Origin of the sequence: Zoogloea dura, from assembly GCF_012927165.1 — a bacterium.
GTDB lineage: Bacteria > Pseudomonadota > Gammaproteobacteria > Burkholderiales > Rhodocyclaceae > Zoogloea > Zoogloea dura.
In genome coordinates this window covers 1-55,974 of record NZ_JABBGA010000014.1, presented here as the reverse complement: position 1 = coordinate 55,974, position 55,974 = coordinate 1, and the positions used below count along the sequence as shown (strand labels likewise).

Genomic DNA, 55,974 nt, shown 5'->3' with positions numbered 1-55,974 from the left:
CTGCGGCGCATCGAGGGCGTCGGGCGGGTCCAGCTGTTCGGCTCGGAACGGGCCATGCGCATCTGGGTGGATCCGGCCCGGCTCCTCTCCTACCAGTTGTCGATGGGTGACCTGAGCGATGCGATCACCCGCCAGAACGCGCAGATCGCCCCCGGGCGGGTGGGCGGCGCACCGACGGTGGCCGGGCAGCGGGTGACCATTCCGGTGACGGTCCAGGGGCAACTGCAGACCCCCGAGCAGTTCGCGGCGATCGTGCTGAAAGCCACGCCCGACGGCTCCAAGGTGGTGCTCGGCGATGTCGCGCGGATCGAGCTCGGCGCGCAGACCTACGCCGAGTCCATCCGCGAGAACGGACAGCCCGGTTCGGCGCTGGCGGTGCAGCTGGCGCCGGGTGCCAACGCGGTGCGTACCGCCGCGGCGGTGCGGGCACGCCTGGAGGAGTTGTCCGCCTCCATGCCCAGCGGAATCAGCTACTCCGTCCCCTTCGATACCGCACCCTTCGTGCAGATTTCCATCGAGCAGGTCGCCCAGACCCTGCTGGAGGCGATGGTGCTGGTGTTCCTGGTGATGTACCTGTTCCTCCAGAACATCCGCTATACGCTGATTCCCGCCATCGTGGCGCCGATCGCCCTGCTCGGCACCTTCGCCGTGATGCTGGTGACCGGCTTTTCGATCAACGTGCTGACCATGTTCGGGATGGTGCTGGCGATCGGCATCATCGTGGATGACGCCATCGTGGTGGTGGAGAACGTCGAGCGGCTCATGGTGCAGGAAGGCCTGTCCCCGCGGGAGGCGACGCTCAAGGCCATGAAGGAGATCACCGGCGCGGTGGTCGGCATCACCCTGGTGCTGATCGCGGTGTTCATCCCCATGGCCTTCGCCAGCGGTTCGGTGGGAGTCATCTACCGCCAGTTCTCCCTGTCGATGGCGGTGGCCATCCTGTTCTCGGCCTTCCTGGCCCTCAGCCTGACCCCGGCCCTGTGCGCCACCCTGCTCAAGCCGGTGACCGGGCATGCCCAGGCCAGGGGTTTCTTCGGCGGCTTCAACCGGGGCTTCGGCCGCATGACGGAGCGCTACGGCCACGGTGTGCTGGGCCTGGTGAAACGGAGTGGCCGGGTCATGGTGGTCTTCGCCGCCCTGGTCGCCACCCTGGCGGTCGGCCTGGCCCGCTTGCCGTCGGCCTTTCTCCCCGAGGAGGACCAGGGCTATTTCATGACCTCGATCCAGCTGCCCTCGGATGCCACCACCGAGCGCACCCTGGAAGTGGTCAAGACCTTCGAAGCCCACGCGGCCACCCGCCCCGGTATCGCGTCGACCCAGTCCGTCCTCGGCTTCAGCTTCTCTGGCGCCGGCCCCAACGCAGGCATCATCTTCTCCAACCTGAAAGGCTGGGATGCACGCGACGGTGCCACGGCGCAGGAGGAAGTGGCGCTGGCCCAGAACGCGATGGCGCGTACGCCGGAGGGCATGGTGATGAACCTGATGCCACCGGCCATCGAGGAGCTGGGCACCTCGTCCGGCTTCAGCATGCGCCTGCAGGATCGGGCCAACCAGGGCTTCGGCGCCCTGATGAAGGCACAGGAAACCTTGCTGGCGATGGCCGCGCAGGACCCGGCCATCGCGCTGGCCTACCCGGAGGGGCTCGCCCCCGGCACCAACGTCCGCCTGGACATCGACCGGCAGAAGGCCGAGGCGCTGGGCGTGTCCTTCGCCAGCATCAGCGACACCCTGAGCACCGCCATGGGCTCCCTCTACGTCAATGACTTTCCCAACGCGGGACGCATGCAGCAGGTGATCATCCAGGCCGACGCCCGGGCGCGCATGCAGGTGGAGGACATCCTCAAGCTGTATGTCCGCAACAACGTGGGCGGGATGGTCCCCCTCGGCGAAGTGGTGACCCCGGTGTGGACCGATGCGCCGCTGCAGCTGGTGCGCTACAAGGGCTACCCGGCGGTCCGCATCGCGGGGAGCTCGGCGCCCGGGGTTTCGAGCGGCGAGGCGATGGCCGCCATGGAAGCCCTGGTCAGCCGGCTGCCGCCGGGATTCGCGGTCGAGTGGACCGGGCAATCCCTCCAGGAGCGCGAGTCGGCCGCCCAGGCGCCGCTGCTGATGGCGCTGTCCACCCTGGTGGTCTTCCTGGTGCTGGCGGCGCTCTACGAGAGCTGGGCCATTCCCTTGTCGGTGATGCTGGTCGTCCCGCTGGGGCTGATCGGGGCGGTGCTGGCGGTGAGCCTGCGCGGGATGCCCAACGACGTGTTCTTCAAGGTCGGGATGATCACAGTCATCGGCCTCTCCGCCAAGAACGCGATCCTGATCATCGAGTTCGCCAAGCAGCTGCGCGAGCAGGGCATGAGCCTGATCGACGCCGCCGTGGAGGCCTCGCGGCTCCGCCTGCGCCCGATCCTGATGACCTCCCTGGCCTTTGCGCTGGGCGTGGTGCCCCTGATGCTGGCCAGCGGCGCCAGCGCGGAGACCCAGCACGCCATCGGCACCGGCGTGTTCGGTGGAATGGTCACGGCGACGCTGCTGGCCGTGTTCTTCGTTCCCGTCTTCTTCGTTTTTGTCCTGGGATTCCAGGCGCGCCTGCCGGAACGTCGCGGCAACGTGGCCCGGACACGCCCCGGGGAGAGCTGAACCATGCGAATCATCCCTACCTCTCTGGCCCTCCTGCTGAGCGCCTGCGCCCTGACCCCGCCACTCGAGCGCCCGGCGCCGGCGCTGCCGGCGTCCTATGCCGACGGCCCCGACGAGCCCACCCGCGCCGGCAACGCCGCCGACCTGGGCTGGCGCCAGATGTTCGGGGACCCGCGCCTGCAGCGCCTGATCACCACCGCCCTCGACAACAACCGGGACCTGCGCATCGCCCTGCTGAACGTGGACGCGGTTCGCGCCCAGTACGGTATTGAACGGAGCGCCCTGCTGCCGCAGCTGGATGCCCGCCTGAGCGGCGGGAGGGAAAGGACGGCTGCCAGCGCGGCGACACCGGCCAGCCTGCAGGGCACGCATGCCGCCGGCCTTGCCATCAGTGCCTTCGAGATCGATCTGTTCGGCCGGGTCAGGGCGCTTTCGGATGCGGCGCTGGCACGCTACCTGGCCAGCGCCGAGGCGGCCCGGGCCGCCCGCATCAGCCTGATTGCGGCGGTGGCGGACGCCTACCTGGAAGAACGCCTGGCGGTGGAACAACTGCGCCTCACCGAAACCACGCTTGCCGACTGGCGGCAATCCCTGGAGCTGGCGCACCTGCTCAAGGAGGCCAAGCAGAACAGCGGGCTCGATGTGGCCCAGGCGGAGGGCCAGGTGGCCTTGGCCGAGGCCGACCTGGAGGGCCGGAAGCGGGACCTCAAACAGGCCAGCAATGCGCTCGCCCTCCTCCTCGGCACCACGGTGCCGGCCGATCTGCCCGAGGGCATGCGCCTGGACAGGCAGCCCGTGCTGACCACCCTCCCCCCCGGCCTGCCTTCTGACCTCCTGTTGCGCCGGCCGGACATCCTCCAGGCAGAACAGGCCCTGCGCGCGGCCAACGCCGACGTCGGCGCCGCCCGGGCGGCCTTCTTCCCGCGACTGGCGCTCACCGCCACCCTGGGCTATGCCAGCCCGGCGCTAGGCAGCCTGTTTCAAGGCGGCCAGCTGGCCTGGGGTTTCATGCCCCAGCTGACGCAGCCGCTTTTCGACAACGGCCGCCTCGAGTCCGGCCTGGAGCTGGCCCGGGCCCGCCGCTCCACGGCGGTGGCCGAGTACGAGAAATCCATCCAGACCGCCTTCCGGGAGGTGGCTGACGGCCTGGCCGCCAGCGCCACCCTGAGCCGCCAGATCGAGGCCCAGCAGCGCGCCGTGTCCAGCGCCGAGCGGCGGCGCGAGCTCTCCAGCCTGCGCTACCGGGCCGGGCAGGACAGCCGGCTCGAGCTGCTGGATGCCCAGCGCCAGGCCTATGCAGCCCGGCAGAACCTGCTCGGCCTGCAGCGCCTGGCGTTCAAGAGCGCCTTGTCACTCTACAAGGCGCTCGGCGGCGGACTGCAGGAAACCACCCCAGCGGCCTGACAGGGGGCGCCTGCCCCCTGCCTGCTTACTTCACCAGCTTCCACTTGCCCGCGGCCACCTCGATCAGCACGGCGGATTTGGGGTCGTAGCCGCCGTGGTCCTCGGCGCTCATGGTGTAGGAGCCATTGGCACCGACGACCTTGGTCTTCTCCAGCGCATTACGCACCGCCTCACGGAATTCCGGGGTACCCGGCTTGGCCGTCTTGAGGGCGGTGGTGAGGGCTCCTTCGAGGATCAGCCAGCCATCCCATGAGGCGCCGGCGAAGCTGGAGCGGGCTTCAGCGCCGTACTTGGCTTCGAGGGCCTTGTCGAAAGCCAGGCCGGCCTGCTTGTTGGGGTGGCCGTCGGGCAGCTGCTCGGCCACCACCACCGGCGCCACTGCCAGGCGCGCGCCTTCGATGGCCTTGCCACCAACCCGCAGGAACTCCTTGTTGGCGACGGCGTGGGAGTGATAGATGGGGCCGGCGAAGCCACGCTCGCGCAGGGTGGTGTGGGGCATCGCCGCCGGCGTGCCGGAGCCGCCGACGAACACCGCGTCGGGTTTGGAGGCGACGATCTTGAGGGCCTGGGCGGTGACGCTGTTGTCGGTGCGGCCGAAGCGCTCGGTGGCGACGATCCTGATGCCGGCGGCCTCGGTGGTCTTGGTCAGGCCCTTGAGCAGCAGCTCGCCCCAAGAGTCGGAGAAGCCGATGAAGGCCACCGTCTTGACGCCCTTCTCCTTCATGTCGGCCACCACGCGGCCCACCATCACGTCGGCCAGGGGCTCGACGCGGAAGGCCCACTTCAACTTCTCGGGCGTGGTGACGATGGGCGCCTGGGACAGCAGCGGCACTTTCTTCTCATTGGCCACGTCGGCCATGGCCAGGCCGGAGGTGATCAGGTTGGGCCCGAAGAGCACGTCCACGTTGTCTTCGCCGCTGAGCTTGCGGGCGTTCTTGACGGCGTTGGTGGGATCGGTGGCGTCGTCGAGGACGATGTAGTTGATCTTCTCCTTGCCGAGGGTCTTGGGCATCAGCTCGATGGACTTGCGGGTCTCGAGGCCCAGGGAGGCGGCCGGCCCGGTGAGGGAGAAGACCACGCCGATGTTGATGTCGGCCAGGGCCTGGCCGGCGGCCAGGGTCAGGACAGCGGTGGCCAGGATCTTCTTGCAGGGGTGCTTCAGTTTCATCAATGTCTCCTTTGTTCTTGTACTGCGGGGATGGGCGGAAAGGCGGGGTTCAGAAGGTGGTGTCGAGCAGCACGCCGAGGGCGGCGGCCAGCTGCCGGCGGGCTTCGCCGGCATCATGCACGGCGGCGCTGTGGCGCCACGCCACATAGCCGTCGGGACGCACCAGGATGGCGCCGGCTTCGTCCACTTCGCGCAGGCGCTGCCAGGCGCAGTAGGGGTCGGCACTGCCGGGTTCGCCGGTGATCACGGTGCGCAGCCACGGCAGCCCCAGCGCTTCGGCTGCCTGCCGCCAGGCCTGGCCGGACAGGCCGGTGAGCAACGAGAACTTGCCCTTTCCGGTCACGTCGAGGGTGGACACGCGCAGGCCGCGGCGGTCCACCAGCCAGGCGTGGGGCAGCTTGGCGCCGGGCCGGGTGGTGGGCTGCAGGTAGAGCTGCGGGTCGCGCCGCCACACCTCCTCGCCGGCCGCCGGGTCGGGCAGCACGGCGGCGGAGGCGTAGCGCTGGTTCATCTCGACGCCCTGGGCGTTGAACTCGGTGTTCTTCAACTCAAGCGCGGCCTGCACCGCCTGGCGCGCCGCCACGCCTGCGGGGCCGGGGTCCTTGAAGCGGGCGATGCCGGCCGCCACCGGGTTGTCGGCGCCTTCGACCCGGAAGGCCGCCTTGAGCGGAGCGTAGTCCATGCGCGACTGGTTGGCGCGCACCACGATCTGGCGCCCCACCGGCGCCCGCTCCAGGCTGTAGCTGTCGAGCAGGCCCGGGCCGGCGTGGCCGTGGATGACGTAGGCGAGCTTCCAGGCCAGGTTGAAGGCGTCCTGCACGCAGGTGTTGAGGCCCAGGCCGCTGGATGGCGGGTGGCGATGCACGGCATCACCGCCGCAGAAAACCCGGCCACGGGAATACTCAGTGGCATAGGCCTGGTTCACGTACCACACCGAGGTGCGCTCGATCTCCACCTCCAGGGCCGGGTCGCCGACCAGGGTGCGGATGCGCTCGAGCAGCAGCTCGGGGTTGAGATCGGGCTCGCCCTTGGAGATGTCGAAACCCCAGCCGGCGATCCAGCCGTCCCAGGGGCGCACCGCGCGCAGCAGGCCCATGCCGATCTCGCCGAAGCTGGCCGCAGGGGTGACGATCCAGTGCAGGATGCTGGGCCGGTGGGCCACGTAGCGGGACAGGTCGGCCTTGAAGATCACATACACCGTGCCGGCCCGCGCCATGTGGCCTTCGATGGGCAGCCCGATGTCCTCGGCGACCTTCGACTTGGCCCCGTCGGCGCCCACCAGGTAGCGGGCGCGCAGGCTGTACTGGCGGCCGTTGGCCCGCTCACGCAGTTGCACCGTGACCCCGTCGGCGTCCTGGCTGTGGGACAGGTATTCGGTGTTGAAGCTGAAACGGGCGCCCCGCTCCGCCGCGTTCTTGAAGATCACCGGCTCGATCAGCGGCTGGGGGATGTCCTGCAGGCCGCAGGGGCTGCCCTGCAGGTAGTCGCCCTTGCGCTCGTCGCCGGTGCCCCAGGTGCGCTGGCGCACCAGCTCCTCGCCGGCCAGGCTGGTGGTGAACAAGGTGTCGCCCATCTGCTCCCAGGGGGTGGCGTACTTGATCGCCTCGTCCTCGATACCCAGGTCGCGCAGCACTTCCATGGTGCGCTGGTTGGTGATGTGGGCCCGGGGCGTGTCAGCCAGCCAGTTGCTGCGCGACACCATGTGGGCACGCACCCCATAGGTCGCCAGGGCCAGCGCTGTGGCGCCGCCGGTGGGGCCGGAGCCGATGATCAGTACGTCGGTGTCAAATTGCGCGGAATGGCTCACTGCAGGGTCTCCTCGCCGCGTCCGAATGCGGCCGTGGTGGGTTGGATGAACGCGCCGCAGTGCGTCCCGGCTCCCGCTGCCAGGCAAGCTGGAGGGCGGGTCGCGGCGGCAGGCAAACAGGCGACGAGCGCCACTCTACAGCGCTTGCATGCTAGCATGCAAGCAATTGATGCGTGCCTTCGGCACCCCGTCTACCGTGCGCGCCATCACCCCGCCGGACGACCTGGCAGAGAGTGCTACCATGCGCCGGCTGTCCCGTTTCACCCCTCGACACGCTTTACCATGGCCAAGAAGAACCATCTGTACCAGGAGATCCTGCAGCGCCTGTTCCGCTGCCAGTACCGCTTCGGCGACCGCATCCTCGTCAAGGAGATCGGCGAGGAGATGGGCGTCAGCCGGCACCCGATCATGACCGCCCTGTACAAGCTGCAGGAGCGTGGCTTCGTCACCATCACCGCCCAGGTAGGCTGCGAGGTGGTCACCCCGACGCCGGAATCGATCCAGGATTTCTACCGCATGTTCGCCCTCACCGAGGGCCTGATCGCCGAGCTGGCGGCACGTCGCGCGAGCGTCGCCGAGATCACCCGGCTGCGCCTGATCAACGCCCAGATCGAAGCCCTCGACCCGGCCGACCCGGCCAATGCGGATGCCTACCGGCAGCTCAACGTGGCCTTCCACACCGAGCTGCACGCCATGGCGCAATCGCCGCTGGTGTGCGGCCGGCAGCTGGCCAACTTCGAGTTGTCGGATTTCTTCATTGTGCAGACCTGCGGCTTCGGCGCCCACCTGGACCACGTGGCGGGCGAACACCAGGCGGTGATCGAAGCCATTGCCGCGCGTCAACCCGAGCTGGCCAACGCAGCGGCGCGGGAACACATCGACAGCGTGTCGCGCACCGTGTCGACGGCGCTGAGCATTCAGGCCGACACCGGCTGACCATCAAACAGGAGAACACCATGCCCCACGCAGCCGGCCCCGATGCCGTCCTCGCCTTCTGGTTCGAGGAAATCTCGCCCAAGCAGTGGTGGGACAAGTCGGACGACTTCGACCGCCTCGTCGCGACGCGCTTCGGCGCCCTGCACCAGGCCGCCACCCGCGGCGAGCTGCACGCCTGGCGCAGCAGCGCCGACGGGCGCCTGGCCGAGGTGATCGTGCTCGACCAGTTCTCCCGCAACATCCACCGGGACAGCCCGCTGGCCTTCGCCAGCGACGGCATGGCCCTGGTGCTGGCCCAGGAGGCGGTGGCCGAGGGTGCCGATCAGGCCCTGGCGCCGGCCCGCCGCGCCTTCCTTTACCTGCCTTACATGCACAGCGAATCGGCGCTGATCCACGCCCTTGCGATGGATCTGTACAGCCAGCCCGGGCTGGAGGGCAACCTGGACTTCGAACGCCGCCACAAGGCCATCATCGACCGCTTCGGCCGCTACCCCCACCGCAACGCGGTGCTGGGCAGGGCCTCGACGGCCGAAGAGATCGAATTCCTGAAGACGCCGGGCTCGTCCTTTTAGCGGGCGCTGTCGCACCAGGTCTGCCAGATCCCGCGCACCAGGCTCTCGAACTGCACTGCAAAGCGGTGGCTGTCCAGCAGCGCAGTTGATTGCAGCGTCTCGCGCAGGCTGCCGCGGATCTGTGACAGACGCTCCAGGCTGGCCGCAAACTCGACCGCCTTGGCGACATACTCCTGCCGGCTGCCGGCCGCCCACTCCGGCAAACCGGCCTGCTTCAGCAAGCCGGCACCCTGGCGCGAGATGAAGCTCTCGCCGGCCAGGGTCAGCACCGGGACGCCCATCCACAAGGCCTCCACCGATGTCGTCACGCCCGGATAGGGAAAGGGATCGAGCGCGATATCGACCCGGTTGTAGGTCGGCAGGTGTTCGGAATGGGGTACCCGCCCCATGAACTCCAGGCGCGCCTCGTCAATCCCCCTTTTGACGAAGAAGCTCGTGAAACGGCCTCTCAGGGTCTCGTCGGAGAAGCCGCCGTACTTGCACAGCAAACGGCTGTCGGGCACCGCGGCAAGCACCTCGGCCCAGGTTTCCAGGACCTCGTCGCTGATCTTTCTAGGGTTGTTGAAGCTGCCGAAGGTCACATGGCCGTTGCGGATGGCCGGCAGCTCGCCGATCGCGCAATCCTCCTCCGGCGGCCTGAAGCACAGATAGGTCTCCGGCATGCGCAGGATCTTCTCGGAGAAATGGGCTTCTTCCGATGCGGGCAAGGTGCATTCGTCGGCAATCAGGTAATCCATGCCCGGCAGGCCGGTGGTGCCGAGATAACCGATCCAGCTGACCTGCACCGGCGCCGGTTTCCAGGCGAACATGGGGAGGCGGTTGCAGCCGGTGTGCCCCGAGAGGTCGAACAGGATATCGATGCCATCCTGCCGGATCTGCTCGGCGAGGGCACTGTCGGACATGTGGTTAACATTGGTCCAGCCCGCGCAACAGGATTTGATGCGGGCCGTATTGTCATCCGCCGGAAAGGCATCCACATGATAGCCATGCAGTTCGATGCGCTCGCCCATCATGTCGTGCAGTGCTGCAAATACGTTCTCGATAAACAGGCCCACTGACTGGCGGCGGAAATCAGGCGACACGAAACCCAGCTTGAGCCGGCGCGAAGGGTCCCGATCATTGGACCAGCTCTGCCAGGGCCGGGCCGCGTCGATGAATAGCTGGCCGATGCGGCGCGCCTGCGCCAACAGATCCAGGCCCGAATGGCCGGGATGATAGGAACACAGGAACTGGAGCCAGCTCTGCCCCACCAGATTGGCCGGCTCGATCTCCAGCGCACGCCGGATATGCGCCTCGGCCTCCTCGACCATTCCCAGATCCTCAAGGCGTTGTCCAAGATTCAAATGGGCCGCCGCATTGTCGGGGCTCATCGCCAGGGCCTGGCGGGCCACCCTGATGGATTCCATCTTGCGATTGACCTTGCCCAGGGCAGCGGACAGATTGGTCAGGGCAGCCAGGTAATCGGGCTGCAATGCCAGGGCCGTCTCGCTGCTCTCGATGGCCTCTTCCATCCGGCCCAGATCGAGGAGAATGGCGCCGAGGTTCATATGCGCCTTGGCGTAGTCCGGCCGCAGCGCAATGGCCACACGGCAATAGTGCTCGGCGCGCGTCAGCTCGCCATGCGCAATCAGGGCCAGGGCCAGGTTGAGATTGACCGTCGGGTCTGCAGGCAGCAGCGCCGCCGCTTTCTCCAGCGCGGCCAGCGCATCGCTGCCCATGGCCAGTTGCGCGATCCCCATGAAATTCCAGGCGTGGCCGAAATCGGGATATTGCTTCGCGAGCTTTTCGGCGGCTTTTTCCAGTTCATTGAAGCGGCCCGTCCGCGACAGCAACACCAGCTCGTTAAGCCTGGCCATGGCGGCCATCTGCCGAGCATTCTCAACGCGTTTCAAGGGGGAGTCTCCGTACATTCAGGATCAGCAGAAAACCTGAGGGGAACCATTCATCCCGGTGACGGGCAATCCCCCGCAGGTCTATTCCGTTTGATTCTAACGCAGATATCCGCCTTCCCGTCCTCTCCCTCAGATCGCTTTGAACAAGGGGCTGCGCACCTGCTGCGCATCCGCCGCCGAGATGAACTTCTCGGTATAGATATCGCGCTCGAAAAGGCGCCCCTGCATCAGGGTGGAAATGCAGGCCTCGATCATCAGCGGCGGGCCGCACAGATAAGCCTTGTGGCTGCGGAAGTCATTGTCGAAGGCGGCCTTGGCCGCTTCATGGACGAAGCCCCGGAAGCCATTCCAGTCCGATCCTGCCGGCTCGTTCGACAGGGCCGGCACATATCGGAAATTGGGGTGCTTCGCGGCAAGGGCCAGGAACTCGTCGTGGTAATAGAGTTCGTCCCGCGAACGCTGCCCATAGACCAGGGTGATCGGCAGCGTGAAGCCTTCCTCCAGCAGATCCAGGATCATGCTGCGCGGGCTGGACAGGCCAGAGCCGCCGGCCATGAACACCACCGGCACGGCAGCCGACTTCTTGACGAAGAAGCGCCCGTAGGGCCCGCTGATGCGCACCCGCTCGCCGGAGCGCAGGGCCTCGTGCACATAGGTGGTGCCCTGCCCGCCCGGCACGATGCGGATGTTGAGCTCGACCTCGCCGTCCGCAGACGGCGGGCTGGCGACGGAGAAGGCGCGGCTGCCGATGCCGCCCGGCAGTTCCAGGTTCACATACTGGCCGGCCTGGAAGCGCATGGGCGTATCCAGCTTGATCCACACCCCCTTGATGGTCGGAGTGAGGGATTCGATGCGCGTCACCGTACCGTCGAAGTCCCGCACCGGCAGGTTCTCGGCGTCCGGGTCTTCATCGATCTCGGCCTCGATGACGACATCACCCTGCACCGTGGCACAGCAGGCCAGGCACTTGCCCTCATCCCGCTCGAAATCCATCAGGGCGAAGCTGGAGGCCTCGCCGTGCTCGATCTCGCCATCGCTGACCTGCACCTTGCAGGTGGCGCACAGGCCGTGGCAGCAGGCGTGGGGCAGGTAGATGCCGGCCCGCAGCGCCGCATCCAGGATGGTCTGCCCTTCCTCGATCTCTATGGTCTGGCCAAGGGGCTCGATGGTCAGCTCGTAAGTCATTGGACTACCCTCCTGTCGCGCTGCGACATCCTCCCCAAGGGAGGGATCGCGCCCCCTTCGGGCGGCCGGGCGGGGGCGCTCATGGCCTCCGCCCTCATGCTGCCATCAGGCTGTTGAGGCCTGGCGTGCGGAAGCGCAGCTGGTCCTTGTGGCCGATGCCGTTGGCGGCCAGGCTGGCGTCGAAATCGGGCGTCCACGGCTGGTTGGACTTGAGCCATTCAACGCGCTGCCAGTCGATGGCGGCGGCGTCGGGATCTGGCTGGAGCAGCATGCCGAGCGGCCCGCTCACCAGCTCGCGGAAAGGGGTCTCCGGCGGCAGGCAGAGCAGGAAAGGCGAGGCGAAGAGCAGGTGGTGGTCCCAGCTCACGTAAACGAGCTGCTTGCCGTGGAAGTTCTCCACCCGGTCGCGGGGGACGGCGATGTATTCCTTGATGGCGGCGACGGTCATCTGGAGTCTCCTGGAATCTGTGGGTGCGGGGCGGCCCAGGCCGCCTCCGCATGGTCATTCATTGGTTGGTGGTGGCCAGGCCGCGCCAGGCTTCGAAGTTCTTCTGGTCTTCGGAGCCGGCGTAGTCGCCGTTGTCCTTGCCGTCGAGCAGGCTGACCCACTTCATCCATTCGCCCAGGTCGCCGTTGATCGGGTCCTGGAACAGCTGGGGCATGGGCAGCCAGGCCTGGATGTACTTCTCCGGCTCGTTCTCGAAGATGTGCTGGCAGCCGTCGGAGCAGAACTGGTACTTCTCGCCCTTGTACACAGTCTCCCGGTGGCAGGTCAGGGTCGGGTCGTCCGGCTCGGTGAACACGCTGGGCAGCTGGCAGGTCTGGCACAACCGGGCGAGGCCGTAGTTCTTGAACGGGGTGCCCGCATCGGCCAGCTTCTTGATGTGCTTCCAGCGCGGCCGGTAGTACTTGTCGAAGGTGTGCGGGTACTTGCCGGCCAGCCAGTCCATGTCGGCATCCGACGGAATCCAGCTGTGGAAGGCCGTGCCGAAGCTCCACTGGTAGAGGCCCAGCATGAACTGGTGGGACATGTGGTCAATGGCCTTTTCGGCGTCGTCCCAGCCCCTTGGCGGCTTGATGCCGTAGCGGGCCAGGTCCTTGAACAGCGCGCCACCATTCTCCACACCATAGATGTCCCAGGCTTCCCGCCAGGACATGACGCGCTTGGGCAGCATGTAGTCCATCATGGTGCTGACCAGGCCGAGCACCCGGAAGCCGCGCCAGAACCACTTGTCGATCCAGTTCTGGACGATGGGCAGGTTGTCCGGGTCCTGCTCCAGGATGAACTTGATGACTTCCAGGCCCAGGGTCATGTGCCGTGCTTCGTCCGACTGGGCGGAGAAGCCGAAGGTCACGGTGGCCATGTCGCCGTTGTAGGCGGCGCCGGACATGAAGGGCACGAAGAGCAGGTTGGTCAGTACGTACTCGAAGCTGAAGCCGATCGCGATCATGAACTCGAAGGGCCCCGCCGACATGGAGTCGTCGAAGAAGGAGCGCGCCACCGAGGTGTACCAGATGCGGTCGCGCTGGTCGGCGAAGGCGTGGAAACCGTTGTAGTAACGGTTGTAGTTGGACATCGCATGGATCTGCGTCTGGGCGTGGCGGATCTCGTCGATGGCCTGCATCTGGCAGGCGACCTGCGGCCCCACCCCCGGGAACTCCCGGCCGACCCGCGCGAAACCCCGGTGGGCGGCGTATTCACCCGGGCTGATGGCCTGCAGGAAGATCTTCAGGGCCGACAGGTAGCGGGCGTCGGTGAGGTTGAGGTGGCCGTTGTTCTGGGCGTGGGCGTCGATGATCGCGTAGAACTTGCGTTCCTTCTCGGCCTGGTACTTCCAGTAGGCATCCATGGTCAGGCGGAAGGGGTCTTCCCACTTGTCCCAGTCGTGGATCTTGATGCCCTCGTAATTCATGTAGGGGTAAAGCTCGTCCTTGCTGTGGTAGCTCGGCTCCCAGCCCAGGTCTCGGGTCATCAGCTTGTACTTGTCCTTGAGACCGAGTTTCTTCTTGGCGACTTTCATGTCCATGGCGGGTCCTCCTTCAATCGTTCCAGCTGAGGGTGAGGGTTTCGTCGTCTTCAACCACGTGCCCGGTGAGGGAGATGAGGTTGATGTGGATTTCCTGCAGGTCGAAATCGCGTCCGAGCTGCTCTTCGATGGTGGCGCGGCGGATCACCAGGCGGCCCTGGGCGTCGATCTTGACCATGGCCGGCTGGCGATGGACGATCGCCTGGGGGTTATCGATCTCGATGGCCTCGATGATCGGGCGGGTTTCTTCATTGGCCTGCAAGGCGATGAATACGGTGGACATGGCGGCCTTTCAGAGGGTGATGCCGGTCTTCAGGACGCGGGCGCGGAAGGCTTCGAGCTGCTCGCCGACGGCTTCGTCAGCCCCGCTGCCGAGGGCCAGCTCCACCACCGGCACCATGGCGGAGGCGGCGCGGGCGCTCCACTGGCGGGTCCACTCGGTGAGCACGGCGCGGTTGGCGTCGGATTCGGCCGCCGCCACCTTGATGACCGCGTCCACCCACTTGCGGGTCTCGTCGAACCAGTCGCTCATGAACTGGGTCAGCATGGCCACCGCCGATGCGCCCTGGGCCGACAGGTGCTGGTCTACGATGCGCTCGTACACCAGCGGGTAAAGCAGCCCGTCGAGGGCCAGGTTCTGGGCCACGAACAGCTCGAAGGGGTCGCGGCAGGCCAGGCAGTCCTCCACGTAGCGGCGCAGCGGCTGCCAGCTGGCGTCGTCCAGCCAGGCCTTCTTGCCGGCGTCGAGGGCTTCGGTGTCGCCCAGCAGCAGGCCCAGGCGCGACAGGTACTGGGCGATGCCCAGGTTGTCCATGGCGTGGTACATGCAGGGCTGGGTGAAGATCGCACCGTAGCCGTAGCCGCACACCGTGGTGTTGTTCTGGTTGGCCCCCCAGGCAGCATGGCGCAGGGGCACCAGCACGTTCAGCGCCACGGCGCGCAGCTCGTCGGAGAGCATGTCGGCCAGCCCGCGGGATTCGACGAAGCTGAAGTTGGCCTCGGCGGTCTCCTGCTGGCGGGCGCGGGTCAGGGTGTAGGTGCTGTAGTAGAACTGGCGCGGGTCCTTCAGGGCGTACCAGTCGGCCATCACGATGCGGGTCAGGGAGGCATCGTAGAGCTGGTGGTCCGGGTCCCAGGTGGGCCGGTAGTGCAGGTTCTCGGCGGCCTGGATGTCATAGCTGCCCTCCTGGTAGCGGGAGGCGGCCTTGTCGCCGAAACGGCGGACGAGGTGGTCGAAGGCCTGGCGCTGGGGCTGGATGGCGACCGTGCGGAGGTCGATCTGCATGGGGTGGGTCTCCTGGTGAAACGTGTCGGTGGCTTACTTGAAGCGGGTGTGGGTGGCGTCGGCCAGGCGCCAGTCCCAGTCCCCCTGGGGCGCGTCCGGGTCGCGCGGGGGCAGCATCTCCACCCGGTTGGCCGCGCAGAATTCGGCAAACGCCTCCCGGCCGAGGATCATCTCCACGAAGATCTCCGGCTCGCCGATGGCGAACTCGAACTCGATGAAACCCTTGGGCCGCTCGCCGCTGAGGCGGACGAAACGGCGGGTGGTGTCCATGGGAGGCGCTTCGGTGCTCATGGCGGCCTCAGCTGACCACGGTGAGGAAGGTCTCGTGCAGCTTGCGCTGCGGGTAGTCCAGGCCCTGGCCGAAGTTGTCGAAGGTCCAGGTCATGGTCTCGTAGTCGGGGTAAGGCAGATGGCCGCCGAAGAAGGTCTCGAAGCGGTTGCCGGACGGGTCCCAGGCGTAGATGGTGCAGCCGCGGGTGACCCCGTGGCGGGTCGGGCCGATGTCCACCGGCACCGTGTTCATGGACATGATGTCGCCCGCCCGCAGCACCTGCTCCCAGCTCTCCATCAGGAAGGAGCAGTGGTGCAGCTTGCCGGGCTCCGGGTATTCGGCGAAGGCGATGTCATGCACCTTCTGGCCGCAGGACAGCCAGATCGCCGCATTGGCGTTGCCATCCGGGGTCAGGACCCGTTCGACCAGGTAGAAGCCGAGCACCTCGGTGAAGATCTTCTGCACCTCGGCCACGTTGGGGCCGTAGAGCAGCGCGTGGTCGAGGCGCACCGGCCCGATGCCATGCTCCCGCTGCAGGCTCCACGGCGCCGGATTGATCAGCGGAATGCCGTTGCCGACTTTTGTCTTCTCGGCGTACAGCTCGATCGCGTGGCCCGAGGGCAGCGTGAAGCGCACCCGCTCGCCGGTCTCCAGCATTTCACCGGCGGGGATGCGCTCGGTGGCGATACCGTAGGCCTTGAGGCCCGCCTCCAGGCGGTCGAGGTTGGCCTTGTCCAGCACCCGGAAGCCGAGGAAGTCGATGCCGGCCCGGTCGGATTCGCGGATCACGTAGCTGTGGTGGTCGCGCTCGTCCCAGCATTTGAAATAGACCCGGCCCTGGGCGTCGCGCCCGGTTTCCACCAGGCCCAGCACGTCACGGTAGAAGCGCACCGACTCTTCCAGGTCCAGCACGCGCACCTGGGCGTGGCCCGGGCGCAGAACACCAGTCATTGCCATATCTTGTCTCCTCTTTTCTTCAGGATTTATCGGGTAACAGGGGGTGTAACAGAGCTAACTGGGCGGACGGCGCCGCAGACGGATTTCTGCAGCTTGCCGACCACCTTCAGGGACATATCGCTGGCCGGATAGACCCGGCAGGCCAGCAGGCGGCCCGCCGCCCGGTCCGCGTCATCGACGTGGTCCCGGCTCATGGCGCGGCTGCCAAACTCGCCACTGAGGATCTCGACCTTGCACACGCCGCAGCCGCCACCGCGACAGCCCACGGGGATGCCCCGCCGGCCCAGGCGGGCCATGGCCGCCAGCAGGGACTCCTCACCGGCGCAGGCATAGCGCTCGCCGGTGTCTTCGATGGTGACGGTGTGTTGCATCCGGGTCTCCTCCGCAGGGCTGTTCGTTTTTGTCCATGGAATCCATCGATCAGGCGTTTTGATGGACCCACAAGACTTACTAATGCAGCCGCCGTGCCACTCGCGCCAAGCGCTTGTTGCAAAAGGGAAAAGACCGGAATGAAGGAGAACGGCGCAGGAGAAGCGCCTGACGGATTTGTCCGCGCCCCCTGCGGGGGTGACAAAAACGTAAAGCTGCAGTGCAGCAGAAAAGAGGGGGCGGCTCCGTGAGGAACCGGGAGACAATCAGATGGGAATCAAGGAAACAACAGGATCAAAGCATGCACCGGACCTGCCGCCCAACCCGCAGCATCGCCCTTGCCGGCCTGTGCAGTGCCCTGAGTGGGGTCCTGAGCGGCTGCCTGTTCCTGCCACAAAGCACCACCCGCTACGACCCGGCCTGCGGCATCCTCGAAAACCACATGACCCTGCAGGCCTACCAGGTGGCGGCCTTCGGCGGCTGCCGCAACGAGGGCTGCGCGGAATTGCTGGTGCTGGCCGGCGCCGTCTCGGCGGCCTCCTTCGTGGTGTCGGGCAGCGTGGTGGTGGTCGGCGAAGTGGTGTACTGGCTGGAGGCGAAGGGGCGCTGCATGGTGCGCTGATGCCACGCCCCTTCGGGGACGACAAAGCGGCTAGCTGCGCTCCACGCTCATCGCCGTACCGATGGCGGCCGCCTGCAGGACGGCGATGCCGATCAGCACGGCGCCGAAACTGCCCTTGTCCATCAGCCCGCCAAAAACGAGCGGAGCCAGGGCCAGCCCGGAATCGAGGCCCGAATAGACGAAACCATAGACCCGCCCGAAGGCGGCCTGGCCAAAGCGCGCGGCCGCCGCGCGGCGCACCAGCAGGTCGCGGGACGGCCCGGCCAGGCCGGTGAAGAAGCCGATCGCTGCCATCAGGGCCACCACCGCACCGGCCGGCACCCAGCCGCTGGCCAGCAGCAGCACGGCCAGGGCCGCCGCCCCCAGCGCACTGGCGATGATCCGGTCCTGGCGGGCCGACTGGGTCAGGAAGCCTCCCACCAGGATGCCGGCGGCGCCCCCCAGCAGGTAGATCGACAGCGTCGCCGCCGCGCCAGCCACCGACATGCCGTAGAGGCCGTTCATCAGCGGCGCGCCGAAGTTCTGGAAGGTGCCGAAGGCCATGGTCAGCAGGAAGAAGAAGGCAAAGCACATCCACACCGGACGCACCTTGAGGATCTCCAGGGTCGACACCGGCGGCCCCTTGGGCCCGGTGTGGCGGCTCTCGTCCACCAGGTGATGCCGCCCGGCGATGATCAGCAGCAGCGCCGGCACCGCCAGCAGCCCGGCGGCCAGCGCGGCGACACGCCAGCCGGAATGGGCGGCGATGCCCGTCATGAAGACCGGCGCCAGCGCCCAGCCCAGGTTGCCCGACAGGCCGTGCACCGAGAAGGCATGGCCGAGCCGCGGCTGCGACACGTTGCGGTTGAGGATGGTGAAGTCGCAGGGATGGAAGACGCTGTTGCCGAGGCCGGCCAGCGCCGCCACCACGATCAGCTCGGCGAAGGAGCTGGCCTGGGCGAGCAGCGCACCGGCCGCCACGAAACAGGAGATCCCGGCGGCCAGCACCCGCACCGGGCCGAAGCGGTCCACCGCCAGCCCGGCCAGGGCCTGGCCGACCCCGGAGACCAGGAAGAAGACTGTCATGGTGCTGCCGATGCCCACGAAATCCAGGCCGAACTCCGGCATCAGCCACGGGAACAGCGGCGGCAGCAGCAGGTGGAAGAAGTGCGACACGCTGTGGGCAAAACCCACCAGCGCGATCACATAGGCGTCCTGTCGGGGGGGCGCGAGGCTCGCGTCGGTGCTCATGGGGCTCTCCTGGGCTGCCTGGTCGGCCCGGCGTGCAGCCCTGTTGTATTGAACTCGCCGGATTAGCAGCCGATACTAGCGCCCACCCGGGTGGCTGTATTTCGACAAACTGACAGAGATTTGTTCAAACATGCCGCGCAACGCCTCTCCCCGCTCCTTCGACCCCCTGCCCCGCCGTGCCCCGTCCGTGGACGAGCCGGTGACCATGAACGTGCGCAGCCTGCCGCCCGACGTGGTGGTGCCGGCCCACCGCCATCCCTGGGCCCAGCTCGCCTACCCGATCCGCGGCGCCATCCGCATCTGCGCCGCGGGCATGGCCTGGATCGTGCCGCCCAACCGGGCGGTGTGGATTCCGCCAGACATCGATCATGACCTGACAGTGCTCGGCGCCGTCGAACTGCGCACCCTCTACATCGCCTCCGCGGCGGCGCCCCTGCCACTCGACGCCTGCACGGTGGTGGACGTGTCGCCCCTGCTGCGCAGCCTCGGCGAGGCCCTGGCCGAGGGGCGCGGCGACACCCGCCACCACCTGGTGATGCAGCTGGCCCTGGAGGAGATGCGCATCGCCCGCCCCCTGTCGCTGGGCCTCCCCCTGCCCCGCGACCGGCGCCTCAAGGCCCTCTGCGATGCCCTGATGGACAACCCCGCCGACGGCCGCGGCCTGAGCGACTGGGCCGAGCAGGTGGGCGCCAGCGAGCGCACCCTGGCGCGCCTGTTCCAGTCCGAGCTCGACACCAGCTTCGGGGCCTGGCGCCAACAGCTCCGCCTGGCCAAGGCGGTGGACGAGATCTCCCGCGGCGTGCCCATGGCCCAGGTCGCCGCGGCGGTGGGCTACGCCAGCCAGGCCGCCTTCTCGGCGATGTTCGCCAAGGCCCTCGGCGTCCCTCCCAGCCGCTTCACCGGCCCGCCCGGCTAGTCTCACCACGCCACCCGCCGTTCTGCCCGATACCAACAAGGAGGAGACACCATGAACGCCAGCACCAGCACCGCCCACCTGATGACCGGCCAGGACTACCGGGAATCCCTCCGCCGCAGCAAGCCCACCGTGTATGTGGACGGCCGGCTGGTCGGATCGGTCGCGGACGAGCCGGCCCTGCAGCCCGGCATCAACGCCCTGGCGGTGAGCTACGACTTCGCCCACGACCCGGCCCGCGCCCCGCTGATGACGGCCCTCCAATCCAGCAGCGGCAAGCGGGTCAACCGCATGCTGCACATCAACGAATCCGCCGGCGACCTCCTCAACAAGCTGGAGGCAGTGCGCATCCTGTGCCAGGAGACCGGCTGCGCCCAGCGCTACCTGGCCCACGACGCCCTCAACGGCATCGGCCAGGCCATGGCCAAACTCGATGATGCCCGCGGCAGCACCGAAGCGAGGGCCCGCTTCGCTGCCTACCTGCAGCACGTGCAGGATGCCGACCTGAGCCTCGGCATCGCCATGACCGACGCCAAGGGCGAACGCAGCAAGCGCCCCGCCCAGCAGACCAACCCGGACGTGTACGTGCACGTCGTCGAGCGCAACGCGAAGGGCATCGTCATCACCGGCACCAAGGCCATCGTCACGGGTGCGCCCTACGTCCATGAGTTCCTGGTCATGCCATCGCGCAACATGCAGGCCGCCGACGCCGACTTTGCCCTGTGCTGCGCAGTGCCGGTGGACGCGCCGGGCATCACCATCGTATCGCGCCCGGCCGGCCGCCCCGGCGAAAAACCCGAACACGGCGCGCCGCTGTTCTCGCGCCGCTACGGCCAGGCCACCGGGGTGGTGATCTTCGACAAGGTCTTCGTGCCCTGGGAGCGGGTCTTCCTGGCCGGCGAATGGGAGTTCTCCGGCGACGTGACCTACAACTACGCCACCCACCACCGCCACAGCTGCATCGGTGCCCGCGCCGGCTTCGGCGACCTGCTGATCGGCGCCGGCGCGCTGATGTGCGAGGCCAACGGCCTGGATCCGGACCACAAGGCCAACCTGCGCGACCCGATGGTGGAGCTGATCAAGATCACCGAGGGCTTCTACGCCTGCGGCGTGGCGGCCAGCGTGTATGGCGCGCGGGACCCGCATTCCGGCAGCTTCATGCCCGAACCGGTGTTCTCCAACATCGGCAAGCTGCTGCTGTCCACCCAGATCTACGACATGCACCGGCTCGCCCACGAAGTGTCCGGCGGCCTCATCGTGGCCCTCCCCGGGCCCGACGAGGACCACAACCCGGCCACCGCCGCCACCCTGGCCGAGGTGCTGCGGGCCAACCCCGACGTGCCCTACGACAAGCGGATCGAAGCGGCCCGCTTCATCGAAGACCTGACCGCCTCCTACCAGGGCGGCTGGTATTCCCTGATCAGCCTGCACGGCGGCGGCTCGCCCGCGGCGCTGAAACAGGAGATCTGGCGCAACTACCCGCTGGGCAACAAGGTGGAGCTGGTGGAGCGCCTTCTGGAGCGCGGCGTTCTGGCCGACCCGGCGCGGCCGCTGACCCGCAACAAGCAGCCGGGCCGCTGCTGCGACGCTGGGTGCAGCCAGCCCGGCCAGCCCATCATGGTGCCGCTGCCGACACCCGGCCGGGACTGAGCACAGCATAGTTCAAGCACTGGCCCCCCCTCTGCGCCGGCCCCGGGGATGGCTGTGACCCCGTCCATTGCAGCCGATGGTCCTTGCATTCAAGATACGCATTCCACATACCTGATAACAAAGCGGCCCTGCAATGGCGAGGGCCCGACTTCGACCATGCCTCTCTTCCCCGCAAACACACCTCCCCCGGGGGAAGTTCGCCGCGCGTGTTACCTGTTGCTCGGATCCTTCATCGTGGGCCTGCTGGTGGCACCCGGCTTGCTACACGGCGGGCCCGGCAACATTGACGCGTCTCTCGCCATCGCCCTGTCCGTCGTCACCGCCGCAATGATCTGGCTCCTGGTGAAGATCCGGGCCCGCAAGAACTGGGCGCGATGGGTAACGCTACTGTTGGCGATATGGGGACTCGCATCCACCGCAGACTCGCTCCAGGCGCAACTGAGCGTGCGCCCGTTCCTGACGATGATCGACATCATGACCAGCGGGCTGGAGCTGATCGCGCTGACAATGCTCTTCACCACCCGCAGCAACGACTGGTTCGCCGGCCAGACGGGTCAGCCAGGGGAAGGACGCCCCCCGGAGTCCGCGGAGGCCTCCGGCACCGCATCCACCCTGGGCATCGACTGCCCTCATTGCCACAACAAGATTGCCTTCCTGTCCAGGGCCGTGCTGAAACCACGCAAACAGCTCAGCTGCCCATATTGCGGGAGCGCACTCGAAGTCGATGTTGCCTATATCAAGTCCATCGTACTGGGCATTGCTATCGGCTTCCCCGTGAGACTGCTCGGCAGCATGGTCCCCGGGCTATCCATCCTGAATCACTGGAGCACTGCAACCCTGTTGATGGGACTGGCATTCGCCATGAGCGCTCGCCTGCGGACTGCGGCGAATACCTGACCCACGGCCGGGACTGGCCGGGCCCCACCACATCAGCCCACCCGATTCAGACCGCCGGCAACTCCAGCACCACCGCCAACCCGCCAGCCGGCCCCCGCCGGAGCTGCAGGCTGCCACCATAGAGGCCTGCCAGTTCCTGGACGATGGCCAGCCCCAGCCCGGAGCCGGGCACCGATTCATCGAGGCGGGCGCCACGGGCGAGCACCTCCGTCATGCGGGCGTCGGCAATACCCGGCCCGTCATCCTCGATGTGCACGCTCAAACGTGCCGGCTGCGCCTGCTCATCCCGGGTGATCCTCACTCCGACCCGGCTGCGTGCCCACTTGCAGGCGTTGTCCAGCAGGTTGCCGAGCATCTCCTGCAGATCCTGCTCCTCCCCCGCGAAATACACGGCCGGCGCGTCCTCCACCCGGATGACCAGCCCCCGGTCGGCATGCACTTTCTCCATCACCCGGACCAGCCCCTGCACGCAGGCCGGCACCGCGCAGCGCTGCCCGGGCAGGCGCCGGGTCGCGGACATCCGCGCCCGCGCCAGGTGCCAGTCCACCTGCCGCCGGGCCAGCCCCACCTGCTCGCCGACCAGGCGCGCAAGCGCGGCCTCCGGGCCGGACCGGGCCCGGGCGGCCGCCTGGTCGAGGACGGCAAGCGGGGTCTTGAGGGCATGAGCCAGATTGCCCGCCTGGGTGCGCGCCCGCTCGACAACGCAGTGGTTCTGTTCGAGCACCCGGTTGAAGTCGTCCACCAGCGGCTGGATCTCACTCGGGTAAGGCCCACCGAGGGTCGTGGCGCGGGCCTCCTGCAGCGCCTGGAGATCGCCCTGCAGGCGGCGCAGGGGCCGCAGGCCCACCCACAGCTGGGCCACCGCCGCCAGCACCAGCAGCGCAAAGAGGATGGCCAGCGAGACGCCCAGCACCTGCCCGAAGCGTTCGACGGCCGCGCGGGTGTCCTTCAGATCGGCGCCCACCAGCAGGCGCCAGCGCGCCTCCGGCTGCTCGGCCGGGCGCACCGTGCGTTCGAGCAGCAGCAGCTGGCTGTCCCGCGGGCCGGGCACTTCATGCACATGCAGAGCGCCATCCACCAGCCCATCGCCCGGCACCACCAGCTGGTCATCCCACAGGGAGCGGGAGCGACGCACCGCAGTGTGGCCGCGCCCGTCCGGCGCCACCTCGTCGATCTGCCAGTACAGCCCGGAGTAAGGCTGCTGCCAGCGGGGGTCGGACAAGGCCTGCGGATCGATGGCGGGCCGTCCCTGGGCGTCCACGCCGAGACGCGCGGTCAGCTGGTCCAGTTGCTGGCCCAGGCCGATCTGGAACTGCAGCAGCACATGCTCGCGGAACAGGCCGTGCAGCACCACGCCGGCCAGGGCCAGGGCCACCGCCAGCCCCATCACCGTCGCGGCGAACAGGCGGACGCGCAGGGAGCCGGCGTGGCGCGCCCTTTCCGGCGGCGGCCCGGAGGCGGCAGTCCCGGGCGCCGTCATCGGGAGCCGAGGCGGTAGCCCTGGCCCCGCACGGTCTCGATCAGGTCGGCGGCGAGCTTCCTGCGCAGGCGGCCGACGAAGACTTCGATGGTATTGGAATCCCGGTCGAAATCCTGGGCGTAGATGTGCTCGGTGAGTTCGCTGCGCGAGACCAGCTGCCCGGGGCGATGCATCAGGTATTCGAGAACCTTGTATTCGTGGCTGGTCAGCGTCACCGGCGCCCCCCGGAAACTGACCCGGCCGCTGCGGGTGTCCAGCACCAGCTCGCCGCATGTCAGCACCGGCGAGGCCAGGCCGCCGGCGCGGCGGATCAGCGCCCGCAGGCGGGCCAGCAGCTCCTCGGTATGGAAGGGTTTGGTGAGGTAGTCATCGGCACCGGAATCGATGCCGGTGACCTTCTCGTGCCAGTTGTCGCGGGCGGTCAAGATCAGCACCGGCATGCTGCGCCCGTCGGCGCGCCAGCGGCGCAGCACGCTCAGGCCGTCGAGCAGGGGCAGGCCCAGGTCCAGCACCACTGCGTCGAAAGGCTCGCTGTTGCCGAGGAAGTGGGCGTCCCGCCCGTTATCGGCCTCATCCACCGCGTAGCCGGCCTCCTCCAGGCTCAGGCGCAGCTGGGCCCGCAGCACGGGTTCGTCTTCGACCAGCAGGACTCTCATCGGCGCTTCTCCTTCAGCACCGCTGCGGTCTTCGCATCGAGCTTCAGCTTGAGCAGGCGGCCATCCGCCTGCAGGAGCTTGACCTCGTAGATCCACAGCCCGTCGTCACGCTCGAGCTCCACCTCCAGCACCCGGCCCGGATAAGTACGCTCCAGGCGCGCCAGCACATCGCGCAAGGGCAGGATCTGCCCGGCCTCCACAGCCCGCCGGGCACGCTCGTGATCATCGTCATCGGCCCGCGCCGGGGCCACGGACAAGACAGCGATCCCCAGCAATGCCGCCGCCAGCAGTGGCAACAAGCGTGACAGGGCAAGCGGGTGGCGCGTGACAGGGATCTTCATGCGCCGATTATCCCCTGCCCAGCCTGAACGGAGGCTGAACAGCCGCTTCAGCCTTCATACAGGCAGCGCGGCGCAGCATGTGCCCACGCTGACTTCCCGCTCCTTGCGAGCCCCACATCATGCAGCTCCGTAGTCGCCTTCTGAAACCTGCCGCCGCCCTGCTCCTGGCTGCAGTGACCAACGCAGCCGCCGCAGCCGAAACCACCGCCGCCGCCCAGCTCGAGTACTGGAGTGCCCAGGCCGGCACACCCGGCCAGGCGGCACGCGGCCAGGCCTTCTTCGCCAGCAAGCACGGCGGCGAATGGTCATGCGCATCCTGCCACGGCACCCCGCCCGCCCGCGAAGGCCGGCACGCCACCACCGGCAAATCGATCAGCCCCCTGGCCCCTGCCTTCAACCCGCGCGGCTTCAGCGACAGCGCGCGCAGCGACAAGTGGTTCCGCCGCAACTGCAAGGACGTGCTGAACCGCGAATGCAGCGCCGGTGAAAAGGCCGACGTGCTGGCATACCTGCTGCAGCTCAAGCCCTGAACACCTGCCCCGGAGACCCTCATGCCCCCGATCGAACACACGCATCCCGTCCCCGCCCTTGCCGGCCTGCTCCTGACCATCACCCTCGGCCTTGCCGGCCCGGCCGCGGCAGACGACGACGGCCGCAGCATGCCCCGCCAGGTGCCCAAGGCCTACACCAGCGAATGCGGCAGCTGCCACCTGGCCTTTCCGCCCGGCGCCCTGCCCGCCGCCTCGTGGAAGCACATCATGGCCGGCCTGGACAAGCATTACGGCAGCAATGCCTCCCTGGACGACGCCACCACGCGCCAGCTCGACAGCTGGCTGCAGGCCCATGCCGGCACCTGGAAGCGGGTCGGCGAGACGCCTGCGCAGGATCGGATCACCCGCTCGGCCTGGTTCCAGCGCAAGCACCGCCAGGTCCGCGACGCGGTGTGGGCCCACAACAGCGTGAAGAGCCCCGCCAACTGCGGCGCCTGCCACCCCGGGGCCGAGCGCGGCGACTTCGACGATGACCACCTGAAGATCCCGCCCGGCCTGCCTCTGCACCTGCGCTGGGCGTGGTTCGACTGACAGCACCACCGGAGAACCCGCCATGTATCCACTCACTGCCCCTACAACCGCAGCCACGCCCACCCCGGCCCGGGCCCGCCGGCGTGTCATCGACGACCCCATGCGCATGTTCCACTGGCTCTTCGCCAGCGCTTTCGCGGGCGCCTACCTGAGCGCCGACAGCGAACACTTCCGGCTGCTCCACGTCACCCTGGGCTACATCCTGGCCGGGCTGTTCGCCTTCCGCCTCGCCTACGGGCTGTTCGGCCCGCAACAGGCGCGCCTCGCCCGCCTGGGCGGCAGGCTGGCCGGCTGGCGCAACTGGCTGCATGGCCTGCGCCACAGCGGCACCATCAACTGGCGGCAGGGGCAGAACCTGCTGATGGCCCTGGCCATCGCCGCCCTGCTCCTGCTCACGCCATTCCTGGTCCTCAGCGGCTACGCCGTCTGGCAGGAATGGGGCCTGGGCCTTGCCGGCGTGGACGAGGACTGGCTCGAAGAACTCCATGAACTCGCCGCCAACGCCTTCCTCGCCGTCGTCCTCGGCCACCTCGCGCTGATCCTCGGCCTCAGCCTGCTGCGCGGCACCAATCAGGCCCTGCCGATGCTTACCGGCCAGGTCGAAGGCGCCGGCCCCAGCCTGGTGAAGAAGCCGCGCCGCTGGCTCGCCGCCCTGCTCCTCATCGCCACCCTGGCCTATGCCGCCTGGGCCTGGCTGGAAGCGCCCCACGGCCTGGTCCCGGCCCTGTCGGCCCTCTCGTCCCCCGTTACATTCCTGTAATCTCGGCCCCGGCTGCCGGCGCGGAGGCAGAATACGGGCCCGCGTAGCGTGAAGGACATTCAAGGTGAAGATACTGGTCGTCGAGGACGAACCCAAAACCGGGGATTACCTGAGGCAGGGCCTGATCGAGGCCGGGTTCGTGGTCGACCTGGCGCGGGACGGGCTGGATGGCCTGCACCTGGCGCTGACCGAGGCCTACGACCTGACCATCCTTGACGTGATGCTGCCGGGCATCGACGGCTGGCAGGTGCTGCAGGGCATCCGGCGGGCCGGCAAGGAGATGCCGGTGCTGTTCCTGAGCGCCCGCGACGCCATCGACGACCGGGTCAAGGGGCTCGAGCTGGGCGCCGACGACTACCTGGTGAAGCCCTTCGCCTTCTCCGAACTGCTGGCCCGGGTGCGCACCCTGCTGCGCCGCGGCGGCAAGGCCAAGGAGGCCGAGATCCTGCGCGCCGCCGACCTGGAGCTCGACCTGCTGCGCCGGCGGGTGACCCGCGGTGGACGCAAGATCGACCTGACCTCCAAGGAGTTCTCCCTGCTCGAGCTGCTGCTGCGGCGCCAGGGCGAGGTCCTGCCCCGCTCGCTGATCGCCTCGCAGGTGTGGGACATGAACTTCGACAGCGACACCAACGTGATCGAGGTGGCCATCCGCCGCCTGCGCGTGAAGGTGGACGACGACTTCGATTTCAAGCTGATCCGCACTGTTCGGGGCATGGGCTACGTGCTGGACGCCACGGAGTGATGAAGCTGCCCTTCGGCCGCTCGGTCACCGCGCGGCTCACCCTGCTGTTCGCGGTGGTCTCCTCCAGCGTGCTGCTGGTCCTGGGCCTGGTCATCGCCTCGCTGGTCGAACACCATTTCGAGGACATGGACCTCGAGCTGCTCGAAGGCAAGCTCGAGCTGATCCGCCACGCCGTCGTCAAGGCACGGGCCGGCGGCGATCTCGAGGCCATGGCCGAACCGCTGGAGGCCGCCCTGGTCGGCCACCATGGTCTGGCGGTGGGCGTCTGGCGGGCCGACGGCCAGCCCGTGTATGTGTCGGCCGAGGCGGCCTTCCCGGCCGACAGCATCCCGCCGGCCGGCGACAAGCCCTTCCCCCGGACCTGGGAGGGCGATGACGGCCAGCGCTACCGGGGCCTCCAGGGCCTCGCCCCGACCGGCCGCGACGGCGAAGCCCCGGCCCGGGTGGCGGTGTCCACCGGGCTGGCGCACCACGACCATTTCATGCAGTCCTTCCGCCTGGCCATGTGGACGGTGGTGAGCGTGGCCGCACTGCTGTCGGGGCTGCTCGGCTGGGTGGCGGCCCGGCGTGGCCTGGCGCCGCTGCGCGACATCGTGCGGCACGCGGCCGACATCACCGCCAGCAAGCTCGACCAGCGCCTGGCCGACGACGCCATCCCGGAGGAGCTGGCCGAGGTCGTGCGCACCCTCAATGCCATGCTGGCCCGGCTGGAGTCCTCGTTCCAGCGCCTGTCCGACTTCTCTTCGGACATCGCCCACGAGCTGCGCACCCCCGTCAGCAACCTGCTCACCCAGACCCAGGTGACCCTGTCGCGGGCCCGCAGCCTGGCCGAATACCAGGACGTGCTGGCCTCGAATGCCGAGGAGTTCGAGCGCCTGTCCCGCACCATCGCCGACATGCTGTTCCTGGCCAAGGCCGACAACCGGCTGCTCATCCCCACCCGCGAACCAGTCCACCTCGGAACCGAGGTACGCGGGCTGCTGGAGTTCTACGAAGCGCTGGCCGACGAGAAGGCGCTGGTCCTGAGCTGCACGGGCAGTGCCGAGGTCAGCGGCGACCGCCTGATGCTCAGGCGCGCCATCAGCAACCTGCTCTCCAACGCGGTGCGCCACACCCCGGCCCACGGCCACATCGCAGTCGAGCTGGAATCGGACGGACAGACGGCCCGCCTCCGCGTCGAGAACTCCGGCCCCGGCATTGCGCCGGAACACCTGCCCCGCCTGTTCGACCGCTTCTACCGGGCCGATGCCTCACGCCAGCACTCGGGCGAAGGCTCAGGCCTGGGGCTGGCGATCAGCCTGTCGATCATCCAGGCCCACGGTGGCGATATCGAAGTCCGCTCCGAGGCCGGGCTCACGGTCTTCGAGCTGCGCCTGCCGCGGTGATCAGAACTCGGTGTGGATGCGCATGGCGAAGAAGTTGGCGGGGCCGCGGTCGGCGTTGTAGGCCGGGTTCCACATGCGCTGGTAGTCGGCCGTCAGGAAGACCGTCTTCCACACGTTCAGGCTGTAATAGGTTTCCACCAGCAGCTCGGGCCGGTAGCTCAGCCGTCCATCCCCGATGAAGAAGGAGATGCCGCCTGCCTCCAGGTACGCGCGACGGTCCTTCGACAAGCTGTTGCGGGCATAGCCCAGGCCCAGGGTGTCCATGCCACGCCCCCACGCCGTACCCTTCAGCGCCAGGCCCATGCCCAGTGAGGCATCGGTCTCGGTGAAGGCATAGGTCTCGGTGCGGCCATCGGCCTTCATCGCCCGCAGGAAGAAGCCCAGGTCATCGTTGATGGCCTGCTCGAGGTTGATCCCGACACCGTACTTGATCTTCTCGCCCCGGCGCACCGCCAGGATCGCCTGCGGGTCTGCGTCCGGGTTGGCCTTCAGGTAGCCCAGCGCGTCCTCGAAGGACGCCAGCACCGCCCGGTTGCGCCAGGCCAGCAGGCGCAGCTTGCCGGGCTGGCCCCACAGGGTATGGCCCCGCTCCACCTCCACCTGGTCGCCGTAGTGCTTGAAGATCTGCGAATCGGTGGGGAGCATGTTCGGCTCCTTGGGGCCGGTCATCCGCCCGATGCGCAGCACCCAGTCGTCCTGGTACCACTCGGCGGCAAAGCCCCAGCCGAAGCCCCGCGCATCGGCCGCGTAGTCGTAGGCCAGGGGCGCCATGAAGCCGGCGTTCATGAAGTGCACCCGTGGGTCCTTGGCGTAGCGGTTGTCGTCGAAGACATCGAGGGTCGAGAAATTGCCCACCGTCAGCACCACCCGGTTCTTGTCCACCGTGCCGGCCATCTGGTTCAGGTCCGCCTCGACCGCCTCGTCACCGCCGCCCAGGCCCCAGGTCTGGCGCAGGAAGAGGCGCTGGCGGTACATCTTGGGGCGGGTACCGGCGGTGCGCGTGAGCTCCCCGTTGGTGAAGCCCCCACTGCCGCTCAGCTCCGAGAAGGGCACCCCCTGGGTGATCTCCGGGTTGAGGTAGAGCTCCCCCCCCTGCCACGGGCGGAAGCCCAGGTAGGCGGTGGTGGTGGCGGTGTAGCTGTTCTCACGGGCCGCCTTCAGGCTCTTCGGGCCGCTGTAGTCCGCCGGCATGCCCGGCTTGGCCTGCCAGATGTAAGTGGCCTGGAAGCGCGCCGTCCAGTCCTCGTAGGCCTCGCCGGCGGCCAGCGCCGGCATGGATGCCCACAGAGCACCAAGGGCCGCGCAACGGGTAAGGAAAACAGCGGAACAGATGCGCATCGGCGGCTCGTCATTCAGGAATGGGCCCGCAAGGGCGCTCCCCGGACGGGAGCGCGGCGGATTCTGGGCGAGCAGTTTATGAAAGTAAAGTTACAGCCGGAAGACTGCCCGGCGGGGCCACCTCGCCCCGGCCGGATTACAGCACTGTCTTCAACACCAGTCCGAGCACGGCGCAGGCCGCAATGACGTGGATGACATTCACCTTGAAGCGGAACAGGGCCACGGCGGCGGCCAGCGCGATGGCCGCCGACACCCCGTCGAAGCTGCCGGCGAAGCCCTTCGGCCACAGCACGTGATAGCCGAAGAACAGGGCCAGGTTGAGGATCACGCCGACCACGGCAGCGGTGATGGCGGTGAGCGGCGCGGTGAACTTGAGGTCGTTGTGGGTGGTTTCGATGAGGGGGCCGCCGGCCAGGATGAAGATGAAGGACGGCAGGAAGGTGAACCAGGTCACCACCATGGCCGCCGCGGCACCGCCCAGGAACAGGCTGTCGGGGCCGAACACGGCCTTGACGTAGCCACCGACGAAACCGACGAAGGACACCACCATGATGAGCGGCCCGGGCGTGGTCTCGCCCAGCGCCAGGCCGTCGATCATCTGGTGCGGCGTCAGCCAGCCATAGCTCTCGACCGCGCCCTGGTACACATAAGGCAACACCGCGTAGGCCCCGCCAAAGGTCAGCAATGCCGCCTTGGTGAAGAACCAGGCCATCCGGGTCAGGGTGTTCTCCATGCCGTAGAACGCGATCAACAGCCCCATCGGGATCAGCCACAGCAGGCCCCCGGCCAGCCCCACCCGAAGCAGGCGCCCCCAGGTGAACAGCGCGTGGGGCGGTGTCGGCGTGTCGTCGTCGATCAGCGCACGGCCCCAGGATGCGCCGGCCTTGCCGTGACCGCCGCCGGCCTTGAAGCGCTCCGGCGCAATGCGGCCGCCGACAAAGCCCGTCACGGCCGCCGCCAGCACGATCAGCGGAAAGGGCAGGTCGGCCGCAAAGATCGCCACGAAGGAGGCCGCCGCCACCGCCCACATCACCGGGTTCCTGAGGGCCCGGGCGCCGATGCGATGGGTGGCCTGCACCACAATGGCGGTGACGGCCGGCTTGATGCCGTAGAACAGGCCCGCCACCAGCGGCATCTCGCCAAAGGCAATGTAGATCCACGACAGGGCGATCAGGATGAACAGCGAGGGCAGCACGAACAGCCCGCCCGCCACGATGCCGCCCCAGCTCCGGTGCATCAGCCAGCCGATGTAGGTGGCAAGCTGCTGCGCCTCGGGGCCGGGCAGCACCATGCAGTAATTGAGCGCATGCAGGAAGCGCCGCTCGGAAATCCAGCGCCGGCGCTCGACCAGCTCCTGGTGCATGATCGCGATCTGCCCGGCCGGGCCGCCGAAGCTGATGAAACCGAGCTTCAGCCAGAAGGCGAAGGCCTGCCAGAAGCTCACCGCCGCAGGGGCGTCGTCATCGTCTGACAGGGAGGCGGAGCCGGATGGGGTCATGGGGTGTTTCCCTTGTTTTCAAAGGCGGCAAGCAGGCCGTCCAGGATGCCGCTGGTCAATTGCAGCAATTGGTCATCGTCAGCGAGGATCCGGCGCAAGCCCGCCAGGGTGCTTTCGATGCCGGCCGCCTCGGGCGGCTGCACCCCGCCCACGTCGAGAAAATGCACGATGCCGGCCAGGCGGTTGAGGGCCGGGCTCTCCAGGGCAAAGCTGGCCACCAGCACCTCGAAGCTCACGCGGGCCCCGACATGGCTGAAGCGGGCACCGTCGAAATCGAAGCCCAGGGCGTCTTCGGGGCAGTCGGCCGGCGTCGGCAGCCACAACACACGGGCCGCCGGATCAATGAAACGCCGGATCAGCCAGGCGCAGGCCAGCCGATCCACCCAGGGCCGCGCCCGGGTCGCCCAGGTCCGGCCCTGGAACTGCCGGATGTCCAGGCGGGGAATGCCTGCCTCGACCGGCCGCGGCTCATCCGCGGAGAGCGCCTGCGCGATCGCCTGCTCCAGCTCGAGCATGGCCGCCTCGGCCTGCCGGTGAGCCTCCCCCGGAAAGAAGTCGGTGTCGGCCAGGGCGACGAAGGCCTTCCGCAGCTTGCGGGACTGCCGGAGCGCATCGGCGGCGCCGTCACGGGTCAAGCCATCCCGCAGCCGGGTGACGTCTTCCAGCAGCACGGCGTACTCCCGGCTCCGCTCGAACAGCGCGGTGAAGTCGCTGCCATCCGGCTCTTCCACGCGCAGCACCAGGGCGCTGCCGCCGGACGCCACGATGTCGGCGGCGACGGCGTCCAGCCGGACGCGGCAGGCGTCCCGCCCGGGCATCAGGTACACACCGTCACGCAGGACCGCCGCCCCCGATCCCTTCAGGCTGCGCCAGGCCCGCATGCGTGCCGTGGCGTTCTCGGTGGGGAGGCTGGTGATGAGCGCAATCCATGAATTCATTAGACTACTCTACATAAACATAGAGATCACTACAAACAATCAAATGCACCTGCCGGGGTGGAACAAGCAGGTGTCGCGGCTTATCCTGCATGGCCCCCTGCGCGTCCCACGCTTGATGACCCACCTTCGGATACTCCAACCCGGTGTCACCGCCGCCCTTGCTGCGGCGCTGCTCTTCGGTGCCGGCACGCCGCTGGCCAAGCTGTTGCTCCGCGAGCTCGGCCCCTTTCTGCTCGCCGGCCTTTTCTACCTCGGCTCCGGCATCGGTCTGTCCGTGTTCCGCTGGCTGAAGGGTGCGGCGCCACTGCGGCTGACGCGCGGCGAAGCCAGCTGGCTGGCCGGCGCGGTACTGGCCGGCGGCGTCGCCGGCCCGATCCTGCTGATGTCCGGGCTGGCGGGCATGCCTGCCTCGGGCGCGTCCCTGCTGCTCAACGCGGAGGGCGTGCTGACCGCCCTGCTGGCCTGGATCGTCTTCAAGGAGAACGTCGACCGGCGGATCGCCCTGGGCATGACGGCGATTGCCGGCGGCGCGGTGATCCTCAGCTGGCCAGCAGAAGCGCACTTCGCCGGCAGCGCGCCGGCCCTGCTCATCCTGGCCGCGTGCCTGGCCTGGGCCATCGACAACAACCTGACGCGCAAGCTGGCGCTGGCCGACGCAGGCTGGATCGCCGCCCTCAAGGGGCTGGCCGCAGGCACGGTCAACCTGGGCCTGGCCCTGGCCCTGGGCGAACGCCTGCCCGCCTGGCCCATCACCCTGGCCGCCATGGGCGTCGGCTTCCTCGCCTACGGGGTCAGCCTGGTGCTGTTCATCATCGGCCTGCGCCACCTGGGCACGGCGCGTACCGGCGCCTATTTCTCCATCGCCCCCTTCTTCGGCGCGCTGCTCGCCCTCGCCGGCGGTGAAGCACTGACGCCCGGGCTGGCCTTCGCCGGCGTGCTGATGGGCATCGGCATCTGGCTGCACCTGACGGAGCGGCACGCGCATGTCCACGCCCATGAGCCGCTCGAGCACACCCATGAGCACAGCCATGACGATCACCACCAGCACGGGCACGACTTTCCCGTCACGGCGGGGGTACGGCACACACACGCCCACCGGCACGAACCGATGACGCACAGTCACCCGCATTTCCCCGACGCCCATCACCAGGGCCATCGCCACTAGTCCCGCCCACCCACGCGACACAACACCATGCGCAACCCCTACACCCTCTCCGATCCCGAACTGGAAACCCTCCTGCTGGACGACGCGCCGTGGGGCGACGCCACCTCGTGGGGCCTCGACATCAGCGATGCCGGCGGGCGCATGCAGTTCCGGGCGCGACATGCCCAGGTGGTGTGCGGCAGCGAGGAAGCCGCCCGCATGGGGCAACTGCGCGGCCTGCAGCATGACGGCCCGCTGGTGGGCAGTGGCACGCCGGTCGAGGCCGGCACGCTGCTGCTCAGCCTCACCGGGCGGGCCGCCGACCTGCACCGCGTCTGGAAACCCGCCCAGACGCTCATGGAGTACGCCGGCGGCATGGCCACCGCCACCGCGGAGCTGGTCGCCGCGGCCCGCCGGGGCCATCCGCAGATTGCCGTGGCGTGTACCCGCAAGCACCTGCCCGGGAGCAAGTCGCTCAGCGTCAAGGCCATCCTGTGCGGCGGCGCGGCGCCCCACCGCCTCGGCATCTCGGACACCCTGCTGGTGTTTGCCGAACATCGCGCCTTTCTCGGCGACCTCCCTGCCGGGCAGGCGGTGGCCCGCCTGAAGCAGGCCTGGCCCGAACGCCAGGTGGTCGTCGAGGTGGCCGACGAAGACGAGGCCGTGCTGTGGATGGAAGCCGGCGCCGACGTGATCCAGCTGGAAAAATGCCCGCCGGAGACGGTCGCTCGGGTGGTCGCCCGGGCCGCCACCCAGGCTGGCAAGCATGGCAGCAACGGCCCCCTGATCGCCGTGGCCGGCGGCGTGAATGCCGGCAACGCCGAGGCCTACGCCCGGACCGGCGCGCGCATCCTGGTCAGCAGTGCCCCCTACCAGGGCGCCCCCAGGGACGTCGCCGTCAGCCTGGAACCCTGGCCGGCCTGAGCGCCCTCTCCCTCACCGCCACTCACCTTCCCCCCAACTCCCGAGCGCTCCCGCCATGGACAAACGCCGCTTCCTTCACGCCACCCTGGCCTCCATCGCCCTGCCGGGCGCGGCGCTGGCCGCTCCCGGCAGGGCCTCACCCAGAGCGCAGGCCGCCGGGCCGACCCTGCTGACCATCTCCGGCGAGCTGGCCCACCCCAACCGCGGCCCGCTGGACCCGGCGCTGGACCAGCTGATGAGCAAGCATGGCGTGCAGTTCGAGCAGGCCCGCAGCTTCACCTACGCCGACCTGGCGGCCCTGCCGGCCGTGGAGATCCGCCCGACCCTCGAGTACGACGCCAAGGCCCACCGCCTGCGCGGCCCCCTGCTTACCCGCCTGCTCGACATCGCCGGGGCCGCCGGCCGCTCGCCCAAGACCACGGTGGGCCTGCGCGCCCTGGATGGCTACAACGTGGAACTGAGCCTCGCCGAGCTGCAACGCCGGGCCCTGATCGTCGCCACCCATCTCGACGGCACGCCGCTGCCCCTGGGCGGCCTCGGCCCCCTGTGGGCCGTCTTCGACCCCGGGCAACTCCCCGAGCTGGCGGCCAGGCCCCTGCCCGAACGCTTCGCCCAATGTCCCTGGGGTCTGTATTCGGTGCACATCGGCGAAGCCACCGGCTAGCCCCCCGACAACCGTTCCGGGCACCACGCCTACATCGGGCAGCGCCGCGGCAACGGCGCGCCAGGGCGCATGTATGCTAGGGAGGCGGGCGGCAGGCACAGGCGATGCCTCGCAGCGTCCGAATCTCACGGGGAGAATCGATGGCCCACCGTGTATCCCTCACCCGATACCGCCTCGGCCTGCGTGGTCGCCTCATCCTGTTGCTGCTGATGGTCTTCGTGCTGCTGGGCGGCATGATCGTGCGGAACCACGTCGACTCCTACGACACCCGCCTCGAGCAGGCCGCCGAAGGCCTGCTGCACCAGACCCGGGTGATCGCCGCCCGCCAGCAATACCTGGCCGCCCGCGCCGATTCCATCCTCGCCGACATCATGCAGGCGCCGGCGCTGCAGCCCGGCGTACCCGTCGACGAATGCACGGCCTGGCTGGCCGAGCGCCTGCGGCGGGAGACGGAGTTCATCCAGCTTGGCAAGGTCCTGCCCGACGGGCAGGTGGCCTGCACCGCCCAGCCCTTCAACGGCAAGGTCAATTTTGCCGACCGGGAATGGTTCAGGTCGGCCATCGCGGCCCGGCAGATGATAGTCGGCGGCGTGGTGCTCGGGCGCATCGTGAAGCGGCCGGTCATCACCCTGGCGCGGGCCATGCGCGATGCCGCCGGACACCCCGGCGCCGTCGTCTTCGTGTCCCTCGACCAGGCCTGGCTGCAGGAACAGCTGGTCAAGGCCGACCTGTCGCCGGACACCCGCCTGTGGGTGATCGACGCACAGGGCAGCGTGGTGGCCCGCCACCCTGATCCGGAGGGCTGGACGGGGCGCAGCGCCGCCGGGCTGCCGGTGGTCCGCCGCGTGCTGGCCCTGCCGGGCGATGGTGACCTAACCGAGGACGATCTCGACGGTGTGCGCAAGATCCACGGCTACACGCCGCTGGTCCAGACCGTCGCCGGCGAGCTGCGTCTCCTGCTATCGATGCCGGCAGACACCGTCACGGCGCCGTCGCGGCGCGAACTGGCCAATGACCTCATCATCGTCGGGCTGCTGCTGACCGCCACCCTGGCCCTCGTCCTGTGGGGCGGCAACCGCTGGGTGCTGCGCCCCCTGAAGGCCCTCTCCACCGCCGCCGACCGCCTTGGCGCCGGCGACTACAGCGCCCGCAGCGCACTGCGCCACGGCGACGACGAGCTGGGCCGGTTGACCCGCAATTTCGACAAGGCCGCCGCCAACATCCAGGAGCACCTGCACGCCCGGCAGGCCGCCGAGGCGGCCCTGAGCGAAAGCGCCGAGCGCCTGCAGCTGCTGATAGACCACGCCCCGGCCGCCCTCGCCATGTTCGATCGCGACATGCGCTACCTGGCGGTCAGCCAGCGCTGGCGTGAAGACTATTCCCTCGGCGGGCTGACACTCAACGGCCACTCCCACTACGACGTCTTTCCGAACATGCCACAACGCTGGAAGGCAGCCCATCAGCGCGGCCTGGCCGGCGAGGTGCTCGGCGCCGACGAGGACCGCATCGAGCACCCGGACGGCAGCGTGCGCTGGCTGCGCTGGACGATCCGCCCCTGGCGGACCGCCGACGGCCGCATCGGCGGCATCGTGATCTTTTCCGAGGACATCACCGCCCGCAAGCTGGCCGCCCAGGCCCTGGGCGAGAGCGAGCGGCGCTTCGCCGGCACCTTCGAGCAGGCTGCGGTGGGCATCGCCCTGGTCTCCCCGGACGGGCGCTGGCTGAGGGTCAACCGCAAGCTGTGCGCCATCGTCGGCTACACGCCGGAGGAGCTCCTCAGCCGTACCGCCCTGGAGATCACCCACCCGGACGACCGCGGCACCGACCTGGCGCTCAGGCAGCGCATGCTGGCGCGGGAGATCGACACCTACACCATCGAGAAGCGCTACTGCAGCAAAGCCGGCGACATCGTGTGGATCAAGCTGACCGCCGCGCTGGCCTGGAAGTCGGACGACGAACCGGACTACTTCATCGCCGTGGTGCAGGACATCACCGAGAAGAAACGCATGAGCGCCGAGCTCGACGAATACCGGGCCGGCCTCGAGCGCCTGATCGAGCAGCGCACCGCCCAGCTGGCCGAAGCCCAGGCCCGGGCCGAGGCAGCCAACCTGGCCAAGAGCGCCTTCCTGGCCAACATGAGCCACGAGATCCGCACCCCGCTCAACGCCATCATCGGCCTCACCCACCTGCTCGGCGCCAGCCAGCCCACCCCGCAGCAGGCCGAGCGCCTCGAACGGATCAACAGCTCGGGCCGCCACCTGCTGGCCATCATCAACGACATCCTGGACCTGTCGAAGATCGAGGCCGGCAAGGTGATCCTCGAAGACGAGGACTTCCCCCTCAACCAGGTACTCGACCACGTCGCCAGCCTGATCGGCGAAGCCGCGCGCAGCAAGGGGCTCAGCGTCAGCATCGACCACGACCACGTCCCGCAATGGCTGCGCGGGGACGTGACGCGCATCCGCCAGGGCCTCCTCAACTTCGCCGGCAACGCCGTGAAGTTCACCGAGCAGGGCGGCATCAAGCTGCGCGCCGACCTGCTCGAGGAGCAAGACACCCGGCTGTGCATCCGCTTCTCGGTGGAAGACACCGGGATCGGCATCGCCCCCGACCAGCAGGCCCACCTGTTCAAGGAGTTCGAGCAGGCCGACACCAGCACCACCCGCAAATACGGTGGCACCGGCCTCGGCCTGACAATCACCCGGCGGCTGGCCCAGCTGATGGGCGGCGAGGCCGGCGTCGACAGCACGCCCGGCCAGGGCAGCTGCTTCTGGTTCAGCGCCTGGCTGCGGCGCGGCAAGGAAGTGCCGCTGGAGGTGGAGCAGCCGGTCGGCGCAGCCGAACACGAACTGCGGGCCCGCCACGCCGGCGCCCGCCTGCTGCTCGCCGAGGACAACCTGATCAACGTCGAGGTGGCCCTGGAGCTGCTGCAGGGCGCCGGCCTGCAGGTGGACGTGGCCGCCAACGGCCGCATCGCCGTCGACATGGCCGCCAGCGGCGCCTACGACCTGATCCTGATGGACATGCAGATGCCCGAGATGGACGGACTCGAAGCCAGCCGCCACATCCGCGCCCTGCCCGCCTGGGCCGGCAAACCCATCCTCGCCATGACGGCCAACGCCTTCGACGATGACCGCGCCGCCTGCCAGGCCGCCGGCATGAACGACTTCATCTCCAAGCCGGTGGAGCCGGGTGCCCTTTACGGCACGCTGATCAAGTGGCTGCCCCCGCGTGATCCGGAAACTCCCGGCGATGAACACCGGTCGAACGGGCCCCTGCCCTGAAGCCGCCTTGCATCCAAGGCCGCTCGTGCGTCATTTGAGGAAGCCCATGTCCGCCCTGTTCTCCCCGTTTCACCTGAAAGACATCACCCTCCGCAACCGCATCGCCGTGCCCCCCATGTGCCAGTACAGCGCCGTGGATGGCCTCACCAACGACTGGCACCTGGCCCACTACACCAGCCTCGGCCGCGGCGGCGCCGGCCTGGTCATCGTCGAGGCCACGGCGGTCGCCCCGGAGGGCCGCATCACCCCCGCCTGCCTCGGCCTGTGGAATGACGAGCAGGCCGCCGGGCTGGCGCGCATCGCCGCGGCCATCAAGGCCGGCGGCGCGGTGCCCGGCATCCAGATCGCCCACGCCGGCCGCAAGGCCAGCGCCCAGCGCCCGTGGGAAGGCGACGATCACATCCCCGCGGACGACCCGCGCAGCTGGACGCCGATCGGCCCCTCGGCCATCCCCTTCGGCGCCAACCTGCCGCGCCGGCCCGAAGCCATGAGCCGCGACGACATCGGCCGCGTGCGCAAGGACTTTGCCGCGGCGGCCCGCCGGGCCCGCGAGGCCGGCTTTGAATGGCTCGAACTGCACTTTGCCCACGGCTACCTGGCCCAGAGCTTCTTCTCGGTGCACGCCAACCAGCGCACCGACGAATACGGCGGCGACTACACCGGACGCAGCCGCTTCCTGCTCGAGACCCTCGCCGCCGTGCGCGCCGAATGGCCCGCGCACCTGCCGTTGACCGCCCGCTTCGGCGTCATCGAATACGACGGCCGCGACGAGGAGACCCTGGCCGAATCCATCGATCTGACCCGGGCCTTCCGCCAGGGCGGCCTCGACCTGCTGAATGTCAGTGTCGGCTTCTCGATCCCCGACACCCGCATTCCCTGGGGCCCGGCCTTCCTGGCCCCCATCGCCGAGCGCGTCCGCCGCGAAGCCGGCCTGCCGGTCGCCTCGTCGTGGGGCATCGACGCCCCGGCCACCGCCAACCGGGTCGTCGCCGACCAGCAGATGGACCTCGTGATGGTCGGCCGCGCCCACCTGGCCAACCCGCACTGGCCCTACCATACCGCCCTGCAACTCAAGGAAGACAAACCCTCCTGGGTCCTGCCCGCCCCCTACGCCCACTGGCTGGAGAAATACCGGGCCAACGCCTGATACGGCCCCGCACGGCGGGATGGTCCATCATCAGCGCTGTGCGAACGATTCGCAGGGCTGCGGGAAGGGTTCACAGCCCTGCGTGAAGGACTCGCAGCCATGCATGAAGGATTCACAGCCCTGCGTGAAGGATTCGCAAGCGTGCGATAAGGATTCGCAGCCCTGCGAGAAGGACTCACAGCTCTGCGAGAAGGATTCTCAGGCCTGCTGGAAGGACTCACAACGCTGCGGGAAGGATTCGCAGGGCTGCGAAAGGCATCCCCTCCTCGACGATGCCCCCGGGCCAGGCCGCGCTCCTGGCGCTTGCGGATTTCATGAAACACCGCCTCCGGCCTGCATCCACCCCTTTGCGCGGTTGAGAAAAGCACGCCCGCCCGGCCCTGCCGAGCCCTGCCACGGCCGATCCACGGTCATATAAAAAGAACAATCGATTCAGCAGCTTGAATTCGCGCCCCGACAACTTCGGGGCCTGCGGCGGTGCCTGGCATGCCCGTTGCAATGATGTGCTCACTGCACCGCCAGAGTGCAAGACAGGAGACATCATGCAAGACACCACGCCCCCGGGCCGCTTCAATCCCATCCGCCGTTTCATTCGCGTCCGTCATGTTCGCGACGACGGCTTCATTGAGTTCGACTTCGCCCTGGGCGATGCCGAACTGTCTGTCGAACTCATCCTTCCCCGTGCGGCGTTCGAAGCCTTCGAACGCCTGCCCGACACGGAGCGGATGAGCGAGGACGCCGCCGCCCGCGCCCTGCAGCGGCAGCAGTCCTACCTCTACGGGCTGCCCGAGCCCGAGTCCATCCATAACAACAGCCAGGAGACATGAATCATGAGTGTCGAGATCCGGGTCGCCAGCATCGACCCCATACGCCAGACCTTTGCCCGCACATCCCGCCGCTTCGGCGCAGACAAGCCGGCCAGCCGCTACCAGGAGGCCAGCTTCGACCTGCAGCCGCGCGACAACTTCCATTACCGCCCGGTCTGGGATCCGGAGCGGGACATCTACGACAGCCGGCGCACGGCGATCTGCATGCGCGACTGGGACGACTTCCGCGATCCGCGCCAGTACTACTACGCCACCTATGTGCTCAACCGGGCGCGCATGCAGGAGACGGCCGAGAAGAGCTTCGAGTTCGTTGAAAGGCACGGCCTGCTGGCCACCCTGTCGGCCGGCCAGGTGCACCAGGTCGAGGCCTTGCTGCTGCCTTTCCGCCACCTGGAGTGGGCGGCCAACCTCAACAACTGCTTCATCACCGCCTACTGCTTCGGCAGCTCGATGGCCCAGGGCGCCATGTACAACACCACCGACCGGCTCGGCATCGCCCAATACCTGTCGCGCATCGGCCTGCTCCTCGACGGCAATTCCGGCCGGTCGCTGATCGCCGCCAAGGAGCGCTGGCTGGGTGACCCCGCCTGGCAGGGGCTGCGCCGCCTGGCCGAGCACAGCCTGGTCCGCAAGGACTGGTTCGAGATCTTCGTGGCCCAGAACCTGGTCCTCGACAGCCTGGTGCATCCGGTCATGTACGCCCGCCTGCACACGGAGCTCGACGCCCCCGGTGCCGCCTACCTGGCCATGCTCACCGAGTTCATGAAGGACTGGTACGGCGAGAACGTGAAGTGGGTGGACGCCTGCCTGAAGATCGCCGCCGCCGAATCGGCCGACAACCGGGCGCAGCTGTCGGCCTGGGCCGCCGAGTGGAAGGGCCGCGCCATCGAAGCCCTCGACCCGCTGGTCCGCCTCATCGACAGCGGCGACGGCCCGCAACGCCTGGAGGCGGCCGTCGCCGCCCTGGACCTCCGCATGACCCGGCTTGGCCTTGACCCGGCCTGAGGACGCACACCATGAACCCGATCCAGAGCACCGTCTTCATGGCGCTGCAGACCAATGACGACACCCGCCCGATCATCGAGGCCCTGCAGCGCGACAACCCCGCCGCGGTGGTCCATCGCCTCCCCGCGATGGTCAAGATCGACGCCCCCGGACGCCTCGTCCTCAGGCGCAGCACCGTCGAGGAGATCCTCGGCACGGCCTGGGACCTCCAGGCCATCAACCTCAACCTGATTTCCCTGTCGGGCAACGTGGATGAGACCGAGGACGAGATGGTCCTGCACTGGAACCGCTGAAGAGGAGACACGCAGATGAACAACACACACACCGGGCAGGCCGGCAAGAAGCTGAGCCTCAAGGAAAAATACGCCCTGATGACCCGCGGCCTGGGCTGGGACACCTCCTACGAGCCGATGGACAAGGTCTTCGACCAGCTGGGCCTCGAAGGCATCAGGATCCACGACTGGGACAAGTGGGAAGACCCCTTCCGCCTGACCATGGACGCCTACTGGAAATACCAGGCCGAAAAGGAACGCAAGCTCTACGCCGTCCTCGACGCCTTCCAGCAGAACAACGGCCACCTGAACATCTCGGATGCCCGTTACGTCAACACCCTCAAGCTGTTCTTCACCGGCATCACCCCGGCGGAATACAACGCGCACCGCCTGTTTGCCATGCTGGGCCGCCAGTTCCCCGGCCCCGGCGCGGCGATCGCCTGCCAGATGCAGGCGGTGGACGAACTCCGCCACGTGCAGACCCAGATCCACAGCATCAGCCAGTACAACAAGTACTTCAACGGCCTGCACGACCACAGCGTCATGAACGACCGGCTGTGGTACCTGTCGGTGCCCAAATCCTTCTTCGAGGACGCTATCTCGTCGGGGCCCTTCGAGCAGATCATCGCCATCTCCTTCGCCCTCGAATACCTGCTGACCAACCTCGTCTTCATGCCCTTCATGTCGGGCGCCGCCTACAACGGCGACATGGCCACCGTCACCTTCGGCTTCTCGTCGCAATCCGACGAGGCCCGCCACATGACCCTCGGCCTGGAGTGCATCAAGTTCGTGCTGGAGCAGGACCCGGGCAACGTCGAGATCATCCAGCGCTACCTGGACAAGTGGTTCTGGCGTGGCTACAAGGTGCTCGGCCTAGTGTCGATGATGCTCGACTACATGCTGCCCAGGAAGGTGATGTCATGGAAGGAAGCCTGGGAGATCTACTTCGTGCAGAACGGCGGCTCCCTCTTCAACGACCTGTCCCGCTACGGCCTGCGCATGCCGCGGCACTGGGAACAATCCGTCGCCGAGGCCGAGCACCTCTCGCACCAGACCTGGAACTCCTTCTACAACTTCTCCGACGCCGCCGCCTTCCACGTCTGGCTGCCGTCCGACGAGGACATGGCGTGGCTGTCGGAAAAGTACCCGAACACCTTCGACCAGCACTACCGCCCGCGCATCGAGCACTACCGCCGGCTGCAGGCCGAGGGCAAGCGCTACTACAACCCCAGCCTGCCGATGCTGTGCCAGACCTGCCAGATTCCGCTGATCTTCACGGAAGGCGACGACCCGACCCGGACCAGCCACCGGGAGACCGAGCATGAGGGCGAGAAGTACCACTTCTGCTCCGACGGTTGCCAGGAGGTGTTCGAGCAGCAGCCCGACAAATACGTCAGCGCCTGGCTGCCGGCCCACCAGATCCTGCAGGGCAACTGCTTCGCCCCCGACGCCGATCCGCAGGCCGCCGGCTTCCAGGCCGAGGCCGAGGTGATGCGCTACTTCCACGTCAATCCCGGCCAGGACAACATGGACTACGAGGGCTCGCAGGACGAAGCCAACTGGCGTCTCTGGAAGGGCCTGTCACCGGACGGCGCGTCCAAGGCGCCACCCGCCGCCTGACCCCACCCCCATCCATTCCCCACCCTCCATCCAGCAGACGTACCGCGCACACCCGCGCGGTACGCGGAGCCCCTCATGCAAACGAACAGCCAAGCCCCTTCCTCCCACCCGCTCGTACGCGACCGCGTCGACAACTTCCACGGCCAGCAGCTCATCTACGTCGGCTGGGACCACCACACCATGATCTGCGCACCGATCGCCCTGCTGGTCCCGCCCGGACTCAGCTTCGGCGAACTGGTGGACAGTCTCCTGGCGCACAGCGCCTTTGCCCTGCACCCCGACTGGCCCCGCATCAACTGGGCCGAGGTCGAATGGTTCGCCTCCGACCAGCCGGTCACGCCGCGGCGGGACACGGCCCTGAAGGACCAGGGCTTCGGCCACAAGACCTTCCTGCGCATGCGCACCCCGGCCCTGCGCGGCATTGCCGGCAGCGGCAGCTGAAGCAGGCCCGGGCATGAGCTACACGGTCACAATCGAACCGCTGGGCGCCAGCTTCCCGGTCGAAGAGGGGCAGCCCCTCCTCGACGCGGCCCTGCGCCACGGCATCTACCTGCCCCACGCCTGCGGCCACGGCCTGTGCGGCACCTGCAAGGTCCGGGTGACGGACGGCGAGGTGGACCACGGCGAGGCCTCGCCCTTCGCCCTGATGGACCTGGAGCGCGACGAGGGCCGCTGCCTGGCCTGCTGCGCCACGCCGCTGGGCGACCTGCAGATCGAGGCGGACATCGACGAGGAACCCGACCAGCGCGTCATTCCGCTGCAGGACTTCAGCGGCCGCATCGCCGCACTGCAGGACCTCACCCCCACCATCAAGGGGGTGACCATCGCCCTCGACGGCGCGGGCCTCGACTTCCAGGCCGGGCAGTACGTCAACCTGGGCTGGCCGGGTCTCGCCCGGCCGCGGGCCTTCTCGCTGGCCAACCCACCGGGTGATCCGCGGCTGGTCGAGCTGAACATCCGCCACGTCCCCGGCGGGGAAGCCACCGGCCACATCCACAAACGCCTCAAGGTCGGCGACAGCGTCACCCTCAGCGGCCCCCTCGGGCGCTTCTTCGTGCGCAAGTCCGACCCGCAGCCGATGCTCTTCATCGCCGGCGGCTCGGGGCTCTCCAGTCCGCGCTCGATGATCCTCGACCTCCTCGAGCGCGACGGCTGCAGCCGGTCCATCACCCTGGTGTACGGCGCGCGCAACCGGGCCGAGCTGTACTACCACGAGGACTTCGTGCAGCTGGCGCAGCGCTTCCCCAACTTCCACTACCTGCCGGCCCTCAGCGACGCCACCCCGGGCTGCGCCTGGGAAGGCTTCGAGGGCTTCGCCCACGACGCGGCATGGGCGCACTTCGGGGGTGACTTCCGCGGCCACAAGGCCTACCTGTGCGGACCGCCGCCGATGATCGAGAGCTGCATCCGCAGCCTGATGAAGGGGCGCCTGTTCGAGCGGGACATCTACACCGAGAAGTTCCTGTCCGCCTCGGACAACGACCCGCAGGCCGCCCGCAGCCCCCTCTTCAGGAAGCTCTGAGCACCGCGCCGGCCCGGCACGCCCTGCCGGGCCGGCGACAGGCACCGCCCGGCTAATCCTTGTCCCGTTCCAGGCGATAGGCCAGCTGGGCCCGGGACATGCCGAGCAGGCGCGCGGCATGGGAGAGATTGCCGTCGGCCCGCTTCACCGCCTCCTTCATGGCCCCCAGCTCCAGCGCCTTGAGCGGCATGGCCAGGTCCAGGGCCCGCCCCACCAGGTCCTGCACCGCGTCCTCGTCCGGCGGCTCGATGTCGTCGAGCTGGCTGAGCGGCTTCATCGCGCCCCGCCGGTCCATCGCCAGCAGGGCCCCGGCCGGCGCCTCCTCGGCCTGGAAGAGATGGTGGCGGTCGATCGCCTTGTCCTCCGGCGCCATGATGATGCCGCGCTCGATGAGGTTCTCGAGCTCCCGCACATTGCCCGGATAGTCGTAGCCGAGGAGCGCCGCGATGGCCCGGTGAGTGAAGCCGGAAACCCGCTTGCCGTGGGCTGCGGAGAATTTGTTGATGAAGTGGTTGACCAGCAGCACGATGTCGTCGCGGCGCTCGCGCAGGGGTGGAATGCGGATCGGGAAGACATTCAGGCGGTAATACAGGTCGGCCCGGAAGCGCCCCTCGCGCACGGCCGCGGCGAGATCCACATTGGTGGCCGCCACCACCCGCACATCCACCGCCCGCGAGGCGGAGCCACCGACCCGCTCGATCTCCCGCTCCTGCAGGGCACGCAGCAGCTTGGCCTGGGAGGGTTCGTTGAGCGTCCCGATCTCGTCGAGGAACAGCGTCCCCTTGTCGGCCCGTTCAAAACGCCCCTTGCGGGTGTCGCCGGCGCCGGTATAGGCACCGCGCTCGACCCCGAAGAGCTCCGCCTCGAGCAGGTTCTCCGGGATGGCGGCGCAGTTGAGGGCCACGAAAGGCCCCTCCGCGCGCTTGCTCAGGCGGTGCAGCATCTTGGCGAAGCGCTCCTTGCCGACGCCCGTCTCGCCCAGCAGGAGGACCGCCGCGTTGGTGCCCGCCACCTGCTGCAGTTTGCCGCAGGCCGACAGGAAGCCCGATGAGGAGCCCACCATGAAGTCGTGGTCCGAGGCGCTGAGCGGCGCCCCCGCCGCGTTCTGGAAGGGCGCGCGACGGCGCACCAGGGCGGCATTGACGAAGTCCTCCGGGCGCAGGAAACGCAGGTCGGCCTCGGCATCGCACCATTCATCCACCGGCTTGCCGATGATGCGGCAATGGGGGTCGCCGGCGCCCCGGCAGGCCACCTCGCGAAACAGGATCGGACGCCCGAACAGGGCCGTGTTGAAGCCCGAGGCATAGCCGGCCTGCATCCAGCACACCGGCTCGCTGGCCACCCCGGCGGCCTCCATGTGCATCCTGGCCTCGACCGAGTCATGCCAGATCTGCTCGACGTAATGCACGCCCTTCTCCACATCGATCTCGATGCGGATCGGCTCCACCGCCACGAAGCCCTCCAGCGCATGCATCTGCGGCCCCACCGCGAACACGTCGGTCAGGTTGCGGCTGCCGCGCAGGTTGATCGCCAGCCGCGCATCGTGGGCCCCGGCGGAATAGCCGATCCGCGTCAGCAGGCCACGCGCCTCGTCCTCGCCGAGGGATTCCAGCAGCTCCCGGCGCAGGCCGGCAAACACCGAGGCCCGCAGCAGGATGGCCCGCTCGTCATCCAGCCAGATGCGCCCGTCTTCCGGCGCAAAGCGCAGCCGGGCCGCGATGTCGCGCAGGTCGGCCAGCCGTGGCACCGAGCCCTGCCCCTCCGCTTCGATGCGGATCGTGGCCCGCTCGAAGCGGGCGTCCACGCCATTTGAGTTCATACCTGCCTCCACCCTTCCTCAAAAAAAAACGCCCCTGGCGACGCCGCGTCAGCCAGGGGCAAAACAATCGACCGGAGAGGAGAGAATGCTTGGTTCGGTCGATCGGGGGTACATCGCGGCTGCGCCCTCAGCAGCCGACCGCGCTCCTGCCGGCAAAGCGGACGCGGCAACTGCCCAGGCCGCTCACCGTGCACACCAGCTCGTCGCCGTCCCGCACCGGCACCAGCGGCGATTGCGAACCCGACAGGATGACCTCGCCGGCGCGGAAGGGGATGCCCAGCTCGCCGAGGGTGTTGGCGAGCCAGGCCACGGCCTCGGCCGGCGCCCCCGCGTCCGTCGCAAAGGCGTTGCGCGAACGCTCTTCGCCATTGCACTCGAGCACCATGCTGGCGCCGGCCAGGTCGAGCTCGCGCGGGTTGCCGCGCGTCCTGCCGAGGACGACGACGCCGCAGGAGGCGTTGTCGGCCACGGTGTCCTGGATCCGGATCTTCCAGTCGCGGATCCGCGAATCGATGATCTCGAAGCACGGCACCACGTAGTCGGTGGCGCGGATCACGTCCTGGGCGGTGATGCCCGGGCCGACCAGGTCGTCCTTCAGCACGAAGGCCAGCTCGGCCTCGGCCTTGGGCTGGATCAGGCCGTCCAGGGCCACCACGTCGCCCTCCACGAACAGCATGCCCGAGGTGAGCTGGCCGAAATCGGGCTGGAAGACGCCCAGCATCTCCTGCACCACCCGGGTGGTGACGCCGATCTTCTTGCCGACGATGGTCTCCCCCGCCGCCACCCGGCGGGACACGAAGTCGAGCTGGATGCGGTAGGCGTCGTCCAGGGACAGGTCGGGCATCCGCTCCAGCAGCGGCAGCACTGGCGTGCGCGTCTGCCAGGCGTGGAACAGGGCTTCGCCGTGAGCGGCGATGGTCTGGGCATCCATGGATCTTTCCTTCAGTTTGATGCCTCGCCGAGCCCGACGGGGGGCGGCGCGAGGCGTGCGATGCGTGAGAAGAGCGCCTGGTAGAGCGGGTCGAGGCCGCTCACCCCGGCGCCGGCCAGCAGGCGGCCGAGGGGGTCGTGGTTGCGTGCGAAGGCGGCGTCCAGCTCCTGCCAGTCGGCGGCGCTGAAGCAGCGTTCGGCGGCCGGCAGCACCTGCTCCTCCTCAAGCCGCATGTGCTCCTCGTAGAAGCGCAGGTAGGTGGCAAGGCTGGCCTCGAAGGCATCGCGGCGGGTCTCGCCGAGCAGCTCCCAGGCCAGCAGCTCGTGCTGCAGCCGGCGCACGGTCTCCTCGCCCCGCGCATGCTCTCGGTCGAGCCGCCCGATCACCTCGCGCATCTCCGGCAGGCGCTCGGCCACCCGCGGAAAGAGCAGGCCGGATTCGATCGAGTGATGCTGCTTTTCGGGGATCTCGTCGATGTAGAACAGCATCGCGCGGACCACCTCGAAGTACACCTGGCGGTCCTCCCGCGGCCCCATCCGCAGCATCATGGCGAGGGACTGCAGCATCGCCGCCAGCGAGGCGTGTTCGTCACGGATCACCTGTCGGGTCAGCGTGCTCATGCCGTCACCTCCGGCGTCAGTCGGGATGCCGTGGCAGGCGCGGCGGGCGGCGCCAGCTGCAGGATGCGGCGCGTCGGCAGCATCTCGAAGCCCAGCCTGCGGTGCACGAAGCCGCCCAGTCCCTCGCGGAAGAAGAGGGTCATCAGGATGGCCAGGAGGCCCAGCCCGAGCTGGTACCAGGTGCCGTAGTCGCTGAAGAACTTGTTGAGCGCCCAGAACACCACGGCGCCGATCACCGGCCCCTCGATCCGGCCGATGCCGCCGATCATCACGATGAAGATCGCAAAGGCCGTCCAGTTGACCCCGAAGGCCGCGTCCGGGCTGATGCGCAGATTGCTCACGAAATACAGGGCGCCGGCCATGCCGCAGCCGAAGGCCGCCACCACGTACACCGCAAGCTTCATGCGCGCCACCCCCACCCCCTGGCTCTCGGCCGCCACCTCGCTGTCGCGGATGGCCTGCAGGGCCAGGCCCTGCTTGCTGCGCAGGAACAGGTAGACCAGCGCCAGCGAGGCCACCACGCAGGCCAGGGCGACCCAATAGGTGGTGTTCTCGCGGGTGCTGCGGCTGATCCCGCGCAGGGCCGTCAGGCTGGTGCCGGAGCCGCCGCCCACGGCGGCCACGTTGGCGATGCTGAGGCGGAAGACCTCGGCGATCACCCAGGTGCCGATGGAGAAATAGCCACCCTGCAGGCGGAAGGCCAGCTTCGACACCGGCAGCGAGGCCAGGGCCGCCACCAGCGCGGCGAGCGGGATCGCCACGAAGGGGTTGATGCCGCCGAAGTTGCCCAGGGCCAGCATGACGTAACCGCCGAGCCCGAAGAAGGCCTGCTGCCCCACCGACACCATGCCGCCGTAGCCGGCCAGCAGGTTCCACATCATGGCGAAGATCAGGTAGCAGGCGATCTCCACGAACTCGCGCATCCACGACGGCTCGCCCCACAGGGGCAAGGTCGCGGCGACAAGGCACAGGGCCGCGGCAATGGCGATGACCGCCTGCGAGCCCCGGGTACTGCGAATGACGGTAGCAGTCATCTCTCAACCCTTCGTTTTCGGAAAAAGACCGTTAGGACGGACGATCAGCACGGCCAGGAAGACCAGGTGCCCGAACCACACCCCCCAGCCCGGATCGAAGCGGAAGCCGACCTGCTGGCTGACGCCCAGCACCATGGCTCCGACGAAGGTGCCCCAGAAGGAGCCCATCCCGCCGATGATCACGGACTCGAAGGCAAACAGCAGGAGCAGCGGCCCGTCCGCCGGCGACACCGTGGTGCGCAGGCTCTGGAACAGGCCGGCCAGTGCGATCAGCGCGGTGGCCAGGGCGGTGGCGATGGCATACACGTTGGCCGAGCGGACGCCCATCAGCTCGGCCACCTCGCGGTCGTCGGAGACCGCCCGGAAGGCCCGGCCGAGGGGCGTCAGCGAGAACAGCAACTGCAGCCCCAGGGTGGCCGCCAGCGCCACCCCGAGGATCAGCAGCGGCAGCGTGCCGACAAACAGCTCCTCGCCGAGCTGGATGCTGCCGGTGCTGAGGGCACCGGCTTCCAGCGAGCGCGGGCTCGCCGAATAGACTTCCAGCAACAGGTTCTGGATGACGATGGAGAGGCCGAAGGTGACCACCAGCGACGGCAGCGGGTCCTTGCCGAGGGTCCGGTTGAGGACCAGCCGCTGCAGCCCGTAGCCCACTGCGAAGGCCAGCGGCAGCAGCACCAGCCCGGCCACCACGAAATGCCCCCCGACCAGCGGGGCGATGGAGATGGCGGCAAAGCCGCCGGCCACGATCAGGTCGCCCTGGGCGATGTTGGTCAGGCGCATCACGCCGAACATCAACGACAGCCCCAGGGAGAACAGGCAATACAGCCCCCCGAGCAAGAGCCCTTGAACAATGGTTTCAGTCATGTCTGGATTCCGAAATAGGCTTGGCTGATCTGCTCCCGCGAGAAGCCGTCGCTGGCCCCCTCGAGGGACACCCGCCCCTCCTGGAAACAGTAGAGGCGCCGGGACACCCGCTGCGCGACCATCACGTCCTGCTCGACCACCGCCACGCTCATGCCTTCGGCCGCGATGGCCGGCAGAGCGTCGTAGATCTCCTTGATGACGATGGGCGCCAGCCCCAGGGAGATCTCGTCGCAGAGCAGCAGGCGCGGGTTGCTCATCAGCGCCCGGCCGATCGCCACCATCTGCTGCTGGCCGCCCGACAGGGAGGTGGCGGGCACCTTGCGCTTCTCCTCGAGGATCGGAAACAAGGTGTAGAGCCGCGCCAGGGACCAGGGCCCCGGGCGCCCGGCGTAGGCCCCCATCTTGAGGTTCTCCTCCACCGTCAGGCTGGGAAAGAGGCGCCGCCCTTCCGGCACCAGGGCGATGCCCTGGCGCACGATGTCGCCCGGAGAACGGCCGCCCCAGGGCTTGCCGTCGATCGTCAGCGCCCCGGGGGCGACCTTCACCAGGCCGGTGATAGCCTTCAGGAAGGTGCTCTTGCCGGCCCCGTTGGCGCCGATGATGGCCACCGTCTCGCCGGTTGCAATATGAAAATCGATGCCGAACAAGGCCTGGGCATCGCCGTAGCGGGCGGTCAGGCCCGCGGTCTGCAGAAAGTTCGTGCTCATGCCTCGAGCCCCATGTACACGCGCCGCACGTCCGGGCTGTTCATCACCGCCACGGGTTCGCCCTCCGCCAGCTTCTCGCCGAAGTTGATGACCAGCAGGCGGTCGGCGATCGACATCAGGGCGTGCACCACGTGCTCGATCCAGATCATCGTGGTGCCCTCGGCCTTGATCCGCTTGAGCTCCGCCACCAGCTCGGCCGCCTCGTGCTCGGTGAGGCCGCCGGCGATCTCGTCGAGCAGCAGCAGCCTGGGCCTCGTCGCCAGGGCGCGGGCCAGCTCCAGGCGCTTGCGGTTGAGCAGGGTCAGGCTGCCGGCCGGCTTGTTGGCGTGGGGCAGCAGGCCGGTCTTGTCGAGGATGCCGGCGGCAATGTCCCAGGCCTGGCGCTCGCCCACCCGCGCCCCGAAACAGGCGGCCGTCACCAGGTTCTCGAAGACCGTCATGTTTCCAAAGGGATGGGGCACCTGGTAGCTGCGCCCGATACCCGCCTGGCAGCGCTGGTGGGGGCGCAGCCCGGACACGTCCTGCCCCGCGAAGGTGATGCCGCCCGAATCGATCCGCACGTCACCGGAGATCAGGTTGAACAACGTTGTCTTGCCCGCGCCGTTCGGCCCCAGGATGCCCAGCGTCTGCCCCTCCTCCACGCAGAAGGACACATCGCGGGTCACCTTGAGGGTGCCGTAGCTCTTGCTGACCTTGTCGACTCTCAGTAGCACGTCGATCTCTCCGGGCCGCGCTTACAGCGGGAAGACTGCCTTGACCCAGAACGCGGCGCCGTCGGCGCGGTTGCGCACGGCCATCTCGTCCTGGTACTTGGCGGTGATGAACCAGCCCTTGCCGCTGTCGTAGCGGATCGAGGGGCCGAAGGCGACGGCGCGGCCCTTGTTGTCGGCCACGCTGGCGCCGTTGTGCTCGTCGTTGGTGAGCTGCTGGTAGTAATAGCCGCCGACGCCGAGGGTCCAGCCGCCGCCGACGCCCCAGCCCACGGAGTAATCGACGATCAGCTCCTTGCCGTCGCGGTAGTCGGTGTCGTCGTTGCGGAAGTTGTAGGTCCACATCGCCTTGAGGTCGGCGTTGAGCCCCTGCGCCTGGATGTAGCTGACCCCGAGCACCGGCTGCAGGGCCCAGTGGTTGCGGCCGATGTTGGCCACGTCGCCCTTCCGGTAGGCCCCGGTGGGCGCGTAGATGTCGAGGGCCAGCACGCTGTGGAGGTTTTCGGAATGGTGCCAGCCCAGCACCGGGCCGAAGGTCATGTCGCCCAGCCCGGTCTTGCTCTGCTGCACGCCCTGGGTGACATTCACATCCAGGTTGACGATGGGCAGGATGGCCTGCGCCCCCAGCGAGGCGCCCGCCACCGTCAGCGGCGAGATGTACACCACGCGCGGCACCACCGCATTGGCATTGACCCGGAAGCCCGCCGGCGTGACCACCTGGCCGCCGTTGCCGCGCACCGCGTCGGCGCTGTAGTGCTGGAACCAGGCCATGCCATACAGCCCCGGCGGCGGCAGCGCGCAGCAGGTGTAGTTCTCGGCCCCCACCGGATAGATCGTGCCGCCGCCCTCGGTGGCCATCACGCCCCCTGCCAGGCCCGCCAGCGTCAGCGCCACGATGGTGTTGATCAGTTTATTCATGCGTGTAGTCCTCCTTTTTATGGATGTGCGCGCCCCTGCGGGCCGCGACGGATGTCGCCCGCACTGTCTCGATACGGGGAATTCGGGATGCCGGCCGGGGCTCAGCCGTACTTGATGGGCAGCAGCTCGGCCTGGACGGGGATGTTCGGGGCCTGGCTGTTATCGACGATCACCAGCTCGAGGCCCTTGCCACGCTTCTGCCACTGGCCGGCCACCAGGGGCGTCTTGGCCACGTTGGGCACCGGCCCCTTGCGGAAGTCCACCGGGCCGACGATGGTGTCCAGGTGGGTGCCGCGGATGGCCTCGCGGATCGCCGCCGGATCCTTGCTGCCGGCGCGCCGCAGCACGTCGAGCGCCACTTCGAAGAGGGAATGCTTGAGCCCCAGGGGCATGGTCCAGGGCTTGCCGCTGGCCGCCGTGTAGGCGTCTGCCAGCTGCCGCGCGCTCTGGCCGGTGAAGCTGGACTTGAAGGGGTGGGCCGGGCTCCACATCAATTCGACGGTCAGCCCGTTGGCACGCTCGCCGAAGGCGGCGATGGAGGCCGGGAACTCGGTGGCCTTGGCCACCGTGACGATCTTCGGCTGGAAGCCCTGCTGGCCGGCCTGGTTCCAGAAATTGGCAAAGTCCGGCGGTGGCACCACGCCGGTCACGATGTCCACACCGCCGCTCTTGAAGGCCGAGATGAAGGACGAGAAGTTGTTGATCGGCGACTGGAAGCGCCCCCGGTCCACCACCTTGAAGCCCTTGGCGGCGAGCACCGGCGGAAAGCCCATCTTGCCGTCGCCCCAGGCATTGCCGTCCTCGTCGTTGGGCCACAGGCCACCCACCGCCTTCGAGGTGGGGATCTTGCCCCACAGGCTGGAGAAGGTGCCGATGATGTCCTCGAGGCCCCAGAAGAAGTGGTAGGTCCACTCGAAGCCGACCTTCGGGTCCCCCTTGCGGCCGAAGAAATACGGCTGCCACGGCGCATCGTTGGTGATGCACGGCACCTGGTTGAGCTCGCACTGGTCGGCCACCGGGTTGGTGGTGGCGGGCGTGGACGAGGCGATCACCAGGTCCACCTTGTCACGCAGGATCAGCTCTGCCGCGGCAGCACCGGCGCGGTTCGGATTGGACTGGGAGTCCTTGTAGATGATCTCGACAGCGAATTTTTTGCCACCGGAGATGATCCCGCCGGCCACCGCCTTGCGCACCTGCTCCAGGGTGAAGGCATCCGGTTCGGCAAAGGCCGCCAGCGGCCCGGTCTGCGGGCTCACATAGCCGATCTTGAAGATGCCGTCGCCGGCCGCCCGGACTGCGGACGGGAGCATTGCGGTGGCCGCCGCCGCGGCGCCCGATTTGAGAAGGCTGCGGCGGATCTGATTTACCGTCATTTTTGTCTCCAGATATTTTTTCGTGTCTAATAATCGACCCCGCCGCGCCGGCAATTGGATGACGGGAATGCACGGGGTGATCCGACGTTTATTGCTGATGGCCGATGGGCACGCAACGGCAATGCCTGCGGCGAATTCTCGGCCCTGCAAAAAGACACTGTCCAATATCGTTTTTATCTGGAACTATACCTTGGAGGTATAAATGGAGTTGCGCCAACTGAGGTACTTCGAAGTCGTGGCCAGCACCCTGAACTTCAGCCGCGCGGCCGAGCGCCTCCACATCGCCCAGCCGCCCCTGTCGCGGCAGATCCAGCAGCTCGAGGAAGAGCTCGGCGTCTCCCTGCTCGACCGTTCGAGCCGGCCGCTGAAGCTCACCAATGCCGGCAGCTTCTTCTACGACCAGACCGTCCAGGTGCTGGCACGGCTCAAGGAGATCCAGAAAGCCACGCGCCGCATCGGCGCGGGCAGTACCCGCTGGATGGGCATCGGCTTCGTGCCGTCCATCCTGTATGGCTTCCTGCCCAATGTGCTGAAGCGCTTCACCACCGAGAACGAGAACCTCGACATCTCGCTCTCCGAGCTCACCTCCGTGCAGCAGGCCGAGGCGCTCAAGGCCGGCCGGATCGACGTGGGTTTCGGGCGCCTGGCCATCCAGGACGAAGGCCTGCACAACATCGTCCTGGTCGAGGAGCCCATGCTGGTGGCCATTCCGGCCCACAGCCCCCTCGCCGGCGAGGCGGTGATCCCCCTCAGGCGGCTGGTCGACGAGGTGCTGGTGCTGTACCCGGCCTCACCGCGGCCCAGCTTCGCCGACCAGGTCCTGCACCAGTTCAGCGTGCGCGGCTACGAGGTGGGCAAGGTCTATGAAACCAACGGCCTGCAGACCGCCATCGGGCTGGTGGCGGCCGGCATGGGCGTGACCATCGTGCCCGAGTCGGTGCAGCGCCTGAAACGCGATGACGTCACCTACCGCCCCCTCCTCGAACGGGGCCTGACCTCGCCGCTGATCATGACGATCCGCGTCGGCGACAGCTCGGCCCACGTGGCCAGGTTCCGCGCCATGATCGACGCCGCGCTGGCCACCTCGGAATCCCCCGGGGGCTGAGCCCCCTCCGGCCCTACTATATCTTTCAGGTATATCAATCAACCTCAACAGTATTTGACGCCCGCCCCGCCTGCTTTGAACATTACGGCATGGCGGAAATCCTTTTCCCCTCCGCCAATAAAAGAATGCGCACTCGAGTGCGCACGGCCCGAATTGCAGCAACGGGTCGACTTTCATTAAATCAAAGGAGGATCGAAATGACGATGCTGGGCGTATTGCGGCCGGGACACTGCCAATTGCGGGTGCTGGACCTGGAGGAATCAGTCAATTTCTATACGAAGATCTTCGGCCTGGTCGAAACCGGGCGGGACGCCGCGGGGCGTGTCTATTTCAAATGCCACGACGAGCGGGATCATCACAGCTTCATCATCCGCGAGGCCGACCGGGCCGGCATGGACTTCTACGCCTTCAAGGTGCGCGACAAGGCCACCCTCGAACAGCTGGACGCCGACCTGCGCGCCTACGGCGTGGCCACCGAGCGCATCCCCGCCGGCGAGCTGCTCGAAACCGGCGAACGGGTACGGTTCCGGATCCCCACCGGCCACACCATGGAGCTGTACGCCGAGAAGACCGCCGTCGGCGACGGCCTGGGCTACGTCAATCCGGATGTGATCATCGAGGACCGCAAGGGCATCTCGCCGCTCCGCCTCGATCACTGGCAGATCCACGGGGCCGACCTGGACGCCAGCCGTGACCTGTTCACCAAGGTGCTCGGCTTCAGCCTGGTCGAGAAGATCCTCGGCGAGGACGGCCAGACCGACATGGCCGTGTGGCTGAGCTGCTCCACCAAGGCCCACGACATCGCCTTCGTGCGCGACGAACGCAACGACACCCTGCACCATGCGTCCTTCCTGCTCGAGACCTGGGAGCAGGTCCTGCGCGCCGCCGACCTGATGGGCAAGTATCGCGTCTCCATCGACAACGGCCCGCTGCGCCACGGCATCACCCGCGGCACCACGATCTATTCCTTCGACCCCTCGGGCAACCGCCTCGAGACCTTCTGCGGCGGCTACCACTTCTATCCCGACATGCAGCCTTATACCTGGACCTGGGACGAACTCGGCTCCGCAATTTTCTACCACACCCGTGCCCTCAACGAGCGCTTCCTGACCGTCGTGACCTGAGCAAGGACTCCCCATGAGCAACAAGATCAAATGCGCCCTGATCGGCCCGGGCAACATCGGCACCGACCTGCTGGCCAAACTGCAGCGCAGCCCGGTGCTGGAGCCGGTGTGGATGGTGGGCATCGACCCGGAATCGGACGGCCTCAAGCGGGCCCGCGAGATGGGCCTCAAGACCACCGCCGAGGGCGTGGACGGGCTCTTGCCCCATGTGCTGGCCGACGGCGTGCAGATCGCCTTCGACGCCACCAGCGCCTACGTGCACGCCGAGAACAGCCGCAAGCTCAATGAACTGGGCGTGCTGATGATCGACCTGACCCCCGC

53 protein-coding genes and 1 pseudogene (1 of these 54 only partly in view) are annotated in these 55,974 nt (G+C 68.1%); 27 read left to right on the top strand and 27 right to left on the bottom strand.

The window, feature by feature from the left end:
• Positions 1-2,634 carry the 3' portion of a multidrug efflux RND transporter permease subunit gene (locus HHL15_RS16390; protein WP_169146869.1) on the top strand. The gene continues 495 nt to the left of window position 1, outside the view, so only the last 2,634 of its 3,129 coding nucleotides appear in the window; its start codon lies off the left edge, out of view; the stop codon is at positions 2,632-2,634.
• Positions 2,635-2,637: 3 nt separating this feature from the next.
• Entirely contained in the window at positions 2,638-4,038 is a 1,401-nt protein-coding gene (locus HHL15_RS16385) for an efflux transporter outer membrane subunit (RefSeq protein ID WP_169146868.1), read from the top strand.
• A 25-nt stretch (positions 4,039-4,063) separates the two neighbouring features.
• Here the strand turns inward: HHL15_RS16385 and HHL15_RS16380 are convergent, their stop codons facing one another.
• Both HHL15_RS16380 and HHL15_RS16375 read right to left on the bottom strand, forming a co-directional pair.
• Positions 4,064-5,206 (bottom strand): ABC transporter substrate-binding protein, encoded by a 1,143-nt coding sequence (locus HHL15_RS16380; RefSeq protein WP_169146867.1) that lies wholly within the window; start codon positions 5,204-5,206, stop codon positions 4,064-4,066.
• A 49-nt stretch (positions 5,207-5,255) separates the two neighbouring features.
• On the bottom strand, positions 5,256-7,013 hold the full coding sequence (locus tag HHL15_RS16375) for an FAD-dependent oxidoreductase (protein ID WP_169146866.1): 1,758 nt from the start codon (positions 7,011-7,013) through the stop codon (positions 5,256-5,258).
• 282 nt (positions 7,014-7,295) lie between these two features.
• On the opposite strand from HHL15_RS16375, the gene HHL15_RS16370 reads away from it, so the two are divergent.
• Positions 7,296-7,949 (top strand): GntR family transcriptional regulator, encoded by a 654-nt coding sequence (locus HHL15_RS16370; protein WP_169146865.1) that lies wholly within the window; start codon positions 7,296-7,298, stop codon positions 7,947-7,949.
• 20 nt (positions 7,950-7,969) lie between these two features.
• Positions 7,970-8,521, top strand: a complete 552-nt coding sequence (locus HHL15_RS16365) for a DUF924 family protein (RefSeq protein WP_169146864.1) — start codon at positions 7,970-7,972, stop codon at positions 8,519-8,521.
• Here the strand turns inward: HHL15_RS16365 and HHL15_RS16360 are convergent.
• The 9 genes from HHL15_RS16360 to HHL15_RS16320 all read right to left on the bottom strand — a co-directional run bounded on the left by HHL15_RS16360 (position 8,518) and on the right by HHL15_RS16320 (position 16,509).
• The gene (locus HHL15_RS16360; RefSeq protein ID WP_169146863.1) at positions 8,518-10,413 is read right to left on the bottom strand and encodes a tetratricopeptide repeat protein; all 1,896 of its coding nucleotides are present in this window, start codon (positions 10,411-10,413) and stop codon (positions 8,518-8,520) included. The two genes, HHL15_RS16365 and HHL15_RS16360, sit on opposite strands and share 4 nt — an antisense overlap.
• A gap of 129 nt (positions 10,414-10,542) precedes the next feature.
• Positions 10,543-11,598, bottom strand: a complete 1,056-nt coding sequence (locus HHL15_RS16355; protein WP_169146862.1) for an NADH:ubiquinone reductase (Na(+)-transporting) subunit F — start codon at positions 11,596-11,598, stop codon at positions 10,543-10,545.
• Positions 11,599-11,692: 94 nt separating this feature from the next.
• A complete protein-coding gene (locus HHL15_RS16350) occupies positions 11,693-12,046 on the bottom strand; it encodes a phenol hydroxylase subunit P4 (protein ID WP_169146861.1) in 354 nt (117 codons plus the stop codon).
• 58 nt (positions 12,047-12,104) lie between these two features.
• Positions 12,105-13,625 carry a YHS domain-containing protein gene (locus HHL15_RS16345; protein WP_169146860.1) on the bottom strand — a complete coding sequence of 507 codons (1,521 nt, stop codon included), beginning with the start codon at positions 13,623-13,625 and terminating at the stop codon, positions 12,105-12,107.
• Positions 13,626-13,638: 13 nt separating this feature from the next.
• Positions 13,639-13,908, bottom strand: coding sequence for an MmoB/DmpM family protein (locus tag HHL15_RS16340; protein WP_169146859.1), 270 nt, complete (start codon positions 13,906-13,908; stop codon positions 13,639-13,641).
• A gap of 9 nt (positions 13,909-13,917) precedes the next feature.
• Positions 13,918-14,910, bottom strand: coding sequence for an aromatic/alkene monooxygenase hydroxylase subunit beta (locus HHL15_RS16335; RefSeq protein WP_169146858.1), 993 nt, complete (start codon positions 14,908-14,910; stop codon positions 13,918-13,920).
• A 33-nt stretch (positions 14,911-14,943) separates the two neighbouring features.
• Positions 14,944-15,201 (bottom strand): phenol hydroxylase subunit, encoded by a 258-nt coding sequence (locus HHL15_RS16330; protein ID WP_169146857.1) that lies wholly within the window; start codon positions 15,199-15,201, stop codon positions 14,944-14,946.
• Between the two features lie 7 nt (positions 15,202-15,208).
• Entirely contained in the window at positions 15,209-16,138 is a 930-nt protein-coding gene (locus HHL15_RS16325; RefSeq protein ID WP_169146856.1) for a catechol 2,3-dioxygenase, read from the bottom strand.
• 26 nt (positions 16,139-16,164) lie between these two features.
• A complete protein-coding gene (locus HHL15_RS16320; protein ID WP_169146855.1) occupies positions 16,165-16,509 on the bottom strand; it encodes a 2Fe-2S iron-sulfur cluster-binding protein in 345 nt (114 codons plus the stop codon).
• Positions 16,510-16,808: 299 nt separating this feature from the next.
• Here HHL15_RS16320 and HHL15_RS16315 point away from each other — a divergent pair, with 299 nt between their 5' ends.
• Positions 16,809-17,129, top strand: coding sequence for a hypothetical protein (locus tag HHL15_RS16315; protein WP_235943438.1), 321 nt, complete (start codon positions 16,809-16,811; stop codon positions 17,127-17,129).
• A gap of 30 nt (positions 17,130-17,159) precedes the next feature.
• Here HHL15_RS16315 and HHL15_RS16310 read toward each other — a convergent pair whose 3' ends face one another.
• A complete protein-coding gene (locus tag HHL15_RS16310; RefSeq protein ID WP_169146854.1) occupies positions 17,160-18,359 on the bottom strand; it encodes an MFS transporter in 1,200 nt (399 codons plus the stop codon).
• 130 nt (positions 18,360-18,489) lie between these two features.
• Here HHL15_RS16310 and HHL15_RS16305 point away from each other — a divergent pair, with 130 nt between their 5' ends.
• From HHL15_RS16305 to HHL15_RS16295, 3 genes are all read left to right on the top strand, one after another.
• Positions 18,490-19,275 (top strand): AraC family transcriptional regulator, encoded by a 786-nt coding sequence (locus tag HHL15_RS16305; RefSeq protein ID WP_169146853.1) that lies wholly within the window; start codon positions 18,490-18,492, stop codon positions 19,273-19,275.
• Between the two features lie 51 nt (positions 19,276-19,326).
• Entirely contained in the window at positions 19,327-20,922 is a 1,596-nt protein-coding gene (locus tag HHL15_RS16300; RefSeq protein ID WP_169146852.1) for a 4-hydroxyphenylacetate 3-hydroxylase family protein, read from the top strand.
• A gap of 234 nt (positions 20,923-21,156) precedes the next feature.
• Positions 21,157-21,819, top strand: coding sequence for a hypothetical protein (locus HHL15_RS16295; RefSeq protein ID WP_169146851.1), 663 nt, complete (start codon positions 21,157-21,159; stop codon positions 21,817-21,819).
• 46 nt (positions 21,820-21,865) lie between these two features.
• Here the strand turns inward: HHL15_RS16295 and HHL15_RS16290 are convergent, their stop codons facing one another.
• The 3 genes from HHL15_RS16290 to HHL15_RS16280 are packed head-to-tail and all read right to left on the bottom strand — an operon-like array spanning position 21,866 to position 24,296.
• Positions 21,866-23,299: an ATP-binding protein gene (locus tag HHL15_RS16290; protein ID WP_169146850.1), complete on the bottom strand. Its 1,434-nt coding sequence runs from the start codon at positions 23,297-23,299 to the stop codon at positions 21,866-21,868.
• Positions 23,296-23,955, bottom strand: coding sequence for a response regulator transcription factor (locus tag HHL15_RS16285; RefSeq protein WP_169146849.1), 660 nt, complete (start codon positions 23,953-23,955; stop codon positions 23,296-23,298). The genes HHL15_RS16290 and HHL15_RS16285 overlap by 4 nt, the downstream gene beginning before the upstream one ends.
• Positions 23,952-24,296 (bottom strand): PepSY domain-containing protein, encoded by a 345-nt coding sequence (locus HHL15_RS16280; protein ID WP_169146848.1) that lies wholly within the window; start codon positions 24,294-24,296, stop codon positions 23,952-23,954. Before HHL15_RS16280 ends, HHL15_RS16285 begins: the two co-directional genes overlap by 4 nt.
• Before the next feature lie 119 nt (positions 24,297-24,415).
• On the opposite strand from HHL15_RS16280, the gene HHL15_RS16275 reads away from it, so the two are divergent.
• From HHL15_RS16275 to HHL15_RS16255, 5 genes are all read left to right on the top strand, one after another.
• Positions 24,416-24,826, top strand: coding sequence for a DUF1924 domain-containing protein (locus HHL15_RS16275; protein WP_169146847.1), 411 nt, complete (start codon positions 24,416-24,418; stop codon positions 24,824-24,826).
• A gap of 21 nt (positions 24,827-24,847) precedes the next feature.
• A complete protein-coding gene (locus tag HHL15_RS16270) occupies positions 24,848-25,378 on the top strand; it encodes a diheme cytochrome c (RefSeq protein WP_169146846.1) in 531 nt (176 codons plus the stop codon).
• 22 nt (positions 25,379-25,400) lie between these two features.
• Positions 25,401-26,138, top strand: a complete 738-nt coding sequence (locus HHL15_RS16265) for a cytochrome b/b6 domain-containing protein (RefSeq protein WP_169146845.1) — start codon at positions 25,401-25,403, stop codon at positions 26,136-26,138.
• Positions 26,139-26,202: 64 nt separating this feature from the next.
• On the top strand, positions 26,203-26,880 hold the full coding sequence (locus HHL15_RS16260) for a heavy metal response regulator transcription factor (protein WP_169146844.1): 678 nt from the start codon (positions 26,203-26,205) through the stop codon (positions 26,878-26,880).
• Positions 26,880-28,265 carry a heavy metal sensor histidine kinase gene (locus HHL15_RS16255; RefSeq protein WP_169146843.1) on the top strand — a complete coding sequence of 462 codons (1,386 nt, stop codon included), beginning with the start codon at positions 26,880-26,882 and terminating at the stop codon, positions 28,263-28,265. Before HHL15_RS16260 ends, HHL15_RS16255 begins: the two co-directional genes overlap by 1 nt.
• Here the strand turns inward: HHL15_RS16255 and HHL15_RS16250 are convergent, their stop codons facing one another.
• From HHL15_RS16250 to HHL15_RS16240, 3 genes are all read right to left on the bottom strand, one after another.
• Positions 28,266-29,603: a carbohydrate porin gene (locus HHL15_RS16250; RefSeq protein ID WP_235943437.1), complete on the bottom strand. Its 1,338-nt coding sequence runs from the start codon at positions 29,601-29,603 to the stop codon at positions 28,266-28,268.
• Between the two features lie 136 nt (positions 29,604-29,739).
• Positions 29,740-31,101, bottom strand: coding sequence for a chromate efflux transporter (chrA, locus tag HHL15_RS16245; protein ID WP_169146842.1), 1,362 nt, complete (start codon positions 31,099-31,101; stop codon positions 29,740-29,742).
• A complete protein-coding gene (locus HHL15_RS16240; RefSeq protein ID WP_169146841.1) occupies positions 31,098-32,039 on the bottom strand; it encodes a chromate resistance protein ChrB domain-containing protein in 942 nt (313 codons plus the stop codon). Before HHL15_RS16240 ends, chrA begins: the two co-directional genes overlap by 4 nt.
• Before the next feature lie 70 nt (positions 32,040-32,109).
• Between HHL15_RS16240 and HHL15_RS16235 the strand changes: the two genes are divergently transcribed.
• From HHL15_RS16235 to HHL15_RS16185, 11 genes are all read left to right on the top strand, one after another.
• Entirely contained in the window at positions 32,110-33,204 is a 1,095-nt protein-coding gene (locus HHL15_RS16235) for a DMT family transporter (RefSeq protein WP_328825057.1), read from the top strand.
• 27 nt (positions 33,205-33,231) lie between these two features.
• Positions 33,232-34,107, top strand: coding sequence for a ModD protein (gene modD / locus HHL15_RS16230; protein ID WP_169146840.1), 876 nt, complete (start codon positions 33,232-33,234; stop codon positions 34,105-34,107).
• Positions 34,108-34,162: 55 nt separating this feature from the next.
• Positions 34,163-34,771, top strand: coding sequence for a molybdopterin-dependent oxidoreductase (locus tag HHL15_RS16225; RefSeq protein WP_169146839.1), 609 nt, complete (start codon positions 34,163-34,165; stop codon positions 34,769-34,771).
• 140 nt (positions 34,772-34,911) lie between these two features.
• The gene (locus tag HHL15_RS16220) at positions 34,912-38,055 is read left to right on the top strand and encodes a PAS domain S-box protein (protein ID WP_169146838.1); all 3,144 of its coding nucleotides are present in this window, start codon (positions 34,912-34,914) and stop codon (positions 38,053-38,055) included.
• Between the two features lie 46 nt (positions 38,056-38,101).
• Positions 38,102-39,202: an NADH:flavin oxidoreductase/NADH oxidase gene (locus tag HHL15_RS16215; RefSeq protein WP_169146837.1), complete on the top strand. Its 1,101-nt coding sequence runs from the start codon at positions 38,102-38,104 to the stop codon at positions 39,200-39,202.
• Between the two features lie 542 nt (positions 39,203-39,744).
• Complete coding sequence (locus HHL15_RS16210) at positions 39,745-40,029, top strand: phenol hydroxylase subunit (protein WP_169146836.1); 285 nt, start codon at positions 39,745-39,747, stop codon at positions 40,027-40,029.
• A 3-nt stretch (positions 40,030-40,032) separates the two neighbouring features.
• Complete coding sequence (locus HHL15_RS16205) at positions 40,033-41,034, top strand: aromatic/alkene monooxygenase hydroxylase subunit beta (protein WP_169146835.1); 1,002 nt, start codon at positions 40,033-40,035, stop codon at positions 41,032-41,034.
• Between the two features lie 11 nt (positions 41,035-41,045).
• Complete coding sequence (locus HHL15_RS16200; RefSeq protein ID WP_169146834.1) at positions 41,046-41,327, top strand: MmoB/DmpM family protein; 282 nt, start codon at positions 41,046-41,048, stop codon at positions 41,325-41,327.
• Positions 41,328-41,342: 15 nt separating this feature from the next.
• A complete protein-coding gene (locus HHL15_RS16195) occupies positions 41,343-42,926 on the top strand; it encodes a YHS domain-containing protein (protein ID WP_169146833.1) in 1,584 nt (527 codons plus the stop codon).
• A 75-nt stretch (positions 42,927-43,001) separates the two neighbouring features.
• On the top strand, positions 43,002-43,367 hold the full coding sequence (locus HHL15_RS16190; protein ID WP_169146832.1) for a phenol hydroxylase subunit P4: 366 nt from the start codon (positions 43,002-43,004) through the stop codon (positions 43,365-43,367).
• Positions 43,368-43,380: 13 nt separating this feature from the next.
• Positions 43,381-44,448 (top strand): NADH:ubiquinone reductase (Na(+)-transporting) subunit F, encoded by a 1,068-nt coding sequence (locus HHL15_RS16185; protein WP_169146831.1) that lies wholly within the window; start codon positions 43,381-43,383, stop codon positions 44,446-44,448.
• 52 nt (positions 44,449-44,500) lie between these two features.
• On the opposite strand, the gene HHL15_RS16180 is transcribed toward HHL15_RS16185, so the two are convergent.
• The 9 genes from HHL15_RS16180 to HHL15_RS16140 form a co-directional block, all read right to left on the bottom strand.
• Positions 44,501-46,267 carry a sigma-54-dependent Fis family transcriptional regulator gene (locus HHL15_RS16180; protein ID WP_206198819.1) on the bottom strand — a complete coding sequence of 589 codons (1,767 nt, stop codon included), beginning with the start codon at positions 46,265-46,267 and terminating at the stop codon, positions 44,501-44,503.
• A gap of 127 nt (positions 46,268-46,394) precedes the next feature.
• Complete coding sequence (locus tag HHL15_RS16175; protein WP_169146830.1) at positions 46,395-47,198, bottom strand: fumarylacetoacetate hydrolase family protein; 804 nt, start codon at positions 47,196-47,198, stop codon at positions 46,395-46,397.
• An 11-nt stretch (positions 47,199-47,209) separates the two neighbouring features.
• Complete coding sequence (locus tag HHL15_RS16170) at positions 47,210-47,818, bottom strand: hemerythrin domain-containing protein (RefSeq protein ID WP_169146829.1); 609 nt, start codon at positions 47,816-47,818, stop codon at positions 47,210-47,212.
• A complete protein-coding gene (locus HHL15_RS16165) occupies positions 47,815-48,852 on the bottom strand; it encodes a branched-chain amino acid ABC transporter permease (RefSeq protein ID WP_169146828.1) in 1,038 nt (345 codons plus the stop codon). The genes HHL15_RS16170 and HHL15_RS16165 overlap by 4 nt, the downstream gene beginning before the upstream one ends.
• Before the next feature lie 3 nt (positions 48,853-48,855).
• Entirely contained in the window at positions 48,856-49,716 is an 861-nt protein-coding gene (locus tag HHL15_RS16160) for a branched-chain amino acid ABC transporter permease (protein ID WP_169146827.1), read from the bottom strand.
• Entirely contained in the window at positions 49,713-50,423 is a 711-nt protein-coding gene (locus tag HHL15_RS16155) for an ABC transporter ATP-binding protein (RefSeq protein ID WP_169146826.1), read from the bottom strand. Before HHL15_RS16155 ends, HHL15_RS16160 begins: the two co-directional genes overlap by 4 nt.
• Positions 50,420-51,136, bottom strand: coding sequence for an ABC transporter ATP-binding protein (locus tag HHL15_RS16150; protein WP_206198818.1), 717 nt, complete (start codon positions 51,134-51,136; stop codon positions 50,420-50,422). Before HHL15_RS16150 ends, HHL15_RS16155 begins: the two co-directional genes overlap by 4 nt.
• Before the next feature lie 21 nt (positions 51,137-51,157).
• Positions 51,158-52,051: a SphA family protein gene (locus HHL15_RS16145; protein ID WP_169146825.1), complete on the bottom strand. Its 894-nt coding sequence runs from the start codon at positions 52,049-52,051 to the stop codon at positions 51,158-51,160.
• A 101-nt stretch (positions 52,052-52,152) separates the two neighbouring features.
• Positions 52,153-53,424 carry an ABC transporter substrate-binding protein gene (locus tag HHL15_RS16140; RefSeq protein WP_169146824.1) on the bottom strand — a complete coding sequence of 424 codons (1,272 nt, stop codon included), beginning with the start codon at positions 53,422-53,424 and terminating at the stop codon, positions 52,153-52,155.
• Positions 53,425-53,626: 202 nt separating this feature from the next.
• On the opposite strand from HHL15_RS16140, the gene HHL15_RS16135 reads away from it, so the two are divergent.
• From HHL15_RS16135 to HHL15_RS16125, 3 genes and pseudogenes are all read left to right on the top strand, one after another.
• On the top strand, positions 53,627-54,529 hold the full coding sequence (locus tag HHL15_RS16135) for a LysR family transcriptional regulator (RefSeq protein WP_169146823.1): 903 nt from the start codon (positions 53,627-53,629) through the stop codon (positions 54,527-54,529).
• Between the two features lie 197 nt (positions 54,530-54,726).
• Positions 54,727-55,653: a catechol 2,3-dioxygenase gene (locus tag HHL15_RS16130; protein ID WP_169146822.1), complete on the top strand. Its 927-nt coding sequence runs from the start codon at positions 54,727-54,729 to the stop codon at positions 55,651-55,653.
• Between the two features lie 13 nt (positions 55,654-55,666).
• Positions 55,667-55,974 (top strand): annotated as a pseudogene (locus HHL15_RS16125) (acetaldehyde dehydrogenase (acetylating)); the annotation flags it as partial.

Excerpts from the sequence above, each read along its gene's own strand:
- HHL15_RS16220 (WP_169146838.1), top strand. The coding sequence starts at position 34,912 with ATGGCCCACCGTGTATCCCTCACCCGATACCGCCTCGGCCTGCGTGGT.
- HHL15_RS16205 (WP_169146835.1), top strand. The coding sequence starts at position 40,033 with ATGAGTGTCGAGATCCGGGTCGCCAGCATCGACCCCATACGCCAGACC.
- HHL15_RS16135 (WP_169146823.1), top strand. The coding sequence starts at position 53,627 with ATGGAGTTGCGCCAACTGAGGTACTTCGAAGTCGTGGCCAGCACCCTG.
- HHL15_RS16210 (WP_169146836.1), top strand. The coding sequence starts at position 39,745 with ATGCAAGACACCACGCCCCCGGGCCGCTTCAATCCCATCCGCCGTTTC.
- HHL15_RS16280 (WP_169146848.1), bottom strand. The coding sequence starts at position 24,296 with ATGAAGATCCCTGTCACGCGCCACCCGCTTGCCCTGTCACGCTTGTTG.
- HHL15_RS16350 (WP_169146861.1), bottom strand. The coding sequence starts at position 12,046 with ATGACCGTCGCCGCCATCAAGGAATACATCGCCGTCCCCCGCGACCGG.
- HHL15_RS16140 (WP_169146824.1), bottom strand. The coding sequence starts at position 53,424 with ATGACGGTAAATCAGATCCGCCGCAGCCTTCTCAAATCGGGCGCCGCG.
- HHL15_RS16200 (WP_169146834.1), top strand. The coding sequence starts at position 41,046 with ATGAACCCGATCCAGAGCACCGTCTTCATGGCGCTGCAGACCAATGAC.
- HHL15_RS16365 (WP_169146864.1), top strand. The coding sequence starts at position 7,970 with ATGCCCCACGCAGCCGGCCCCGATGCCGTCCTCGCCTTCTGGTTCGAG.
- HHL15_RS16130 (WP_169146822.1), top strand. The coding sequence starts at position 54,727 with ATGACGATGCTGGGCGTATTGCGGCCGGGACACTGCCAATTGCGGGTG.
- HHL15_RS16290 (WP_169146850.1), bottom strand. The coding sequence starts at position 23,299 with ATGACGGCGCCCGGGACTGCCGCCTCCGGGCCGCCGCCGGAAAGGGCG.
- HHL15_RS16275 (WP_169146847.1), top strand. The coding sequence starts at position 24,416 with ATGCAGCTCCGTAGTCGCCTTCTGAAACCTGCCGCCGCCCTGCTCCTG.
- HHL15_RS16160 (WP_169146827.1), bottom strand. The coding sequence starts at position 49,716 with ATGACTGAAACCATTGTTCAAGGGCTCTTGCTCGGGGGGCTGTATTGC.
- HHL15_RS16340 (WP_169146859.1), bottom strand. The coding sequence starts at position 13,908 with ATGTCCACCGTATTCATCGCCTTGCAGGCCAATGAAGAAACCCGCCCG.
- HHL15_RS16335 (WP_169146858.1), bottom strand. The coding sequence starts at position 14,910 with ATGCAGATCGACCTCCGCACGGTCGCCATCCAGCCCCAGCGCCAGGCC.
- HHL15_RS16185 (WP_169146831.1), top strand. The coding sequence starts at position 43,381 with ATGAGCTACACGGTCACAATCGAACCGCTGGGCGCCAGCTTCCCGGTC.
- HHL15_RS16320 (WP_169146855.1), bottom strand. The coding sequence starts at position 16,509 with ATGCAACACACCGTCACCATCGAAGACACCGGCGAGCGCTATGCCTGC.
- HHL15_RS16380 (WP_169146867.1), bottom strand. The coding sequence starts at position 5,206 with ATGAAACTGAAGCACCCCTGCAAGAAGATCCTGGCCACCGCTGTCCTG.
- HHL15_RS16315 (WP_235943438.1), top strand. The coding sequence starts at position 16,809 with ATGCACCGGACCTGCCGCCCAACCCGCAGCATCGCCCTTGCCGGCCTG.
- HHL15_RS16145 (WP_169146825.1), bottom strand. The coding sequence starts at position 52,051 with ATGAATAAACTGATCAACACCATCGTGGCGCTGACGCTGGCGGGCCTG.
- HHL15_RS16165 (WP_169146828.1), bottom strand. The coding sequence starts at position 48,852 with ATGACTGCTACCGTCATTCGCAGTACCCGGGGCTCGCAGGCGGTCATC.
- HHL15_RS16300 (WP_169146852.1), top strand. The coding sequence starts at position 19,327 with ATGAACGCCAGCACCAGCACCGCCCACCTGATGACCGGCCAGGACTAC.
- chrA (WP_169146842.1), bottom strand. The coding sequence starts at position 31,101 with ATGACCCCATCCGGCTCCGCCTCCCTGTCAGACGATGACGACGCCCCT.
- HHL15_RS16240 (WP_169146841.1), bottom strand. The coding sequence starts at position 32,039 with ATGAATTCATGGATTGCGCTCATCACCAGCCTCCCCACCGAGAACGCC.
- HHL15_RS16310 (WP_169146854.1), bottom strand. The coding sequence starts at position 18,359 with ATGAGCACCGACGCGAGCCTCGCGCCCCCCCGACAGGACGCCTATGTG.
- HHL15_RS16215 (WP_169146837.1), top strand. The coding sequence starts at position 38,102 with ATGTCCGCCCTGTTCTCCCCGTTTCACCTGAAAGACATCACCCTCCGC.
- HHL15_RS16255 (WP_169146843.1), top strand. The coding sequence starts at position 26,880 with ATGAAGCTGCCCTTCGGCCGCTCGGTCACCGCGCGGCTCACCCTGCTG.
- HHL15_RS16225 (WP_169146839.1), top strand. The coding sequence starts at position 34,163 with ATGGACAAACGCCGCTTCCTTCACGCCACCCTGGCCTCCATCGCCCTG.
- HHL15_RS16265 (WP_169146845.1), top strand. The coding sequence starts at position 25,401 with ATGTATCCACTCACTGCCCCTACAACCGCAGCCACGCCCACCCCGGCC.
- HHL15_RS16355 (WP_169146862.1), bottom strand. The coding sequence starts at position 11,598 with ATGACTTACGAGCTGACCATCGAGCCCCTTGGCCAGACCATAGAGATC.
- HHL15_RS16330 (WP_169146857.1), bottom strand. The coding sequence starts at position 15,201 with ATGAGCACCGAAGCGCCTCCCATGGACACCACCCGCCGTTTCGTCCGC.
- HHL15_RS16250 (WP_235943437.1), bottom strand. The coding sequence starts at position 29,603 with ATGCGCATCTGTTCCGCTGTTTTCCTTACCCGTTGCGCGGCCCTTGGT.
- HHL15_RS16305 (WP_169146853.1), top strand. The coding sequence starts at position 18,490 with ATGCCGCGCAACGCCTCTCCCCGCTCCTTCGACCCCCTGCCCCGCCGT.
- modD (WP_169146840.1), top strand. The coding sequence starts at position 33,232 with ATGCGCAACCCCTACACCCTCTCCGATCCCGAACTGGAAACCCTCCTG.
- HHL15_RS16180 (WP_206198819.1), bottom strand. The coding sequence starts at position 46,267 with ATGAACTCAAATGGCGTGGACGCCCGCTTCGAGCGGGCCACGATCCGC.
- HHL15_RS16155 (WP_169146826.1), bottom strand. The coding sequence starts at position 50,423 with ATGAGCACGAACTTTCTGCAGACCGCGGGCCTGACCGCCCGCTACGGC.
- HHL15_RS16170 (WP_169146829.1), bottom strand. The coding sequence starts at position 47,818 with ATGAGCACGCTGACCCGACAGGTGATCCGTGACGAACACGCCTCGCTG.
- HHL15_RS16190 (WP_169146832.1), top strand. The coding sequence starts at position 43,002 with ATGCAAACGAACAGCCAAGCCCCTTCCTCCCACCCGCTCGTACGCGAC.
- HHL15_RS16175 (WP_169146830.1), bottom strand. The coding sequence starts at position 47,198 with ATGGATGCCCAGACCATCGCCGCTCACGGCGAAGCCCTGTTCCACGCC.
- HHL15_RS16370 (WP_169146865.1), top strand. The coding sequence starts at position 7,296 with ATGGCCAAGAAGAACCATCTGTACCAGGAGATCCTGCAGCGCCTGTTC.
- HHL15_RS16195 (WP_169146833.1), top strand. The coding sequence starts at position 41,343 with ATGAACAACACACACACCGGGCAGGCCGGCAAGAAGCTGAGCCTCAAG.
- HHL15_RS16325 (WP_169146856.1), bottom strand. The coding sequence starts at position 16,138 with ATGGCAATGACTGGTGTTCTGCGCCCGGGCCACGCCCAGGTGCGCGTG.
- HHL15_RS16345 (WP_169146860.1), bottom strand. The coding sequence starts at position 13,625 with ATGGACATGAAAGTCGCCAAGAAGAAACTCGGTCTCAAGGACAAGTAC.
- HHL15_RS16385 (WP_169146868.1), top strand. The coding sequence starts at position 2,638 with ATGCGAATCATCCCTACCTCTCTGGCCCTCCTGCTGAGCGCCTGCGCC.
- HHL15_RS16270 (WP_169146846.1), top strand. The coding sequence starts at position 24,848 with ATGCCCCCGATCGAACACACGCATCCCGTCCCCGCCCTTGCCGGCCTG.
- HHL15_RS16285 (WP_169146849.1), bottom strand. The coding sequence starts at position 23,955 with ATGAGAGTCCTGCTGGTCGAAGACGAACCCGTGCTGCGGGCCCAGCTG.